The 54,013-nt window shown below is 46.0% G+C and carries 40 protein-coding genes and 1 other annotated feature; of the genes, 27 read left to right on the top strand and 13 right to left on the bottom strand.

Annotation, left to right across the window (positions count from 1 at the left end; translation table 11 throughout):
- Positions 1 to 46 precede the first annotated feature (46 nt).
- The 16 genes from RB160_RS12925 to RB160_RS13000 all read left to right on the top strand — a co-directional run bounded on the left by RB160_RS12925 (position 47) and on the right by RB160_RS13000 (position 23,000).
- Positions 47 to 508, top strand: coding sequence for a GNAT family N-acetyltransferase (locus RB160_RS12925; RefSeq protein WP_316570841.1), 462 nt, complete (start codon positions 47 to 49; stop codon positions 506 to 508).
- A gap of 23 nt (positions 509 to 531) precedes the next feature.
- On the top strand, positions 532 to 1,254 hold the full coding sequence (locus tag RB160_RS12930; protein WP_316570842.1) for a hypothetical protein: 723 nt from the start codon (positions 532 to 534) through the stop codon (positions 1,252 to 1,254).
- A 99-nt stretch (positions 1,255 to 1,353) separates the two neighbouring features.
- Positions 1,354 to 1,875 carry a sigma-70 family RNA polymerase sigma factor gene (locus RB160_RS12935; RefSeq protein WP_316570843.1) on the top strand — a complete coding sequence of 174 codons (522 nt, stop codon included), beginning with the start codon at positions 1,354 to 1,356 and terminating at the stop codon, positions 1,873 to 1,875.
- The gene (locus RB160_RS12940) at positions 1,868 to 3,178 is read left to right on the top strand and encodes a DUF4179 domain-containing protein (protein WP_316570844.1); all 1,311 of its coding nucleotides are present in this window, start codon (positions 1,868 to 1,870) and stop codon (positions 3,176 to 3,178) included. The genes RB160_RS12935 and RB160_RS12940 overlap by 8 nt, the downstream gene beginning before the upstream one ends.
- 303 nt (positions 3,179 to 3,481) lie before the next feature.
- Entirely contained in the window at positions 3,482 to 4,453 is a 972-nt protein-coding gene (locus RB160_RS12945; protein ID WP_316570845.1) for a LacI family DNA-binding transcriptional regulator, read from the top strand.
- A 12-nt stretch (positions 4,454 to 4,465) separates the two neighbouring features.
- Positions 4,466 to 6,844: a beta-galactosidase gene (locus tag RB160_RS12950; protein ID WP_316570846.1), complete on the top strand. Its 2,379-nt coding sequence runs from the start codon at positions 4,466 to 4,468 to the stop codon at positions 6,842 to 6,844.
- Between the two features lie 77 nt (positions 6,845 to 6,921).
- Positions 6,922 to 8,307, top strand: a complete 1,386-nt coding sequence (locus tag RB160_RS12955; RefSeq protein WP_316570847.1) for an ABC transporter substrate-binding protein — start codon at positions 6,922 to 6,924, stop codon at positions 8,305 to 8,307.
- Between the two features lie 27 nt (positions 8,308 to 8,334).
- Positions 8,335 to 11,289: an extracellular solute-binding protein gene (locus RB160_RS12960; protein WP_316570848.1), complete on the top strand. Its 2,955-nt coding sequence runs from the start codon at positions 8,335 to 8,337 to the stop codon at positions 11,287 to 11,289.
- Complete coding sequence (locus RB160_RS12965; protein WP_316570849.1) at positions 11,279 to 12,169, top strand: carbohydrate ABC transporter permease; 891 nt, start codon at positions 11,279 to 11,281, stop codon at positions 12,167 to 12,169. Before RB160_RS12960 ends, RB160_RS12965 begins: the two co-directional genes overlap by 11 nt.
- An 18-nt stretch (positions 12,170 to 12,187) precedes the next feature.
- The gene (locus RB160_RS12970) at positions 12,188 to 13,066 is read left to right on the top strand and encodes a carbohydrate ABC transporter permease (RefSeq protein ID WP_316570850.1); all 879 of its coding nucleotides are present in this window, start codon (positions 12,188 to 12,190) and stop codon (positions 13,064 to 13,066) included.
- 18 nt (positions 13,067 to 13,084) lie between these two features.
- Entirely contained in the window at positions 13,085 to 15,103 is a 2,019-nt protein-coding gene (locus tag RB160_RS12975; RefSeq protein ID WP_316570851.1) for a YIP1 family protein, read from the top strand.
- Positions 15,096 to 17,360: a DUF5696 domain-containing protein gene (locus RB160_RS12980; RefSeq protein WP_316570852.1), complete on the top strand. Its 2,265-nt coding sequence runs from the start codon at positions 15,096 to 15,098 to the stop codon at positions 17,358 to 17,360. The genes RB160_RS12975 and RB160_RS12980 overlap by 8 nt, the downstream gene beginning before the upstream one ends.
- Positions 17,357 to 18,220, top strand: a complete 864-nt coding sequence (locus tag RB160_RS12985) for a carbohydrate ABC transporter permease (RefSeq protein ID WP_316570853.1) — start codon at positions 17,357 to 17,359, stop codon at positions 18,218 to 18,220. Before RB160_RS12980 ends, RB160_RS12985 begins: the two co-directional genes overlap by 4 nt.
- A 15-nt stretch (positions 18,221 to 18,235) precedes the next feature.
- Complete coding sequence (locus RB160_RS12990) at positions 18,236 to 19,186, top strand: carbohydrate ABC transporter permease (protein WP_316570854.1); 951 nt, start codon at positions 18,236 to 18,238, stop codon at positions 19,184 to 19,186.
- Between the two features lie 55 nt (positions 19,187 to 19,241).
- A complete protein-coding gene (locus tag RB160_RS12995) occupies positions 19,242 to 20,492 on the top strand; it encodes a glucoamylase family protein (protein WP_316570855.1) in 1,251 nt (416 codons plus the stop codon).
- A gap of 96 nt (positions 20,493 to 20,588) precedes the next feature.
- Entirely contained in the window at positions 20,589 to 23,000 is a 2,412-nt protein-coding gene (locus tag RB160_RS13000; RefSeq protein ID WP_316570856.1) for a beta-galactosidase, read from the top strand.
- A 36-nt stretch (positions 23,001 to 23,036) separates the two neighbouring features.
- Here the strand turns inward: RB160_RS13000 and RB160_RS13005 are convergent, their stop codons facing one another.
- From RB160_RS13005 to RB160_RS13025, 5 genes are all read right to left on the bottom strand, one after another.
- A complete protein-coding gene (locus RB160_RS13005; protein ID WP_316570857.1) occupies positions 23,037 to 24,014 on the bottom strand; it encodes a LacI family DNA-binding transcriptional regulator in 978 nt (325 codons plus the stop codon).
- Positions 24,015 to 24,202: 188 nt separating this feature from the next.
- Positions 24,203 to 27,541 (bottom strand): GH36-type glycosyl hydrolase domain-containing protein, encoded by a 3,339-nt coding sequence (locus RB160_RS13010; protein ID WP_316570858.1) that lies wholly within the window; start codon positions 27,539 to 27,541, stop codon positions 24,203 to 24,205.
- A 17-nt stretch (positions 27,542 to 27,558) separates the two neighbouring features.
- Positions 27,559 to 29,718, bottom strand: coding sequence for a glycoside hydrolase family 3 N-terminal domain-containing protein (locus RB160_RS13015; RefSeq protein ID WP_316570859.1), 2,160 nt, complete (start codon positions 29,716 to 29,718; stop codon positions 27,559 to 27,561).
- A 285-nt stretch (positions 29,719 to 30,003) separates the two neighbouring features.
- A complete protein-coding gene (locus tag RB160_RS13020) occupies positions 30,004 to 30,585 on the bottom strand; it encodes a histidine phosphatase family protein (RefSeq protein ID WP_316570860.1) in 582 nt (193 codons plus the stop codon).
- A 113-nt stretch (positions 30,586 to 30,698) separates the two neighbouring features.
- On the bottom strand, positions 30,699 to 31,415 hold the full coding sequence (locus RB160_RS13025) for a DUF3784 domain-containing protein (RefSeq protein WP_316570861.1): 717 nt from the start codon (positions 31,413 to 31,415) through the stop codon (positions 30,699 to 30,701).
- Here RB160_RS13025 and RB160_RS13030 point away from each other — a divergent pair.
- Entirely contained in the window at positions 31,396 to 31,599 is a 204-nt protein-coding gene (locus tag RB160_RS13030; RefSeq protein WP_316570862.1) for a hypothetical protein, read from the top strand. The genes RB160_RS13025 and RB160_RS13030 overlap by 20 nt on opposite strands.
- A 17-nt stretch (positions 31,600 to 31,616) precedes the next feature.
- Here RB160_RS13030 and RB160_RS13035 read toward each other — a convergent pair whose 3' ends face one another.
- Positions 31,617 to 32,294 carry a CAP domain-containing protein gene (locus RB160_RS13035; protein ID WP_483870178.1) on the bottom strand — a complete coding sequence of 226 codons (678 nt, stop codon included), beginning with the start codon at positions 32,292 to 32,294 and terminating at the stop codon, positions 31,617 to 31,619.
- Positions 32,295 to 32,824: 530 nt separating this feature from the next.
- On the opposite strand from RB160_RS13035, the gene RB160_RS13040 reads away from it, so the two are divergent.
- Together RB160_RS13040 and RB160_RS13045 are read left to right on the top strand one after the other, a co-directional pair.
- Complete coding sequence (locus RB160_RS13040; protein WP_316570864.1) at positions 32,825 to 33,532, top strand: DNA alkylation repair protein; 708 nt, start codon at positions 32,825 to 32,827, stop codon at positions 33,530 to 33,532.
- A gap of 32 nt (positions 33,533 to 33,564) precedes the next feature.
- Entirely contained in the window at positions 33,565 to 34,908 is a 1,344-nt protein-coding gene (locus RB160_RS13045) for an amino acid permease (protein ID WP_316570865.1), read from the top strand.
- 41 nt (positions 34,909 to 34,949) lie between these two features.
- Here RB160_RS13045 and brnQ read toward each other — a convergent pair whose 3' ends face one another.
- Together brnQ and trhA are read right to left on the bottom strand one after the other, a co-directional pair.
- Positions 34,950 to 36,281, bottom strand: coding sequence for a branched-chain amino acid transport system II carrier protein (gene brnQ, locus RB160_RS13050; protein ID WP_316570866.1), 1,332 nt, complete (start codon positions 36,279 to 36,281; stop codon positions 34,950 to 34,952).
- A gap of 53 nt (positions 36,282 to 36,334) precedes the next feature.
- Positions 36,335 to 36,580: a binding site (T-box leader), on the bottom strand.
- A gap of 281 nt (positions 36,581 to 36,861) precedes the next feature.
- Positions 36,862 to 37,509 (bottom strand): PAQR family membrane homeostasis protein TrhA, encoded by a 648-nt coding sequence (trhA, locus tag RB160_RS13055; RefSeq protein ID WP_316570867.1) that lies wholly within the window; start codon positions 37,507 to 37,509, stop codon positions 36,862 to 36,864.
- A gap of 133 nt (positions 37,510 to 37,642) precedes the next feature.
- Here trhA and RB160_RS13060 point away from each other — a divergent pair, with 133 nt between their 5' ends.
- Positions 37,643 to 38,233 (top strand): DUF1836 domain-containing protein, encoded by a 591-nt coding sequence (locus RB160_RS13060; RefSeq protein ID WP_316570868.1) that lies wholly within the window; start codon positions 37,643 to 37,645, stop codon positions 38,231 to 38,233.
- A gap of 158 nt (positions 38,234 to 38,391) precedes the next feature.
- Here RB160_RS13060 and RB160_RS13065 read toward each other — a convergent pair whose 3' ends face one another.
- The 4 genes from RB160_RS13065 to RB160_RS13080 all read right to left on the bottom strand — a co-directional run bounded on the left by RB160_RS13065 (position 38,392) and on the right by RB160_RS13080 (position 43,471).
- Positions 38,392 to 40,041, bottom strand: a complete 1,650-nt coding sequence (locus tag RB160_RS13065) for a PAS domain-containing sensor histidine kinase (protein ID WP_316570869.1) — start codon at positions 40,039 to 40,041, stop codon at positions 38,392 to 38,394.
- An 82-nt stretch (positions 40,042 to 40,123) separates the two neighbouring features.
- Entirely contained in the window at positions 40,124 to 41,068 is a 945-nt protein-coding gene (locus RB160_RS13070; protein WP_316570870.1) for a DMT family transporter, read from the bottom strand.
- Positions 41,069 to 41,211: 143 nt separating this feature from the next.
- Positions 41,212 to 42,813, bottom strand: a complete 1,602-nt coding sequence (locus tag RB160_RS13075) for a glycosyl hydrolase family 28-related protein (RefSeq protein ID WP_316570871.1) — start codon at positions 42,811 to 42,813, stop codon at positions 41,212 to 41,214.
- A gap of 217 nt (positions 42,814 to 43,030) precedes the next feature.
- Positions 43,031 to 43,471, bottom strand: coding sequence for a hypothetical protein (locus RB160_RS13080; protein WP_396954716.1), 441 nt, complete (start codon positions 43,469 to 43,471; stop codon positions 43,031 to 43,033).
- 318 nt (positions 43,472 to 43,789) lie between these two features.
- Between RB160_RS13080 and RB160_RS13085 the strand changes: the two genes are divergently transcribed.
- Both RB160_RS13085 and RB160_RS13090 read left to right on the top strand, forming a co-directional pair.
- On the top strand, positions 43,790 to 46,516 hold the full coding sequence (locus tag RB160_RS13085) for a tetratricopeptide repeat protein (RefSeq protein ID WP_316570872.1): 2,727 nt from the start codon (positions 43,790 to 43,792) through the stop codon (positions 46,514 to 46,516).
- Between the two features lie 138 nt (positions 46,517 to 46,654).
- Positions 46,655 to 48,013: a TrkH family potassium uptake protein gene (locus RB160_RS13090; RefSeq protein WP_316570873.1), complete on the top strand. Its 1,359-nt coding sequence runs from the start codon at positions 46,655 to 46,657 to the stop codon at positions 48,011 to 48,013.
- A gap of 228 nt (positions 48,014 to 48,241) precedes the next feature.
- Here the strand turns inward: RB160_RS13090 and RB160_RS13095 are convergent, their stop codons facing one another.
- Positions 48,242 to 49,456 (bottom strand): MFS transporter, encoded by a 1,215-nt coding sequence (locus RB160_RS13095; protein WP_316570874.1) that lies wholly within the window; start codon positions 49,454 to 49,456, stop codon positions 48,242 to 48,244.
- A 266-nt stretch (positions 49,457 to 49,722) separates the two neighbouring features.
- Between RB160_RS13095 and RB160_RS13100 the strand changes: the two genes are divergently transcribed.
- The 5 genes from RB160_RS13100 (at position 49,723) to mtnK (ending at position 53,758) form a co-directional block, all read left to right on the top strand.
- Complete coding sequence (locus tag RB160_RS13100) at positions 49,723 to 50,484, top strand: threonine/serine exporter family protein (RefSeq protein WP_316570875.1); 762 nt, start codon at positions 49,723 to 49,725, stop codon at positions 50,482 to 50,484.
- A 17-nt stretch (positions 50,485 to 50,501) separates the two neighbouring features.
- Entirely contained in the window at positions 50,502 to 50,942 is a 441-nt protein-coding gene (locus tag RB160_RS13105) for a threonine/serine exporter family protein (protein WP_316570876.1), read from the top strand.
- 167 nt (positions 50,943 to 51,109) lie between these two features.
- On the top strand, positions 51,110 to 51,826 hold the full coding sequence (locus tag RB160_RS13110) for an MBL fold metallo-hydrolase (protein ID WP_316570877.1): 717 nt from the start codon (positions 51,110 to 51,112) through the stop codon (positions 51,824 to 51,826).
- A gap of 3 nt (positions 51,827 to 51,829) precedes the next feature.
- Positions 51,830 to 52,405 (top strand): TetR/AcrR family transcriptional regulator, encoded by a 576-nt coding sequence (locus RB160_RS13115; RefSeq protein ID WP_316570878.1) that lies wholly within the window; start codon positions 51,830 to 51,832, stop codon positions 52,403 to 52,405.
- Positions 52,406 to 52,573: 168 nt separating this feature from the next.
- Positions 52,574 to 53,758: an S-methyl-5-thioribose kinase gene (mtnK, locus tag RB160_RS13120; protein ID WP_396954718.1), complete on the top strand. Its 1,185-nt coding sequence runs from the start codon at positions 52,574 to 52,576 to the stop codon at positions 53,756 to 53,758.
- Positions 53,759 to 54,013: the final 255 nt, after the last annotated feature.

Raw genomic sequence — 54,013 nt, forward strand, 5'->3', positions numbered from 1 at the left:
AAAGGGAATTACACAATAGAGACCTAGATTGAGGGGGAGACAGAGTATGATCAGGCTTGCCGAAGAAAAAGATATCGCTCAATTAATCAAAATGAGATGGGATTTTACGCTTGAGGATTACCCGACCGCAGCGTTGGATAGTGACTATAAGCTATTTGAAAAGGAATGCAGGGCCTTTTTGAAAAAAGCGATTGATGGAGAGGAATGGTTCATTTGGGTCGCTGAGGAAGATGGACGGGTAATTTCGCACATATACATCGAGTTAATACAAAAAGTGCCGCGCCCGGGCCGGGTTACCCGCCCCTTTGCCTATATGACCAATGTGTATACGGTGCCGGAATACAGGGGTAAGAGAATCGGAAGCAAATTAATAACAGCCATAAACGCATGGGTCAAAGAAAACCAGTACGAATTCATAATCGTGTGGCCTAGTGAGGAAGGAATCTCTTTTTACGAAAAAAATGGCTACTCGCACTGCAAAGAGCCGATGGAGTATTTTCCGTCATAAGGAATATAAAATGAGGTGGGAAAATGGGCAAAGTGGCGCTTATAACAGTCGTTCATGACCCGAGTGGTAAAAAAATCGAGCTTTTCAAGCAGTTGCAAAACGATTTGGAAAGCATCTATGCGGAGCTGTTCATTGCGATCAGTGACCAGTCTTCGGCTGAATTGATTGAAGTAATGGAAGGAAGCAGGTTCAACGTAAAGGTCATACCTAAGAAAGGCGCGGCCGAAGCGCGCAGGGAAGCGGTTAAGTTTGGCCTGACAGGCGTTTGTGGGCATTTTCACTATTGTGATTTTGACAGGTTGCTGACTTGGGGAAAGAAACACCTAGATGAATTAAAACAAATTGTCCAGAGGATTCCCGATTATGGCTATCTAATCCTGGGACGGACGGAACGGGCAATGGAAACCCACCCGGTCGAGTGGAAGGAAACCGAGCGGATCACAAATAAAATCGTTTCCCTTGAACTGGGACAGGAAGTGGATATAACAGCCGGTTCCTGCGCGTTTTCTAGAAAGAATGCTGAATACATAAAGAAATATTCGAATGGAAAGATGACCGATGCGGAATGGGTGATGATCGCACGCCGGATCGCAAAATCGGATATAGGCTATCTTCCTGTGGAGGGCCTTGAATATCACGAGGACACGAACGGTATCAGCCGGAAAATAAGTGAAGCTGAGAAATGGCTGGGCCGCCTTGAACTAAGTTATGTGATTAGTGAAACCGCGGTTCGGACGGGAAAATGATAGATTGCCAGAGAGGGACCTTGTCGGTTCCTTTTTTTATAAAAAACTTAAAACTTTTTTGCCGTTCGGCTGTCTAATGAATAGAAAGGGGGCGGGTTGGTGGAAATTGAACTATTGGCGAGGGATGCCATCAATGGGGAGGACAGGGCCTTTCTCGAGTTCATACAGGCTTGTAAGATTGATTTATACAAAACGGCCCTCGCATTTTTGCGGAACGAAGGGGATGCACTTGAAGCTGTACAGGAAGTGACATATCGGGCCTATAAGGGGATTCGCTCGCTAAAGGAACCTTCTTTTGCCAAAACGTGGCTGATTCGGATCATGATCAACTACTGTAATGATGTATTGGATAAAAGGAAGCGAATCATCCTGGATGAGGCGTTTATCCATACAGAAGGGAGGCATGAGCCACATGATGGACTCGAAATAAGAGATGCGATGGAAGGGCTTGATGCCCGGTCGCGTGAAATCCTGGCAATGAAATACTTTCAGGACCTGAAAATCAGTGAAATTGCTGCCGCGCTCAACCACCCCGAAGGTACAATTAAAACTTGGTTGAACAGAGCGTTGAGATCGCTAAGGGACAAACTGGACGAGAAAGGGGGAGGGTTCCGTGCCTAGTTTTGAAGAAGAAAAGCTTGCCGATTACAAACGGATTGTTGATGGCCTTCCTGTCCCGGAAAACTTAGTAGATGACGCTATTTTGAAAGGCTTTGAAAAAGGCCGACGGGAGAAAAATAAGTCTAAACAGCGGATGAGAAGCTTATTCTCAATTGCAGCTGTAGCAGTCATTTTAATAAGCTTCTTTACCTCAATCAGGCTTTCCCCTGCTTTCGCGGGATATGTATCGGAGCTGCCTGGCTTAGCCAAGCTTGTTGATTTGATTCAAGGCGATAAAGGCATCATAGCGGCCCTGGAATCCGAATACGACCAGGAAATAGGTGTTTCAAGCACGAAGGATGGGGTCACCTTTACAATTACAAGGGCGATTGCTGATGAAACCGGGCTACTCTTGTTTTATACCATTGATACCCAGACAGAGCGTAAGGAACTTATCATTCAGGATGCCAGGCTAAAAAATACGGATGGGAAAAAGTTCTTGCTAGGGAGTGCCAGCTTTGGTATGCCGCATTATTCTCTTGAAGGTGAAAGATCCTTTACTGGATCCATGGACTTCACCTTTCAGGAACCGCTTGAAGCAAAATCCTTCAATTTAATTGTAAAGATTGAGGGTAAGGAACATGAGGTTGATTTTAAACTGAATAAGGAAATTTCCTCGAAAAAGGAATACACTTTGAATAAAACTGTTTCAATCGAGGGGCAAAAGATTACTTTTGAAAAAGTTGAAATCTATCCACTCAGGGTAGCAATCCATGTCAAAATGGACCCTAATAACTCAAAAAGAATTCTTAGTTTTGATGAAATCAGGTTAGTAGATGAACATGGCGAGACTTGGAATAAAATTTCGAATGGCATTACTGCCTCCGGGGGTGTTGCTGATGACAAAAGGATCCTTTATGTTCAGAGCAATTATTTCCGCGAACCAAGAGAGCTTTATCTTATTCCTGGTAAAATCCAGGCGGTTGACAAGAGTGATGCTTATTTAATAGTAGATACGGAAAAGAAAACCATCCTAAAGCAGCCTCATCCAGGGAAATTTAGCAGTGCAAAAGTTTCGAACGGAAACAATCTATCCATAAAGCTAGAAACAGAGAGGGAATTCAATTATCATCCTTTTGGGGTTATTAGAGACGCAGATGGAAAGGAAGTCATGACGGATGGATCTACAAAATATGGCTTAGAGGGATATTCAGAGTTTGGGATCAGCATTCCTAACCTTAAAAAATATAAAAATCCCTTATCCCTGGAATTGAACTTTTATCCTGCCTGGATTAACTCAGAGGAGAAAATAAGGATCAAATAACTAAAGTGAAGGGTAAATCCGAAGGCGGGTTTGCCCTTTTTATATCCTATAATCCGAATTCGTGAAACTCAAGCGGAACTTCCATGGGCAATTTTACCTATTCATTAATAGAAAAGACAAAAAAATTGTCGAAAAACTATTGAAAACGATTTCAAAAAATCCTATAATAAATCTATTGAAACGTTTCAATGAATCTGGGAGAAGCGTTTCTAATATTTTTATTGGTAATAGAAACGTTTCGATGAATTTGGCGATTTTTTTTGAAATTGTTTTGAAACGTTTCAATAGAATAGGGGGATAGAATTGGCAACCTTAAAAGATGTCGCTAAAAGAGCGGGAGTAAGCGTTTCTACTGTCTCCTATTCTATCAATGGCAGTCATTTGATTTCACTGGAAACTAGAAATAAAGTTTTGAAGGCCGCAAAGGACCTAGGCTATCGCCCAAATGGGCCGGCAAGGAATTTAAAAGAAAAGAAGACGAACATTATCGGATTATTTCTAAGTGGTTTTACCGGACCTTTTTTCAACGATATGATGGAAGGCATTCAGGATGTGGTAATAAGCAAGGGTTTGGAACTTGTTGTCTGTTCGTCGGTGGACAAGCACAGGCTCCTTATTGAACGTCATGTAGATGGGGCAATTATCCTGAATTATCACATGGATGACGCTTTGCTGGCCTCTTTGGCTGAAGAAAAATTTCCAATCGTCGTCCTGGACAGGGACATGCAGTCTCCATACATCAAGAATATTCTTCTTCCGAATGAGTACGGTTCGGCTTTGGCTGTCAGGCACCTTCTTGAAAAAGGGCATAAAAGGCTTGGCTATATTGCGGGCTCCATAGAATCTTATGACGGGGAAACCCGCCTGGGAGGGTTCAAGAAGGAACTGGCTGCGCACGGACTCGAATTTTTTGAAAGTGACCTCTTACGTGCGGATTTTACTGAGCAAAGCGGGTATAAGGAAATGGAAAAGTATCTTAATCGGACGGAAGGCCCGCTGCCAAGTGCAATGGTATGCGCCAATGATGAAATGGCTATGGGTACCATCCGGGCAATCAAGGAAAAAGGAATGAGGGTCCCAGAAGACATGGCTGTTGTTGGGTTTGATGACATTTACCTTTCACAGTACTTTCCTCCATCGCTTACAACCATTCAAGTTCCTCGGAAGGAATGGGGGATCATTGCCGCTAAAACATTATTCAGGATGCTGGACAATGAGTTTGATTTTGAAACCGAACAAGTGCCGGTCAAACTCATGGCCAGGAATTCAGGATGACGGGGTGAAATCATGGTACAAATTAAAAATGAGAAAATCATTATCGATGGAAAAGAAACGTTTTTGTTTGGTGGCGAACTCCATTATTTCCGTGTCCCTAGGGAGAATTGGAAACAAAGGATTCGTGAAGTAAAGGAGGCAGGGGCGAATTTAATTAGTACCTATGTCCCTTGGATTTTCCACGAAATCGAGGAAGGATTCATTGACCTTACAGGGAAGACAAGGGCCGAAAGGGATTTACCGGCCTTTCTGAAATTGGTTGCCGAAGAGGGAATGTATTGCCTCGTTCGTCCCGGGCCATATGTCATGGCGGAAATAGTGGACCATGGGGTGCCAACCTGGTTCATAGACAGTTACCCTGAAGCGGTTGCTGTAACAAACGAAGGGTCTATTCACCCGACTAGAGTTGTCAGTTACATGCACCCTGTATTCCTTGAAAAAGTGGACATTTGGTATAAAGCGGTCTGTGAAATCATCGTTCCTCTCCAAGTAACGAATGGCGGACCGGTCATCATGTTCCAGTTGGATAACGAGGTTGGGATGTTCCATTGGGTTACAAACCAGCCGGACTTCAACAAGGAAACACTAAAACAATTCCAGAATTATTTACATAAAAAATACACTAAAGATAACTTTGAAACCGTATTCAACGTTCCCTTTGAAAGCATTGAGGAATTATCGCTGGAAAAAATAAAGAAGCCTGAACTGGCCTACGCCCATGCGCTGCGAAATGAATTTGGGCTTTTCCTTCGCTTCCATTACCGTTCATTCCTTGAATATTTAAAGGGGTGCGCTGAATCGAATGGAATCAATGTTCCTTTTGTAATCAACATCCATGGATTCCATACAACCGATCTTTTGAAGCGGGGGACGATGTATCCAATCGGGATTTCACAGCTCCTGGAGGCTGCGAAAATTGAAAACGTTCTCGTGGCGGGAGACTATTACATAGGGAATATTGAATACGACAGTTACATCGACATCGTCCTGGCGAATGCTTTTACCCGCGCGATCCAGTGGAAGGAACAGCCTTTATTCTCGGCGGAATTCCAGGGTGGCAGCATACATGATGTACCAAGGCTGCAGCCCACTACCTTTGATTTGACTACCCGGCTTTGCGTCGCTGATGGTATGAACGCGGTGAACTACTATATGTTTGCCAGTGGCGAAAACTATGAAAATATCGGGTTGTTTGGAAAACGGCATGATTGGCAGGCGCCTCTCGGGCTGAATGGGGAAAAGCGGCCACACTATGAGCTGATCCGCCATCTTGGCGGCATGTTTAATGTGTATGGCAGCCAACTTTTGGACACCAAGCCTGTTTCCGATTTCCATATCGGATTTTATCCGGATTATTATATGACTGAATTTTACGATGAACATACAAAGGCTATGGTTGAAAAAATTCAGCATGACCGGGAATCATTCCTTTATAACGGCCTTGTGAAATCATTGAGGCTCAAAAACTATATAGTTGAAGCCTGGAACGTAATGGAAGGCGATAAAATCGATCCTGAACAGGTTTCAACGCTTTGGATGTTCAGCACGAATTGGATGGATGAAGACATCCAGAGAAAACTTGTCCGTTTCATGGAAGACGGGGGGACTCTTGTTCTTTTCCCCACAATCCCTACAAAAACACTAAAAAATACGCCGTGTACCATCCTGAAGGATTTTATTGGGGTTGAAGTAACAGGCGAGCTCCAGGCTGGATTTGCGACAATAGGCAATATTGAAAATATTAGTGTGAAGCGGATGGAAACGTATGGCACCCATTCAGGTGTTTTTGGATGGAGCGAAGAAGAGATTCCAAAACCGATTGCTTTTGAAAAAGAACTTGGAAACGGCAGGCTGATCATGCTGGGGGCAGCCATAAAGGTTGAATATAATTACCAAAACTGGGTCGCCGCGGAACTTGCCCAAAGAACATATGCAATGAATCGCTTCGGACTGGATGAAGAGATGGACATTACGGTGAGAAGCGGCCCATCAGGTGAATTCCTCTTCATTACGAATTTCGATGAGTATAAGAAGCGCACTTCGATTACGTATTTCGGCGTACCGCTTTTCGGTGGGAAAAAGCTTGAGATTGCTGCCAGGAGCGGATTGTTACTTCCTCTGAACGTGGACTTGGCCGACGATATTCATATTTTGTATGGAACAGGAGAGATATTCGATCTGGGGCAGGAAGGGGACAAGCTTACAGCCACTGTGAAAATCATACAGAAGGAGGAAGAATTCCTTTTCTCATCATCTGTATGGATAGCCGAAGAAACCGATCAAGTGAAAGTCGAAACAGGGGAATATGAGTCGTTTAAAGTGATCATCCGCTCTCCTGAAGAAACAGCGGGGATAACCTTCCGCAAAAGGCTTGAAGGGGGGAATGCCTGACAAACTATATCCCCTAAGGGCATTGTTTGAAAAATGGAATGAATCAGGAAAAAATTAAAAAATGGAGTTGAAAATGGATGAAAAAGATTTTATCAATCTTTGCCATGATGGCACTATTGTTAGCGCTTGCTGCCTGCACCTCTGATAAGACCGATAACAAATCAAACGAAAAAGATTCTAACAAGGACGCTAAGAAAGAAGAAGTCACCATTTCCTTTGCAAGCTGGGGATTGGGCACTGAAGAGGAGCAAAACCTTGATCGCCTGATGATCAAAGCATTTGAAGAAAAATATCCTCATATTAAAGTTCAAATTGACGAGTCAATCAACCCTGCTGACTGGAATGGATCCCTGGCTGCAGCGGCAAGCGGCGGAACAATGCCTGACGTATTTATGCTTGCGCAGCTTCCAATGGCAATTTCCAATGACTGGCTGCTGGATGTAAGCGAACTGGCATCAAAGGATAAGGATTTTGCAAATATCCCTGAAGCAGTCCAGGAATCAGCTAAATTTGATGGCAAACTGTATGCTGTTCCTTTCGCGCAGCATTTCCTCGGCTTCCTCGTGAACAAGGATTTGTTTAATGCGGCAAACCTCGATGCACCTGAATATGGCATTTCCGTTGATGATTTTATCAAGAGCATTAAAGATGTAACGAATGTGAAAGCTGGAGTTGCCGGAATTAACCATCCATTTACATTCCCTGACTGGTATCCAGCGGCAGCCAACGAGAATCTTGGCTGGTTCACCTACAATAATGGCGAGTTCGCACTTGATAGCAAAGAATTTATTTCCGCGGTCAACACCGCAAAAGACATTTGGACAAACGGATATGCGTATGAAACATTGACGGATGACCAAAAGGCTAATTTCAAAGGTGAAAATCCTGAGGAAGTATGGCTGAATGGCGGCGTAGGCCTGAAATGGGATGGAACATGGACGACTGGCCATCTTAACGAGCAGGCTGGATTTGAATGGGATTTCATCGGAATTCCTGGAGGACGTACAGCCGTAACGAATGACTTTGTTGGTATTTCTAAGTCAACCAAGCATCCGGAAGAAGCTTTCCTTTTTGCCAAGTGGATGTCATTTGGAAAAGAAGGTTTCCTGAAGAGGGTAGATATTGCCGACAAGGAAGGCAAGACATTGAATTCCCTGCCTGTAAACAGCGATCCGGAAGTACTCGATGCTTATTTTGAAGTCTTGGATATTCCTGGAGTACGCACAGCCTATGAAAACCTTGGCAACGCGATTGTTGAACCTGTAAAAACCGCGCCTGGCTACATTCCTGCAAGATGGGAAGCACCGACTGGCGTCAAGGTTGGCGATAATGCCAATGCAACAACAGCCGCGCTTATTGACAGCTTCATGAAGGGCGAACTGAAGGCAGAAGACTATGTGAAGCAGTTGGATCAACTTGCTGACCAGCAAGTAAAAGAAGCAACAGAGGCTTTAAATAAGTAATGCCTATTTTTCAAGGAGGTAGAAAGTATGAAAACCCGGATAGTGGCATGGATGGCGGCGATTGCAATTTTATTTTTCCCCAATGGGGAAGCATTTGCAGAAGAGAATGAGCCTGTAAGCCGTCCTGCCGAAAATGTCATTGAGGAACGCTATCATACCATCCTTGAACAATGGGAAAAGAAAGGAATTGGCAGCGCCCCGGAATTCGGGGCGGCTGTCTCTCCTTCTGATTTTGTTTTACCCAAAGGGTTGAAGCCAACCCTGCTTCCCGTTAATGAGAGCAAAGGGTATAAAGATAGTGTTTTCTATTGGGGCAACCAGCAATCCGTATCCTTTAAGGCAGAAGTAGAGAGTGATGGGTTATATGAAATTGGATTTGATTATTATCCATTAACAAGAGAGGTTGTTCCAATAGAGGGCGCAATCCAGATAAACGGGGAATTTCAATATTATGAAAGCAGGAGGATTGTATTTCCTGTTTTTTGGGAAAATGAAAAAGCTGAATTCGAGAAGGACAGATTTGGAAATGAAATTCTCCCAAAACAAATTCCGGTTGCCCAATGGAGCCATATGCAAGCAGAGGATGCAAGCGGGCTCCAGCCATCAGCGCTTACCTTTTATTTGAAAAAAGGGGTCAATACAATTACCCTCCAAAACTTGCGGGGGGAAGCCCTGCTTGGTTTTGCTTATATTCGATCTCCTCAAAAACTGCCAACCTATGAGGAATATAAACAAAAATATAAACATACCAAAATCGCGGATGACGTTATCCGGGTAGAGGCGGAAAAGCCATTTTTGAAAAACAGCTCTTTCGCAAGGCCGATAGCGGTCAGGGATTCTTCCGTGGTTCCGAACGACACAAAAAGCCTGCTGCTGAATACGTTTGGCGATGCCTCATGGGGTGAAGGCGGACAGAGAGTCGATTGGAAAATAAATGTAAAAGAAACAGGCCTTTACAAGTTAACCTTCAAGGTACAGCAAAACAAGACTACCGGCGGGACGGTATTCAGGAAGGTTTTGGTTGACGGGAAGGTCCCTTTTGAGGAAGTCGCGCATTACCCGTTTGATTTCAATAAAAATTGGAGAAATGTAACACTTGGCGAGGAGGAAGGGCAAGAATACCTCTTCTATTTGGAAAAGGGGGAACACCTTATCGGCCTTGTCGCAGACGCATCCCCGGCCGAGAGAGTCGTGAACAGGGCGAATGAAATCATGAGGGAGATTGAGGGGCTATCCCTTTCAATAAAGAAGCTGACCGGAAACCAAATTGATAAATCAAGAGGATGGAAAATAACCGAATTCATCCCTGACATTAAGGAAAGAGTAGCCGATTGGGCAGATAAGCTTGAGGAAGAAAGCAAGTATTTAAAAAGCCTTGGAAAGTCAGATAAGGATTCCCAGGAAATTGTCTCCTTGGATCTTGCAGCCCAAAAGCTCCGTTCGCTTGAAAAGAAGCCAAATGAAATCCCATACAGGCTGACCGAATTATCAGAGGGATCGTCCTCGGTGGCCCAGCTGTTAGGGAACCTGCTGCTTAATGTCCAGTCCCAGCCCCTGACCATTGACCGCTTTTACGTGCATGGTGATGGTGGGCTCCCGGCTGCGCAGGCGAGTATGTGGAAAAGGGCAACCGATTCGATTAAGCGGTTTTTCCAATCCTTCTCTTCAGGTACCTACGCAGCTTCCAATACAGACGAAGACACTGTCGAGGTTTGGATTAACAGGCCGCGGCAATATGTAGAACTCATTCAGAATATGGCGGATCAGACGTTTACACCGGAAACGGGAATTAAGGTGAAGTTCTCAATTATGCCAGATGAGCAGAAGCTGATTTTGGCCAATGCCGCGGACAAGCAGCCGGATGTCGCGCTTGGGATAAGCAACTGGCTGCCGTACGAATTGGCGATTAGGGGAGCCGCGGAGGACCTCCACCAATTTGAGGACTTTGAAAGCTTCAGCAAGCAATTCTCTCCTGGGGCATTCCTTCCAATGATGATTGGCGATTCGGTCTACGCACTGCCTGAAACGCAGGATTTCTTTGTCCAGTTTTACCGAAAGGATATCCTGGAGTCACTGAATTTGCCTGTCCCGGATACATGGAACGATGTAACCGAAATCCTTCCTGAGCTGCAACGCTTTGGGATGAACTACTATACGCCTATTTCAGGAGCCGTCGGATTTAAGCCGTTCCAGACGACCGCGCCATACATTTACCAGTTCCATGGGGATTTATATGAAAAAGATGGGATGTCCACAGCGATCGATAGCGAGGAAGCGTTAAAGGGAATTCAGTTTATGACGGATTTGAATACAATCTACAGCCTCCCTTTGCAGGTACCGAATTTTTACAACCATTTTAGGTATTCGACATTGCCAATCGGCATTTCCAGCTTTCAGACATATGTGCAGCTGACTGCCGCCGCCCCGGAAATAGCCGGCTGGTGGGACATTGCTCCCCATCCGGGTGTAAAGCAGGCGGATGGTACGGTCGAAAGATGGGCTACTGGATCGGGCCAGTCCGCGATGATTTTTAAAGGAACAAAAAACCCAGAGAAATCGTGGGAGCTCCTAAAATGGTGGATGGGAAAGGAAACACAAGTACAGTTTGCGTCAAGCCTCCAAACGTTCTACGGCCCGTCTTATTTGTGGAATACAGCCAATGTGGATGCATTCAAGGAACTGCCTTGGCCAGAAGATCATAAAAAAACAATCCTTGCCCAATGGGAGTACTTGAAAGAGGTTCCTAAAACGCCTGGTGCGTATATGGTCGAACGTGAACTAAGCAATGTGTGGAACAGGATTGTTTTCGATGGGGTGAACACTAGGTCGGCGGTTGACGATGCCGTTATTGCGATCGACAGGGAAATAGGCAGGAAAATGGAGGAGTTTGGATACATGAAAAATGGCAAGGTAATCAAGCCATATCCGGTTCCTTCAATAGAACAGGTGAAAGGCTGGGGTGGGAAAGAAAATGAAGAATAAAATCAAAGATAAAACCCATTGGATATTCCTTGCTCCTTACATCCTGTTCTTTTCAACCTTTATTATCATTCCGGTAGCCGCTGCCATCCTCCTGTCTTTCACGTATTTTAACGCAATTGAAACTCCTTCGTTCATCGGGCTGGCCAACTATGTGAGCCTGATTACACAGGATGAAGTATTTATGCAGAAGGTACTGCCGAACACCTTGACATTTGCCTTAATTGTCGGGCCGGGCGGGTATATTTTATCCTTCTTGCTCGCCTGGCTATTGGCCCAAATTCCTAAAGGGCCGAGAACCGTACTGGCGCTGATCATTTATTCGCCGTCCATGACGGCAGGTGTGGCAATGGCGGTCGTCTGGACAATCATTTTCAGCGGCGACCAAACGGGTTATTTGAATAGCATTTTGATTACTATGGGAGTTTTATTGGAACCGATCCAATGGCTGCAATCACCGGAATACCTGATGAAAATCATGATTTTTGTAACGCTTTGGGGAAGTATGGGGGTCGGGTTCCTGGCGATGCTTTCCGGGGTCCTTAACATCAACTCCGAGATTTATGAAGCGGGCTATATCGACGGGATTAAAAACCGTTTCCAGGAGATTATTTACATCACAATCCCTTCCATGAGGCCGCAAATGCTATTTGGCGCTGTAATGGCCGTTGTCGGAACCTTTCAGGCAGGGGCGATTGGGGTCGCGCTTTCCGGCGCCAACCCGACACCCCAGTATGCCGGTCAATTAATGGTCAACCACCTTGAGGATTATGGGTTTATCCGGTACGAAATGGGATATGCTGCGGCAATTTCCGTCGTCCTTCTGGTTGTCGTTTACGGCTTTTCAAAAGTCGCCTGGAGGCTGTTTGGCGATAAGGATTAAGAACGGGGAGTGTGGAGCATGTCATCCTTTCAAGGAACAAAAATCAATCCGTCCAAATTTCATATAAGCCAGCTGAAATTCTTCGCGATTTTAATTCCGCTGGCGATATTCATGGCCCTGCCAATCGTGTTTATCTTTTTCCACGCGTTTAAGCCACTGGATGAGCTGTTTGCTTATCCGCCAAGGTTTTTTGTTCAAAAACCAACGATGGCAAACTTTGCGGATCTGTTTGCGACAATGAATTCTACCGGGGTTCCGATTTCACGGTTCCTGTTCAATAGCATTATCGTAACATTGGTCGTTGTTTTCCTGACAGTTTTAATTAGCACGATGGCAGGCTACGCCCTTTCTAAAAAAGATTTCAAGCTAAAAAAGACAATATTCGAAATCAATACCCTGGCACTCATGTTCGTTCCGGCGGCAGTGATGATTCCAAGATACCTGCTTATTGAAGAACTTGGCCTGATCAATTTGTTCATAGTGCATATCCTGCCGCTTCTGGCAATGCCAATTGGCCTGTTTCTTGTAAAACAGTTCATTGACCAAATTCCCGATGAATTGATTGAGGCGGCAAAATTGGATGGAGCCTCGGATTTTCAAATTTTCACAAAAATCATTATTCCGCTTGTCAAACCCGCGATTGCGACAATTGCAATCCTGTCGTTCCAGCTCGTCTGGAATAGCGCGGAAACCTCTGCATTCTATGTGAATGATGAAGGACTGAAAACATTTGCATTTTATATGTCGACATTGACATCCCAGGTAACCGGGAACAGTGTGGCGGGCCAGGGAATGGCTGCGGCGGCATCGTTGATTATGTTCATTCCGAACCTTATCATTTTCATCATCCTTCAGAGCCAGGTCATGAATACGATGGCCCATTCAGGAATTAAATAACAGTTGGGAGGGAGGGGAATGAAGCAGCTAATTAGAGTATCCGCCAGCTTTTGCATGGCCTTTCTGTTTTTCATCCAATCGGCATCGGCCTCGGTTCCATACCATACGGAAACAATGGCCGCGGACGGGAGTATCATAAAGACACAAACGGCTTATAAGCCGCTTGGCCAGTTTCTGCCTGATGCCGGTTTTAGCAGCCCAGAAGATATATACGCGGATTCGGCCGGGATGATTTATATAGCGGATTCAGGAACAAAGCAAATTATCGTCGGCGATGAGGATGGAACAGTCAAAGCCCAAATCGGGGAGGGGATTCTTGGTTCCCCAACCGGGGTTTTTGTGGATGAAAACAATGAAATTTATGTTGCCGACTATGAAAAGGAAAAAATATTCAGATTTTCAGAAGATGGGAAGCTCCTGGCTGAGGTTGGCAAGCCGGATTCGCCCCTTTTTGGAAAAACTTCACCGTTCAAGCCGCAAAAAGTTAGTGTGGACAGGCGGGGAAATATTTATGTTATCAGTGAAGGGTCCACGAACGGGATCATCCAGCTAAACAAAGATGGGGAATTCATGGGCTATTATGGGGTCAATTCCACCGGTGTGAGTTTCACATCGTTCCTTCAAAACCTCTTTTCATCGGAAAAGCAGAGGGCAAGAATGTTCATGAAAACCCCGCCAGCACCTGATAATATAGCGATTGACGACCAGGGGCTTATTTATTCGGTGACAGAAGGAACGAAAAATGAAGTCATCAAAAAGCTGAATGTCGCGGGGAAGAATATGCTTTCCCCTGACATATCCGACGTCTCGAACTATCAGGATATTACCGTCGATCCGGCAGGGAATATTTTCGTTATAAGCGGAAAAGGCAAGATTCACGAGTTTGATAGCTTTGGGAATCTTCTATTCATTTTTGGCGGAAAAGACGATGGCAGCAACAGGCTGGGCCTGTTCAAGCAGCCTACTGGAATAGCGATTGGAAAAAACGGCCGCCTTTATGTATCGGATAAGGAAAGGGGAATGGTCCAGGTTTTTGAATCGACCTCCTTTTCGGATAAGGTACATGAGGGAATCGCCCTTTTTAAAGAAGGTTTATATGTAAAGAGCCAAAAGCATTGGGAAAGTGTCCTTGAACTTAATTCTTCGTTTGGGCTTGCCCATGTTGCCATGGGTCGCGCCTATTATAAACAGCAGCAGTATGAGAATGCCCTTGAGGAATTCAAGTTCGCCGAAGCCGTTGACGGCTATTCGGATTCTTTTTGGGAAGTCCGGCATAAGTGGATGCAGGACAACCTTGGAACAGTCTTTTCAGTATTGATTGGAGCGGCCATCGTTTATTATTTGATTAAATTCCTTGATAAGAGAATGGGTATTCTGAATGCGCCACGAAAAGGCTGGCAAGCTTTTAAGCGGATAAGGATTGTCAGCGAGCTGCTCTTTTTGTTCAGGTTTTTCAGGCACCCAATCGACAGTTTCTATGATTTGAAAAGAAACGGAAAGGCATCCGTGCTGTCCGCCACCATTTTATACATGATTCTGATAATCGAGTTTTTGCTCAGCCGCTTTCAGACGGGATTTATTTTCACGGGAGGCATTTCCGAAGAAGTGAGCCTTGGTGGCGAACTCGCGAAATTAGTTTTTCCTTTGCTCCTCTTTATCATTGTCAATTATATGGTCAGCACAATTAACGATGGTGAGGGAAGGTTTAAGGATATTTATATTGGAACGGTTTATTCGCTTGCACCTTATCTAGTTTTTATCGTTCCTGTTATTCTTGTGTCGAACATACTTACGTTGAATGAAGCTTTTGTCTACATTTTTTCGACCCGGATCATTTATGCGTGGTGCCTGGTTATCCTGGTCATCATGATAAAGGAAATCCATAACTTTTCATTTTCGGAAACTGTCCGGAATATCTTCGTTACCTTGTTCGGAATGGGCATCATGGTGCTTGTTATTTTCATCATCTTCGTCCTTGGCGACCAGGTATATGACTTCGTTTATTCTGTTTTAAAGGAGGCGGTTCTGCGTGTATAAAAAGTGGCTGTTGGCCCTCGTTTTACTCGTTGTTCTTTTCCATGCGTCTGCAGAGGGAATGACGGCAAGCAAGGCTGAATCACCTCCCGTCCAACAGGAAAAAGGAATGGAAGATATTAAGTATACGTCAGTGCAATTCACAAGCCCTGAAAGGGACGCCCAAAAGATTGTCCAAGCTGCACCTTCCTTTGATGGGTACAAAAAGGCCGCCGAGAACAATGGATATGTTTTGTATGTGGATGAAAAGTCGCTCGCCTTAAAAATACAGGACAAGAAAAGCGGCTATGTATGGAATTCTGGACTTGAGGACAATCGGGAGTACAGGCTGAATAAAACATGGAGGGACCTGGCCCAGTCCGCTATCACGGTCACCTATACGGACAGAAAAGGAAAACTCAGGACAGAAGGCATACTGACAAATAAAACGAAACCAAAAATTAAGATGAAGGGGAACGGCTTTTCCGCTTCCGTCAATTTGCTCCAGGCGAAAATAAGCCTTGAGCTTGAAGTCGAACTTAAAGAAGATGGCATAGAGGTTTCCATCCCCAATGAGAAAATTAAAGAAAGCAAACGAACAAAACTTATTTCTTTAAAGCTATACCCGTTTCTCGGTTCCGTAAATGAAAATGAAATAGATGGCTATATGTTTATTCCGGATGGAAGCGGTGCCTTGATTCGTTATCAAAAGGGCGGAAAGAAAGCGGATGCTCCTTTTTCCGCGGCTATTTATGGGAGCGATCAAGGTTTTCAGCGAAATCGTGGAAACCAGGAAGATATCATCCCTGTCCAGCAAATAAAAATGCCTGTTTTTGGTGCGGTTCATGGTGTGAAAGAAAACGGATTTGTTGCAGTCGTAGAGAAGGGATATGAGCATGGTGAAATCCTTGCCTATCCAGCAGGCGTTTCAACCGATATCAACTGGGTTACCGCCCAATTTCATTACCGGCATGAATACTATCAGCCAACAAGCAAAAAAATGAACGGAATCAATGTGTACCAGAAAGACAAGAATTCTTTCGATGTAAAAGTCCGTTACATGTTCCTGAGCGGGCCACAGGCCGATTACGTCGGCATGGCCAAAAGGTATCAGCGCTATTTGATTGACAGCGGCGATCTAAAAAGGAAACAGGATAGTGCAGACGTCCGCCTAGAGTTCCTTGGAAGCGAGGGAAAGAAAGGCTTGTTATGGGACAGTACGATTCCAATGACAAAAGTTGAAGACCTCCCAGGCTATGTTGAGGAACTGAAGGAAAATGGCGTTGACGACATGTTCCTTGTGTATAAAGGATGGTCAAAAGGCGGTTTGACCGGGACGCTTCCGGCAAAATTTCCATTTGAAAGGAAGCTGGGCAGCAAAGATGATGTGAAAAACACCATTTCAAAGCTAGAAAAGGCGAAAGTACCAATTTATTTTTATACGGATTATACAATTGCCTACCAGGGAGCCCGGAAATTCTCGGGGACAAAAGATGTGGCCAAAAAAATAAGCTCGGAGACAATTTCATTTCAGGAGAAGGGGAAAACCGCCTTTTATTTATCGCCATCCAAGTCACTTTCTATGGCGAAAAAGGATAGCAACGAGTACAAGGACTACGGTATGTCCAATCTGGCTGTCGATTCCAGCGGGTACACCTTGTTTTCCGACTTCAGCAAAGGGAATCAATCGCCTCGCGCAAATACTATGAAGACCTATAACGATATTTTTGGGATCCTGTCCAAAAAGGTAGGGGGGCTTTCACTCTATGAACCAAATGTATACGCATTTGGAGAGATGGAACGGTACCTGGACATTCCGATGTATTCATCGAACTATGTTTTTGAAACAGATACGGTTCCCTTTTTGCAAATTGTCCTGAAAGGGTATGTGCCTTATTACGCGCCTTTCTCTAACTTCTTCTCGGATTCCGAAAACGAGGTTTTAAGATTAATCGATTATGGGGCATATCCGTCGTTTTTATTAACGTCCGAACCGCCGCATTTGCTGGCGAAAACGCCTTCCAGGGACGTTTACACAGCCGAGTTCCGGATATGGAAGGACAATATTATTGAACAATATAAAATCGTAAAGGATACCCTTGCCCATGTTGAGGGAGAAGAGATTACTGGACGGCAGATCCCTGAGGCGGGGATTAGCGAAGTTACCTACTCTAATGGTAAAACAATTATTGTAAACTACACAGGAAAAATATACAGAAGCCATGGAATTGACGTTCCTGCGAAGGGATTTGCCGTGGCAGACAGGGGGGATAAAGAGTGAAGCAGCGGTTGCGTTCAAGAAACAGCAGGATCGGCCTCCTCTTTGTATCCCCTTGGATTGTAGGTTTTCTAGTTTTCACGGCCTTTCCTTTATTGTATTCGTTCTATTTAAGCTTTCAAAAAGTGAAAATAACAACGAGCGGTATTAAAACGGAGTTCATTAAATTCGACAACTATCTGTATGCATTTACAGTTGATGCTTCCTTCGTCGAGCGAGTCTCGAAGTATTTGGAGGAACTCGTCATCTCAGTTCCAGTCATCATTGTGTTTTCCTTGATCATCGCTCTTCTGTTGAACCAGAAGGTAAAGTTCAGGGGCCTGTTCCGGACTATCTTTTTTCTCCCGGTCATTATTGCTAGCGGCCCTGTTATAAAAGAGCTTATGGATCAGGGAGTTACCACGATTCCGTCTATCGAACAGTATGCGATTTATCAAATGCTCGCTTCGAATCCTGATGGGTTTATAAATGGTATATTGCTCTACCTTATCAAAAATCTGATTGTGATCTTATGGTTTTCGGGAGTACAAATCCTTATTTTCCTGGCAGCCCTGCAAAAAATGGATAAACAAGTTTACGAGGCTGCAAAGATTGATGGCGCTTCAAACTGGGAATCTTTCTGGAAGGTTACCCTTCCGAGCCTTACTCCCATGATTTTAGTAAACACTATTTATACGATAGTGACCTACTCTATTTTTTCATTGAATCCGATCATTGAGCATATCCAAAAAAATATGTTTACAGTGAATACCGGCTTTGGCTATGCGTCGGCCCTGTCCTGGATTTACTTCCTGATCATCGCCATAGCCCTGGGATTGTCTGTGGGTGCCCTGACATTCAGAGGCAAGAGAAAATTCTCTTAAAAAGGAAGGATTCAAATGAAAAATCGGAATAAAAGGCAGTTTGACAGGCATTACCTACGTTCCAGGCGATTGTTCTTTGGGATGCAGGGGACAGATGGTTTTCTTTTTAAGTTGCTCGTATACGGATTATTAATCGGAATCGGATTCGTCTACTTGTTTCCGCTCATTTATATGGGTTCATACAGCTTCAAAAGCCTCGACGACCTATTGAATCCGCTTGTTAACTGGATCCCGACGCAGCTTTACCTTGAAAACTATAAAAAGGCGAACGAGGTACTCGATTTTGTACCAACCTTGCTTGAAACATTGTATGTCACGGTGCTTCCCGCGCTTGCCCAGACAGCCATCGCTGCTGTAATCGGGTATGGCCTTGCCAGGTTTGATTTTAAGGGAAAGAAAATCCTGTTCGTCCTTGTGCTGGCAACGTTCATCATTCCTCCGCAGGTTACCTTAATACCAAGGTATATCTTTTTTAAGGAATTGAATCTCCTCGGAAGCTTGAATGCTTTCATTCTTCCGGCGGCATCAGGACAGGGGTTGAATAGCGCGATTTTTATCCTGATATTTTACCAGTTTTTCAGAATGGTTCCGAAAGCGCTTGAGGAAGCCGCGCAAATTGACGGAGCGGGGCATTTCAGAATCTTTTTCACAATTGCGATCCCGATGGCTGTGCCTGCGATCATTATCTCGTTCCTATTCTCGTTTGTATGGTATTGGAATGAAACGTACCTGGCGTCAATCTATTTCGGTGATGCATTGACAACCCTGCCTCTGCAGCTGCAGAAATTTGTCGCGACGTACCAGAAGATGTTCCCGGCCGGCATGAATACGGGGATAAACCAATTGAACGAAGGAATAAAGATGGCTGGAACCGTCCTGTCGATCCTGCCGCTGCTGGTTGTCTATTTCATAACCCAACGCTGGTTCACGGAAGGCGTGGACAGGTCTGGCATTACCGGTGAATAATCTTTGAAACTGCTTAAATAAAAAAAGTGGCCGTTAAACTAGAAGGGCTTCCTTCATGAGTGTCCTCGGTCCGCCAGTTTATGAGGAGGAAACAGCATTGAATTTGCCGTTTATAGTTGAAGAAGAAGCAAAAAGAAGCTTTGATTTTTTCTGGAAGGAAGCCAATACGAATCCGGAATCACCGGGCTACGGCCTCATTCTTGATAATACAGGAAACAAGAAGGTCGCGAGCATTGCATCCGTGGGCTTTGGCCTGTCCGCCATCATTATTGGAATTGAACGGGGTTGGATTACGAAGGAAGAGGGCTATGAAAGGACAAAAGGAACACTCGAAACCTTCCTTCACAACGTCGAGCATGTAGGCGGTTTTTTCTATCATTTTTTAAATATGGAAACAGCAAAAAAGTACGAAGAGTTTTATGATTGTGCATCCATTATTGATACCTCGCTATTTTTAAATGGCGCCATTACGTCAGCTGAATATTTCGGCGGCGAAATTGCCGATTTGTTTGAAAAAATATATGCGAGGGTCGACTGGGACATGTATTACGACAAATCGGTCAATCAGTTTTACATGGGCTATAATCTTGAAACTGGCGGGTTCCACCATTGGGATATGTATGCCGAACAGATGATGCAGTACATTCTTGGCGTCGCCTCGGAAACCCATCCCGTTCCGGTAGAAATATATCAGGGATTTGAAAGAAGGCTCGGGGAATATGGCGGTTATGAATTTTACAACTCGCCGGGCGGCTGCCTGTTCACCCACCAGTTCTCCCATGCATGGTTTGACTTTGCGAAGTACAGGGATAGTGATGGCATCGACTGGTTTGAAAATTCGGTAAAGGCCTCCAAAGCAAGCCGGCAATACAGCATCGATCAAAAAGATAATTTTAAAACATATCATGAGAATTCTTGGGGGCTCACCGCATGTGCGACTCCTAACGGCTATGGCGGGCCGGGTACGCCTCCATACCATCCAAATGTGAATCCGGTAAACGACGGTACCGTCCCTCCGGCGGGGGCGATCGGATCAATCGTGTTTACGCCTGAAGAGTCGATTGCGGCAATGGAGTACTACTATGAAAATCACCCGCAGCTTTGGGGAGAATATGGCTTTCAGGATGCATATAATCTCGATGTTACTCCTCCATGGTACGCAGACCATGTAATTGGCATTGACAAAGGGATTTCACTGCTAATGATAGAGAACTACCGGTCTGGTCTTGTTTGGGACCTTTATATGAAAAATAAGTATGTGCAGCGGGGAATCGAGTTGCTTGGCTGGAAAAAGGTAGAGAAGTAGGCTGCGCGTCCAGGAATTGCATACAACCGGCTATACAAAAGGGCTCCATTTTATGGGGCTCTCTTGCTATCCATAAAAAGGGAGAGGTCTTTTGTTATGATCGAGATTAAGGATAAACAAATCATCATTGACGGAAAGCCGAAGCTTTTGATGTGCGGGGAAATCCACTATTTCAGGCTCCATCCTGATGAATGGCAGGACCGCCTTGATAAGCTGAAGCTTGCAGGGTGCAATGCGGTTGCTACATATGTTCCGTGGCTGGTTCACGAGCAGGAAGAAGGCGTATTTGATTTTACAGGCAGGACGAGGCCTGAATTGAATCTAAAGGGATTTATTGAACTTTGCCAAGAAAACGGACTGTATTTTTTCCTAAGGCCGGGACCGTTTATAATGGCCGAAATGAAAAATGAGGGCCTCCCTTTCTGGGTGTACGAAAAATATCCGGAAATCATACCAGTGGGATGGGATGAAAAGCCGGCCACAACGAAGACGGTTGATTACCTGGCTCCGGGTTTTCTAAAGGCGGCTCGCAATTGGTATAAGGCGGTTGCCGAGGTTGCAAGGCCGTACCTTCATTCAAATGGCGGCTGCATTATTGCCTTTCAAATTGACAATGAAATTGGGATGCTCTCGTGGGTAAGCAATACGCCAGACCTTACCGAACATCTTCTCGATGATTTTTCGAACTGGCTCAAAAAGCGCTATAGCAATGAAATCTTATTGCGGCGGTATCCTTTTGATTTAGATGATTCATTAGTCAGGAATGAAGCTGTCATATCGCCAAAAGAATCATATGCGGCCGAACTGATGAAGGACCTTGGCTATTATATGAGGGATCGTTTTGCAAGATACGTTTCTACCCTGAGGGGATATGCCGAGGAATTTGGCATCCGTGATATACCCTTTGTAGTAAACATCCATGGAACAGGGGGGCTGCGTGGCTTTACATTCCCGATTGGAATCAGCCAGCTTTATGAATCCTATACACAGGGGCCAGGCTATCTATCAGGTTCCGACATTTACTTTGGGGATTTGGAGATGAATAGCTTCCAGGACCTGTACATCATTAATGGATTCATGGATGCGGTCCATCTTCCTGACCAGCCGCTTACTTCGGTGGAATTCAACTGCGGGGATGGAAATTTTGGGAACAACTTCGGCGGACGATATGATCCATCCGCTTCTGACCTGAAAGCAAGAATGTGCATAGCGCAGGGGAACCGCCTGATCAATTATTATTTATTCACCGGGGGATTCAATTTCCGGATGGACAAAGCCCTAAACGACGGCAATGACCGGATTGCATTCACAGGGGAACGCCACGGTTTTGCTGCCCCCGTAAGCCCTGAAGGGAAACTGAACTATACTTTTCCAAGGATGGCAAGGGGAATTCAGGCAATTATGGCCGTTGGCGAAAAGGCTGCGGCGATGGACGAAGAGCGGGATGGGGTGGCGTTTGCGTTTATTCCTGATTATTATATGACCGAGTACAAATACCCTAAAAGCGCGAAAATGGCAGAAATCGTTTCGAATTTGGAAGCGAACCGTGCTGGGGGAGGCTGGGAAAGCATGGCGAGGTCGATGCTTCTTGCCGGCTATCGTTTCGGAGCAGTCGATATTCAGAATAAACCACTTACCCTTAGGGAAACCCCTGTGCTTGCCCTTCCTTCGGCTAAATATATGAGCGGCGAAATCCAGCAAAAGCTTGTTGATTATCTGGATGAGGGAGGAGGAATCCTTCTTTACGGCGAGGTACCGGAATATGATATGGAAGGCAATGAGTGTGCCATTTTGGCAGATGCACTCGGGGTTTCCCCGATTGGCGTGCGCCGTGACTCAGGCGGATATTACCTCTCGCTTTATGCGGAAAACTGGCTGGCTCCCCGGCCGGAATTAAGGACACACTTCGCTCAGGTGTTTGAAGCTGGAAAAGCGATGCCTCTTTTAAAGGTATACGGGACTGATGAAGTATGTGCCTTTGAAGCCGAACGTGGAAAAGGCAGGGCGATCGTCATTGCAGCGGCCTATCCTGCCGAACTGGAACTATATCAAACAGCTCTTGAAAGGCTTGGCTCAAAAGCAAGCTTAGTACATGATTGCGAGGAGCATGGCATTTTCATGACTTCGACAGCCAACCGCGAAGGTGAACGGTTCATTCACCTCCTTAATTTAGATGGATTTGATAAAGAACTCCGGATTTATGAAAATGGGGAAGAATTGTTTGGTGGTCTTAAACTTCTCCTGCAAAGCAAAGACGGGGTCATGCTTCCTGTAGATTTGGAACTTGAAGGTAGGGAAATAGCCTGGTCGACGGCTGAAATCACTGGTTATGGGCCGAATTCGATGGATTTCCGGCTTACCCAAAAAAGCGATGTCATTGCCTTCAAAGAAGGTGCCGCAATAGCTAGTTCACCAGATTACACCGTCGAAAGGGACGGTGGGCTGGTCAAGGTAGTTTCACTCAAGCATGCAAAGGTTGATGACCGGCTGACAGTCTATTTTAAATAATGTAAAAAAGGTGCGGACAATCTCCGCACCTTTTTGCTATTTAGATACAGCCCTGACCGACCTTCCTTCGAGAAGGCTGACCTGGATTTTCATCGGCCCATTCGGTTCGGATTCACCCTTTATCAAATCGAGGAGGGCTCCCGCTGCCATGGCACCCCACTTCTTCTTGGAGTAGGCAATCGTTGTCAGGCGCGGGTCTATATAATGAGAGATTTCAATATTATCAAACCCGATGATATGAATATCCTTGCCGATTATGAACTCTGTATTTGAAAGAAAATTGAACATGCCTATCGCCATTTCATCGTTGAAACAGAAAACCCCAACAGGGCCGGAGTATTCTTTCGTAATTTTTTCCGCGGCGGCCATACCTGATTCTTTATCAAAATGGCCTTGTATCTCTGTATACGCAACGTTGGGATTATCCTTTACGGCTGCCCTCGCAGCTTCCAGCCTGCGTGTGGAATCATAGGATTCCTTAGGCCCTGTAACAAAATAAAGCTTGTCGAGCCCCGCGTCGAGCAAGGTGTGGACAGCAATTCCAGCCCCAGCCTGATTATCGAGCAATACTTGCCTTATATTATCATGCATCAGTTCCCGGTCAAGAACGACAAGCTTGTGCCCGCGTTCCGCGTACGACAGCAATTCAGCATCTTGAAAGGAAGCGTCCAATATAATCGCTCCATCAATCATTCTTTCAGGAAGGAAACGATGGGATTGTGTCCCAGTACATACAATAAGCTCATAGCCGCTTTTTGAAAGTTTTTCACGCATGCCGTGGAGGAGATGGCCGTAAAACGCGCCGCTGTAATCAGTAAGATAGGCACCGATTATTTTGGTTTCCTGTTTTTTTAAATTCCGTGCGGCGGCATTCGGAATATAATCCAGCTCTTCTGCCAGGGCCATTATTCTGGCTCGCGTTTCCTCGGTGACCTTTGTGCTTCCATTCAAGGCGTAAGACACTGTAGAAATGGAAACGCCCGCGCGCTTTGCTATATCTTTAATACTGACCAAGAATTTTCCTCCGTCCTGTACAAATGCCTCTCTTATTGGATGCTTTAACATCAGCGGAAAAAACGCCGCTTATGGTAGGTTCGCTTCAACCTTATTATAAGACATACAACATCGATGTTAAAATCAAAATTTAGATTGCCGGAGGTTGCATGTATCCTCCGGCAGACAATATAGAAGTACCTCTTTGTTTACATGAAAATTTCTATTTCATTCTTCTCGGATCCAAGCAGCTGCTTCAAGAGATTCCGTTCGATTAGCAGTCCGCCGCTTCGGTACCGGTTGGCAATCATTTCTCCATCCACAGTTTCCCCGTTTATTTTTACGGAAATCCCGCTGTTGCCTTCAAGATGATAAATGAATGCTACTGGCAGGCCATCGAACTTGAAATCAAAGCGCAAGCCATCGAGCTCCTGGGGCAGGACCGGGTCGATGATTAAACCCCGGGCATTCCGGCGGATTCCAAGGCAGTTTGAAATGAGCTGGTTCATATAAATTCCCGGGCCGCTTGAATAAATCCTCCAGCCCCCTTTAACTTTAACCTTTCCAGCTTTCAATTCATCAAATCTCTCCCTGGCTTCGTACCTCGTTTTAAAGCTTCCGTCCGAGCTGCTGAAGTACGCATTGCTCTGGCGGAAATCAGCATTAGGAACTGCATCCTTTAACCCTACCGGATTGATTGTTTCAAGTCCTTTCCAAGCTTCATCTGCTTTTCCAAGCTTGGCCATAGCCTCGACAAACCGGATGTGGGCATGGACATATTGAAGGCCGATTTCCCTTCCGAAGTTGGCCGCCTGTTCGGCGCGTTTAAAATTGGTGCTTACCCCGCCCTCATAGTTGGCTGGGCGGTTCATTAGGCGGACGCCATCAGGGCAATACAAATGTTCCTTAATTAATTCATAGTGTGCCTTGGCGGAATCTGGGCTAAGAAGTTCACTGATCATGCTCCTTGTCATTGGAAGGAGGCGATAATTTATACCCGTTTTATTATCTTCCGGATGGACCATCAATTCAGGTTTGCCTGGCTCCTCCATATAGATGAAACCTGGCAGGATTCCTGTTGAAAGCATGTATGTTTGATAGTCGCTTTCAATTCCACGTGCCAGTTCTTCCAGTTCTGATGCTTCTTTTTCAGCAATAGGGCCCAAGGCTTTTGCGAAGCCCTTGATTGTCTGATAGGTCAAGGCAACGGTCCAGCTGCTGACCATATATTTTTTTAGCTGGGCATTGGCAGGCTGGAGGGTGTCATCCCAGTCGCCGTCCCCATATGAAGATAGATAGGTATCATGCAGGAAATTGTTTTTAATATACTCAATTTCCTTTTTGGCATGGTCCAGAATCGAGGCATTGTGTTGTGTAAACTTAAAGGAACCATTTATTGTATATGGCACTTGTTCCTCGAGTATCCCATAGTCCCCGGTAGCCGTAATATAGTCCCCAAGAACCTTCAGCGGCCAAACGATAATATCGCCATGGCTTTCACCGGCCTGGATGTAAGAGTAGTTATCGAACATAAACCATTGCGGCCAGTTTCCGCTATCTTCGTATTGATGTGAATAAACTGTTTTAATGATTTCACGGGCAGAACCATCATTTTGTGTGGCCAGGAAGTATTCAACCGGTCCCTGGCAAACATCCCTTGTCCCCCATGCGGCGCCGCCGTATTGTTCAAGCCCGTGCGGAACCGAGTAATGGACAAGCATATTGTGGGTATACCACCACGCCACTGCATTGACCTTTTCAATTGGCAAAGATGTTTTTTCATTTCCGAGCCTGAAACCATTCATGACATTTTTCAAGAATGCTCTATATTTTTCAATCTCTAGGTCGGCGTTTCCTTCAAAAAGTGGGATGTCTTCCCCATGGAGCCTTCCTTGGATCACAATGGACCATTCCGGTGTCTCTGATAAAGCCAGTGCAACGATACCGGCACTGCCAGCAGGTATCCCTACGGCAAATATCTGTTCATCCGTAATTTCCGCCTTTGCCCCCCGGATGTGAAGCTTATAGGAGAGGCCAGGATAGCTATTGCTGCTTTCCGCATGTTCGCCCGCCTTAAACAAGACGGACTGCCCATCTTGTTCCATTCGGAAAGGTACTTCATATTCATTGCTGTTCATCGAAATTTGGTTCGTAACAAGATACCGGTACTTCCTTCCGCTTTTTGAGCTCGCTGAAAGGACCAGTTCTGGCGTTTCAACCGATGTAAAGTTCGTAATGATTATAGTGTCACCGCCGAACTTATAATGCCAGCGCGTATAATTGAAGCCGATTTCAAAAAGGGACGGCATGGTCAACAGCCTGTATTTTCCGTCGAGTTCTACATAAATCCTCTGCCCGGAGGTTTTAAGGACGTTAAGGTGATTCCGGGCGTTTGTCATCATTTTGTTGAATGATGTATTTCCTACAACTACTTGTGAATTAAAGATGCCATACATGTACGAAGTGGATGTAAGGGTGTTTTCCTTCATTTTCGCATTGTTCCCTGTCATCACAATATGTCCGTGCGGCCGCTCGACAAGCAGTTCTTTTTCTTTTAAAACAATATGCTCATACGTATCTGTAAAGAAGCTTAGCAGTGTATCGCCGTCCCACTCTTCCTCAATCCTGTTCGGGAACAGCGTGTCTATGTCCTGCTGGGACATTGAGTCCGTCTTAAGCGGTTTTCCAAACACAGAAGACAGGGTTGGTTTATTGTTTAAAGGTACTGAAGGCTTTTGCCTGCCTTTTGCCCGGTTCCAGGCGTCTTCAATCTCATTTGTGTATTCAAGCGACGTAACTGCTTCGGGATGGTTTTCTTTGAACAAGCCATAAAATACGACTTTCTCGTTGCCATTCAGCTTGATTTTTCTAGATTGAAGGGCCGTAAAGGCGAACTCATACTGATAAATTTCATTTGGCAAAAATGGTTTTTCCAAGGCTTCTGGGCGGTCGGTTTCCTTGTAGGAAAGGCCATAGAACTGGAATCCATCTGTCGAATAGCCGACAGCTCCTGTAAGCGAGCCCTGCTGTAGATATGGAAAGCCTCCCGGCTGAGGCTGGTTTTGGCGTGAACATACAGCATAGCCATATTTGTTTTCATAGATTGAGTGATCAATATAATGGGACAAGTATGCTTCATTGGAACGGACAAATCCCTGGCTGCCGAGCCCGAGATCCTGTGTGTAAATGACGTCCACCTCGGCATTGCCGCCTTCTAGGTCAACTTCCCAGAACCACAATCCCTGTTCTTCAAGCCTTAAGGTAACCATGTAAGCAATGTCTTTTGCTTTTCCCTGCCAAACGACTGCATCGCCTTCATGGCGGACGCTGCAAGTTGATTTAATTCCCAAAAGGGGAACCGCATCTATTTGGCTGCCTTCATGGAAGCGGAGGTAAAGGTTATTCAAGGACCCGTCCAAGGGATTGCCGAGTACTTGATTCAGCATAATTTCGCCATGTGTGGCAAAATAAAGGTCGCCGCTTTCCAAAAACGTAAAGCGGGTTTTTCCTTTCTCTACAGTAAACATCGTTTCGTTCAACATTGGCATGGTGTTCCCTCCGGTCGTTATTTTACGAGCTTAAAGGCCAGTTCAATCCCATCCCGGCTGTTTGGCCCGATATAGGCGTTGAATTGTCCTGCATCGCTTTTATAATCAAGATTTGAATGGTAGTAGCGAAGCATTTCTTCCGTTATAGTAAATTCGACTTTTTTTGATTGGCCAGGTTCCAGCCATATTTTTTTGAACCCCTTCAGCTCCCGGACGGGCCGGACAATTTCCCCCGAAATATCGCGAATGTACAGCTGGACCGTCTCTTCACCGGCAACCGGGCCGCTGTTTGTAACTCTGGCTGTTACAGTAATGGAACCATCCATCAGTAATGTCGCTGATGAAACCTCTGCATCGCTATAATGGAAGTTTGCATAACTTAACCCAAATCCGAATGGGAAGCGCGGGCTATTTGGAATATCTAGATATCTTGAAACATATGTGTCCGTTTCGCTTGTTTTCGGCCGGCCTGTATTAAAGCTGTTGTAATAAACAGGGACTTGGCCAACTGAATGAGGGAAGGACATTGAAAGGCGCCCGGATGGGTTTGCATCTCCGTACAGAAGATCGGCTATAGCCGCTCCGCCTTCCGTGCCTGGGTACCATGCTTCCAGGATGGCGTCCGCTTCGTCAATCACCCCGTCAAGATCAAGGGGACGGCCGTTGAACAGGACTGCGGCCATTGGTTTGCCTAATTTGGCTAGTTCTTTCACCAACTCGCGCTGGATTTTAGGAAGTCGGATATCCGCGCGGCAATTTGCCTCACCGCTCATTTCAGACTTTTCTCCAAGCGCGAGAATGATAATCTCCGCTTCTTTTGCCGCTTCGATTGCTTGCTGAAGCTCATCTTCTGTTCCGGTTTCAATGCCGCAGCCTTGGCTTATGGAGAAAAGTGATGAGTCAATTTTCTCGGTAATTCCTTTAGCAAGCGTAGTGGCTAACTCGCGGGAACCATGCCATGACCACGGCCCGAGGATATCCCCGTTTTCCGCAAATGGGCCAATCAGGGCAATCTTCTTGTCACGGCCAAGCGGCAGCAATCCATTATTTTTAAGGAGAACACACGATTTGGCTGCCATTTTACGCGCAAAATCCCTATGGGCTGGAGAGAGGACAATTTCTTTCTCCCTATCTTCATTTGCACCTCGATATGGATTTTCAAATAAGCCTAGTTTGTCTTTCAGGCGGAGAATACGAAGGACCGCTTCGTCAATCAGGCTTTCAGGAACCTTTCCGTCTGCCACCAAATTCTTCAGGTTTTTCACATAACAAGGCGTCATCATCTCAATGTCGACCCCCGCCTCAATTGCTTTAAGGGCGGCTTCCTCTTCATCCTCTGCGGCTCCGTGATTAATCATTTCTTTTACAGCGGCCCAGTCAGAGATGAGTACGCCATCGAAGCCCCATTCGTCCCGCAGGATTCCGCGCATGAGCGCCTTATTGCCTGTAGCCGGGATGCCGTCGACTATATTGAAAGAGGTCATGACCATTTCACAGCCTTCATCCAGCGCTGCTTTGTATGCTGGCAAATACGTTTCCCGGAGCGTCCGCTCTGACATATCGACCGTGTTGTAATCGCGGCCTCCCTCAGCCGCACCATACGCGGCAAAATGCTTCACACAGGCGGCAACATGGTCATAGCTGTTTGCCAGGTCATCACCCTGGAAACCGCGGACAAAGGCCCGGGCAAAAACGCTATTTAGATACGGGTCTTCACCAGTGGATTCCATTACACGGCCCCAGCGCGGATCGCGGACTAGGTCAACCATCGGGGCAAACGTGACATGAACGCCAGATACGGCAGCTTCCTTAGCAGCGATTGAAGCGCTTTCTTCAGCAGCCTCCAAGTCCCATGAGCACCCTAGCGCGAGGGGGACGGGGAAGATGGTTTTAAATCCGTGAATAATATCAGCCATGAACAGAAGCGGGATACCGTGTGGATTTTCCTCCAAAAAGACTTTTTGTATGTTCATGACTTCCTTGGCGCCAGAAGCCCCAAGGATTGAGCCTGAGTTGATGACGGTATCTTCGGTTATTCCCATATCGGCAATCGGGCCTGTAATATGGCCGCCATCTGAGGACCCTTTATAAAAAGGTGTGGCAAGCTGCATTAATTGAGCTATTTTTTCATCAAGGGACATTTTTTCCAATAATTCGGACAAGCGTTTTTCAGTCATATGCTGACCCCTTCCACACATTTTGGTGAAACGTTTCGATTGAATTATAAACGCTTTCATGGAGGCAGTCAATTGGTTTATAGAAACGTTTCGATTAATGGTAAAAAAGAGAGGCCGGCTGAGCGGAGTAATTATAGAGGAAATTGTAGAAAATGAATCGATAAAGTGAAATATGAATCGGTAGGAAAAAATTAATCGTTTGAATCCAAAAAAATAAAGCGGGGGAATTCCGCCGCTTCATTCGAGAACCGAGGAAGCAGGAGGAGCGAACCCTGCACCACTGTTTTAAAATTTGCCAAGATGTTTTGTGCAATTATAGAGGCTGCATTCCCATACCTCGTCTGTATGGCTTAGTATGGTAACGGAGGTATTGTGAAGCGGCGGTTCATTTTTCAGCTCTCGCACAAGTTCGCCGACAATTTTCCGTATAAAAGCACCGTGGCTGACAATGAGAATGTTTTTGCCGGGATTGGCTTCTTTTATTTCCTGAATGGCGGGGAGGCCGCGTTCCAGGACCGATTCGTGTTTTTCGAAGCCAAGGTCCTGCTTTCGCCAATCGCTGCCCCATTTGGCAATGCGTTCTTCCTCGATTGTCCCTTCTATTTGGCCCCCGCTTACTTCGCGGAGCCGTGGATCAAAGTGAACTTCTTCTACTCCTATCCTGGCTGCGATTATTTCAGCCGTTTGCCTTGCCCGCAAAAGAGGGCTGGCGTAGATCGCATCCCATTCTTCTCCGGATAGCCTGTCTGCGAGCATGCGCGCTTCGTTGATTCCATCCTGGTCCAGTGGGATATCAGAGCTTCCCTGGGCGCGCCTTTCTTTGTTCCATGCCGTCGTTCCGTGGCGAATAAAACCGATTATCGTCATAATAGCCTCCTAAGTGGTTATACGATTAGGTGTTCTCGATTAATGGAAGGTATTCCTTCTTCAAACCTTTTTGTTTGAATAAAAGCAGAGGATCCATCCCCTGCTTCTATGATTCAATCCCATTCGGCCAGTTTGTTTTTCCAGGAGCGGGTGGTATCCGGGTCGGGGCTATTGATGAAAATATGGCCATTTTTTGTTTCAATGTGGAGGTAGGGAGGAAAGCCTTTTTGGATAAACAACAGGCTTGTTCCATAGCCTTCGAGTTTGAAATTTCCTTTTGCGATTTTGGCCGTTCCAAAACCGTCGACTTTAACGGTAGCCTTTGGCATTTTTTCAAGCAGCTCAACTGTCTGTATGTCCCCGTAAGGAATTTCCTCCCCATACATTCCGGTAATCTCCATTCCTTCTTTTTTGAAAATTAGCTCTACTTCCTGGTAGCCAAAAAACATTAGGACCCCAATTGAAACAAATGTAAACACGGCGATGCCGGAAGTGATGAAATAGCTTCTCTTTCGCTTTGCTGGTGTTTCGTAGCGTGAAAGATAAATAATTCCCCCGAGTAAAAAGATGAGCATGAAACCGATAATTACCTCGACCGCATAAGGAAATGAAGTGAACAGGAGCGGCAGCAATAAAATCATTCCCGCTCCCGATGCCATTAATAGCGTTCCAACCTTTTGTGGGAGCGCACTCTCAATCAGTTGCGCCTGCTCCTCTTTTGGCCGAAAGGCAAATCCTGAGATAAGCCAGTATGCCCCTTTCCTTACTGCCCAGCCGAGCAGGATGAGCAGTAGGGCGGTGCCCATTAAAATGAAAAATAACGCCATCATAAAGACGCCTCCTTCGTTAATGCCCTTTGTTCAAGAATACTATACTTTTCCATTTTTGGGCTTGGTGCAGATGAAAAAAATAAAATTGCTGGATGGAGTTTGGTGCGTAGGTGCGGAAAAATGTAATGGAGGAAGCGAGGTAATTGCGGCTTTTTCTTTTCCCAAAAAAACAGGGCTCCAATAGGAACCCTGCTTGAAAAGTTATTTGCGGATGAACATTTGTGTCCAGTGGTAGCCGGATTGCTCAAATCCAACGCCGATATGAGTGAAATCGCGGTTCAGGATGTTTTTGCGGTGTCCTTCCGAGTTCATCCAGGCCTGGACGACTTCCTCTGGTGTGCGCTGGCCCATGGCGATGTTTTCACCGGCGCTTGTGTAGGTGACGCCGAAGTCGCGCATCATGTCAAATGGCGACCCGTAAGTAGGGCTTGTGTGCGAGAAGTAGTTCTTTTGCTGCATGTCCTGTGACTTTTTCAAAGCAACGCCGCTCAGTTTGGTATCCGCCTTTAATGGCGGAAGGCCGTTTTGCTGGCGCTGGACATTGGTGAGGTCAATGACCTGTTGGGCCTCTTTGCTGATTCCGGCTGCTTGTTGCTTCGCGGGAGCTTGTTGTGGCGCCGCTTGCCGCTGCTTAGGCGCTGCCGTTCCTTGCTTTTGTTGATTAGGTGCTTTGTCCGGCTGCATGACTGGAGGCTGTGCGCCAGAGTTTTGCGGGATAGAGATTTGCCAATACTGGTTCCCGCTCGGATAATCTTGAATTTGTCCGGTACGTGGGTCGATTCTGAGGAACTGGTACTTGGCTGGCTGAACTAAAATCGCTCCAGTTTCCGGATAACTTTGGCTATCCATTGTGGTTTCAAGACTGGAAATATTGAACATACCATTCCGGTCTTTACCATGCCGATCGTTGTTGCCGAACGTTCCAAACCCGTCATTCCGGTCATCCCGGTTATTTCGGCCAAACCCGTCATTCCGGTCATCCCGGTCATTTCGGCCAAACCGGTCATTGCGGTCGTCGTCGTGCCCTGGATTCCACTCTTCGGTCAGCAGGCCTTCATGGTCCATGCCGAAAAAGTCATTGTTTCTGTCACCGTTGTTGTCGCGGACATTGTACGCCCCTGTTCCATGATCCATGGCGTTGTTTCTATCGTTGTTGTCGTTGGCGTTACAGGCGGCGAGGCCAAAAGTCAGGACACTGGCGGCCATTATGCCCACGGTCTTTTTTATCAAGTTGCATGCCTCCTTAAGACAATATTGTGGTACGCTCTTATTCTTCAACCGGATGGGTAAAATATGAATGGAAATAAGGTGGGGTATGGCTATAAAAAGGAAGACGCGGAAACTGGCTGCCCTATACGCCATTTTGATGGTGGATGGTATAATTTAGTGAAAAAAGGTAGGTGGAGAATATGACAATAGAAGAAGTAATGGAAAGGCTCGCCGAAATGGGAACGGAACAAACGAAAAAAACCTTTTTGCGGCATGGTGCCAGGGAGCCGCTATTTGGGGTTAAAGTCGGCGATTTGAAAACGCTTGTGAAATACATAAAGAAAGACCAGCAGCTTGTTCTGGCGCTCTACAATACAGGAAATTACGATGCCATGTACCTTGCTGGGCTATCTGTTAATCCGAAACTTTTGAATAAGAGTACGCTTCAGGATTGGGCAGAGAAAGCGTATTGGCATGGGCTGGCTGAATATACAGTTGCCAGCGCGGCGGCCGAAAGCAATTTCGCCCTTGAACTTGCCAGGGAATGGATTGAAGCCGAGAAAGAAACAATTGCTGTATGTGGATGGAGTACATACGCCAATTATCTTTCCATCAGTCAGGACGATGACCTTGACCTGGACGAAATCAGGGGGCTATTGAATCGGGTGGAGAAAACGATTCATTCCGAAAGAAACAGGGTGCGGTATGTAATGAACATGTTTGTAATTTGTGCAGGTTCGTTTGTCAAGCCTTTGCATGATGAGGCATTAAGGGTTGCAAGCGCCATCGGCAAGGTGCAAGTAAATGTAGGAAATACGGCTTGCAAGGTGCCAGTCGCGGAAGATTATATTCATAAAGTTGAGCAAAAAGGAAAAATTGGGGTAAAGAAGAAGACATGCATTTGCTAATGCTTGAATGAAGGTAGAAAGGTGCGGGAAGTATGGAAAAGAATCAATTGAAAAGGGGATTGAGCAATAGGCATATCCAGTTAATTGCCCTTGGTGGAACGATTGGGGTCGGGCTATTTTATGGGTCTGCCGCGACAATCAAGCTTGCCGGCCCCGCCATCCTGCTTTCCTACCTACTTGGCGGCGTGGTTATTTTTATGATTATGAGGGCATTGGGGGAAATGGCGGTTGCCGACCCTGTTTCGGGCTCCTTTAGTGCATATGCGAATAAATACCTTGGTCCGTTTGCAGGTTATTTGACTGGCTGGACATACTGGTTTAACTGGATTGTTGTCGGAATGGCCGAGATTACGGTTGTCGGCGTTTACATCAACCATTGGTTTCCTGATGTTCCCCAGTGGGTTTCGGCGCTTGGCGCATTGGTTGTGATCACTCTGGTCAATCTGATTAATGTTAAGGCGTACGGCGAGTTTGAGTTTTGGTTCGCTCTCATTAAAGTAGTCGCGATTGTGAGTATGATTATTGCGGGCTTTGGAATTATCCTGTTTGGAATTGGGAATGGCGGAGTACCAGTCGGGTTTGGGAACCTATGGGAAAATGGGGGCTTTGTCCCGAATGGAGTATGGGGGCTATTCCTTTCTCTCGTGATGGTCATGTTTTCCTTTGGCGGGATTGAAATGATCGGATTGACAGCGGGAGAAGCCAAAAATCCGGAGAAAACGATTCCCTCTGCGATAAACAATGTCATTTGGCGTGTCCTTATTTTCTATATTGGTGCGCTTGGAATTATCATGATATTGTACCCATGGAATGAAATCGGGACAACCGGCAGCCCATTTGTCCTGATTTTTGATAAAATCGGAATGCCAGCAGCGGCGGATATCATAAATTTTGTTGTCCTTACTGCCGCCCTTTCCGCGTTTAATAGCGGCATGTACGGAACAGGGAGGATGCTCTACAGTTTGGCGGACCAGGGCAATGGGCCTTCTTTTTTCCGGCAATTGAGCAGGTCGGGAGTGCCGGCCCGTGGGGTACTGTTTTCAGCCTCAATTTTGCTGGTTGCGGTTTTTCTTAACTACATCGTTCCAGAAAAAGTTTTTTATTATATCACTTCGATTGCCACTGTGGCTGCGGTAACAAGCTGGACGATAATCCTTGTCACGCATATGAGGTTCAGGAAGGAAAGAAGAAGGGATATTGGGCTGTTCAAGATGCCGTTTTTTCCTTATTCTTCGTATTTCGCGCTTGTGGCCCTTGCGGCAGTGGTCGTTGCCATGGCCTTTATCGAAGGAATGGCGGTGGCGTTTATAGTCGCCCCAGTTTGGTTTGTACTATTGTTTATTGGATACCGATTAAATAAAAGTAAATCACATTAAAAGAAGCCACTCCGATTGTGCCGGAGTGGCTTTGTTTGACGTTATGATGCTTTCAGTTCTGTGTTTTGGCTGGCGGGTTTCGGTGTTTTGCTCCCCATAGCCATGCCGATCAATGTACCGGCGAGGGCGGGAACGACCCAGTCCATTCCTGCCGAAGCAAATGGAAGTGCGTTCCTTAACGTAAGAATTGGTCCGAGATTCACCCCAAAGGTGCTCAAGCCGCTGATGGCCGCGAAAACTCCTGTAAATAGCATCGCTGTTCCGTATACCCGGCGAGGATTTTTAAAGAAACGATGAAAGAAGCTTAACGCTATAAGGACAATTGTCAACGGGTAGGCTGTAACCAGGAATGGAACCGAAACTTTAAGAATTTGCGCCAGCCCCATATTGGAAAGGACGAACCCGACAAGGGTTACCATCGATACGACCGCTTTATAGCTGAGCTTTGGAATAAGGTTCGAGAAGTATTGTCCGCATGCGGCGGTAAGGCCGACAACTGTCGTAAAGCAGGCAAGTGTGAAAATCAGGCCAAGCAGGACTGGGCCGCTTGTTCCGAGGAGAAAAGCGGAAGCTGCGGTGAGCAATTCCGTTCCGGACTCGAAAGTTTCTGCGATACCCATCTTCCCGCCAACATAGCCGAGCGATACGTAAACAAGCGCCAGAAGCGAGCCAGCGATAGCCGCCGCTTTCACTGTATAACGGGTAAGCTGCTTCTCATTGCTGATGCCCCGCTGCTTGACGGCAGTCAATATAACAATCCCGAATGCCAGTGAGGCAAGGGCGTCCATCGTATTGTATCCCTCAATGAAGCCTTTAAAGAAAGCTCCATTTTCATATCCGCCAGTTGGAGCCTTGGCATCGCCGCCCAATTTCATGAAACCGGCAGTACACAGAGTGACAATTGAAATAAGAAGGACCGGAGTAATCCAGCGCCCCATATATTTCTCCATTTTGTTATGGTTTAGGGCTGTCAAGTATACGATGAGGAAGAAAACAGCCGAATACACAAACAATGCCAAAGTTTTATTAAATGATTCAGGAGCGAAAGGCAAGATGCCCATTTCGAATGCAACAGATGCGTTCCTTGGGATTGCAAGGAAAGGTCCGATTGACAGGTAAATGACAGCCATAAAGATTGCGCTGAAAGTAGGATGGACCCTGTTGCCCAGTGCTTCCGCTCCTCCTTTTACAAGTGAAACGGCAATCAGAACCGCAAGTGGAAGGCCAACTGCCGTTAGGATAAATCCGGCCATTGCGAGCCAATAGGATGTTCCGGATAAGGCGCCAAGCATTGGAGGGAAAATTAGATTGCCAGCTCCAAAAAACATCGAAAATAACATGAATCCGATAAACAGTGTATCAAACTTTTTCATCTCTAACTCTCCCTTTTTGTTATTTTAAAATAAAAAACCCGCCCCCGTAAAATTACAGGGACGAGTTAATACTCGCGATACCACCCTACTTCCGCAGCGGCCAAAAGGCATGCGGCACTCAGCCAACGTACAATCATACGTGTTCCTTTGTAACGGCGGAAAAACCGTCAAAGCTTACTAAAATTCAGCTTTGCATCTCGGAGATGATTTTCGGCCAGGCACTGGACGCCGGCTTCCACCATGTGCCGGCTCTCTGGGGAACAGTCTTCCCAGCTTACTCTTCTCGTCATCGAATTTTTTATTTAAAAATAATTTAACAGAGGCCTTATTTGGTGTCAATCACTTTTTGACAATTTAAACTATTGCCGCCATAGAAGCAAAAGTCCCGTTAAAACAAAAAACCCGTCACTGTAACAATGTAAGCGGTGTCTGGAAGGAAAAAATTAACGTTCGATTTTTTTGTGTCAGGATGGGTGATGAAAGAGCCGAAACCCGGTTGTTTAGTTTTATTCAAATCCCAGATTCGTGACAACCCAATGGGCAAACGGCTAGCAACGGAACCTGCCACCATTCCTTTCACCTATAGTACATAAAGGTAGATGCTTAAGAAATGGGCGAGGCTTCCCAATAAAATAAAAATGTGGAAGATTTCATGGAAGCCCATGTATTTTGTGCGGAGGAAATTTGGTTTTGCGCCATAGATAATTCCCCCAATTGTGTATATGACTCCCCCAAGGATAAGTAGGGTGAGGCCTTCGCGCGGAATCGATCCTGCGAGCGGCGATGCGACGAAGATAATCATCCAGCCCATGATGATGTACAGCGCGGTAGACAGCCAGCGCGGGCAATTGAACCAAACCATTTTGAAAATGACGCCGATTACGGCTACGGTAGCAATAATGGCAAACATTGCCCAGCCTGTCGTTCCGTTCAAGCTGATAAGGCAAAAGGGGGCGTATGTTCCGGCGATTAATACGAAGATCATGGAATGGTCGAGCCTTCGCAGAAAGGCAATTACCCGATCTTTAGCAATGACCATATGATAGGTGGCCGAGGCCGAGTAGAGAAGGATCATGCTAATTCCAAAAATAATGACAGCCGATATCGCCAGCGGGGAAGCGGCTCCTGCTGTAGCCTTGATGACCATGGCCAGAAGTCCGGCAAACGATAACAAAGCACCCATAAGGTGGGTTAATCCATTGATTGGTTCACGTATATACGCATTCATATAACAGCCTCCTCACAACACTTAATGTAGTTTTAATAACTACATATAATGATATTACTAATTCGTTATGTAGTCAACGTTAAAAAAATCCTGTATAATAAAATATATTTACATTGAGTAATGGAGGCTGCTAATGGAAGACCTGGAAAAGCTAATTGATAGTCTTGGTTTTAAAAAACAGATTCATCTTGAGGAGATGCCTTCAATTGATCTATATATGGATCAGGTGATTCAGCTTTTCGATCAAGCCTTCTCGCAAACGAGGCGGAACGAGGATGAAAAAATCCTCACGAAAACCATGATTAACAATTATGCTAAAGGCAATCTGTTTTTTCCTGTTAAAAAGAAAAAATATACCCGCGAGCATCTGATTTTAATCAGTCTTATCTACCAGCTGAAAGGTTCTTTATCGATTACAGACATAAAAGGGGTTTTAAGCGGCATCAATGATGGGGTGACGAAAGGCGACTTGGATCTCGAAGCCTTTTATTCGGCTTTTCTTTCTCTGTCAACTGAAAATGAACGCAATTTTCGAGAAGAAGCTAGGAAACGAAAAGAAGCAGCCGAGAAGGAAATTGAATTCATGCAAGGCGGAGACAAAGAGTTGGAAACGGTCCTCCTTATTGCATCGCTTGTCAATATGAGCAATATGTACAGGCGGCTAGCCGAAAAACTGGCCGACCTACTACAGGAGGAAGGCCCGGACCGCCGCGGCAACAACTAACCCATGGTATCGATTCAATGGTTCGAAGGCTTTAACAGAATTTTTTACAAACGAAAAAAGAACCTGGATCATCTGTCCAAGGTTCTTTCGCGCGTTGGTGCATTTATTAATTTGAAGATGTTAGAACACAGGTTTTCAGGTTAGTAAATCCCTTTAAATTACTCCATTCCCCTTTTAGGGACACAATTAGCAGAAAGGGTAATGGTAACTTTCGTGCCCTTGTTCAGCACACTTTTGAATTCCATCTTCCCATGATGGGCTTCAACAATTTTCGAGCTGACCGTAAGGCCGAGGCCTGTCCCTTTTTCCTTCGATGAATAAAAAGGCTCCCCGATTCTTTCAAGCCGTTCCTTTGATATCCCTATGCCATCGTCCGTGATGGACACTGTAACTTTCCCATCTTTCCCGCAGGCCGTTGAAATGGCCACTTTTCCGCCAGAATGTGAAGCATCAATCGCGTTTTTAATTAGATTGATAAAAAGCTGCTTTAATTGATTTGGTTCGCATTCAATCAGGCAGTGTTTTTCCCCGAAGGATGGAGTGATTCTAATGTCATGCATGGCGGCCTCCGGAGTTAACAGCGAGATGACATTTTTCAATAGTGAATGAAGGTCTGTTTGAACGAACTTGAGCTTCTGTGGTTTGGCGAGCAGCAACAGCTCGCTTGTAATATGATGAATCCGGTTCAGCTCGTCGGCCATAATCGAATAATAATACCGATGTTTTTCATCCTCTGATTTAAGCAGCTGGACAAAGCCGATTAATGACGTAAGCGGATTGCGGATTTCATGGGCAACACTTGCCGAAAGTTCGCCGACAATCGATAGCTTTTCCGACCGGCGCAATTTTTCCTCCGTTCTCCTTAGCTTTGTGACATCCCTTCCGTAGCCGATAATTCCCTTTGTTTCTCCGTGAATGACCATTGGGACCGAGGTGCATTCAAGAATAATTTTATCGCCGTTCTTCTTTTTAATATCAAATTCAATAAGCTTTGGTTTATTATTTTTGCTGACGATCGAGAAATAGTCCTCGAGCGCTTCCCGGTGCTTCCGGGGAATCAGTTTCTGGAAATGCCGTCCGATTATATCCTCGGGGTCGTACCCGGTCACTTCTTTGAATCGTGGGTTTAGGTCGATGAATCTGCCTTCGAGATCTGTCATATAAACGATATCAGGGCTGTATTCAAAAAGGGATTTATATTGCTGGCGGCTTTCTTCGAGGAGATTGATGAGCAGCCTTTTTTGGGTAATATCCCTTCCCATGATGACAAGGCCTTTTCGGGTTCCATCCGGATTGAAAAGAGGAACCTTTATCGTATCAAAAATCTTTCTTGTTCCGTTTGGGGAAATGAGCACTTCTTCGACACGGGTAATTTTCCGGTTTTGCCACGTTTCTTCATCGGACTTTTCACAATAAATAAGGGCGTTGGCATGATCGGCGCTAAAGGCAGCGAGTTCGGAATCCTTTTTTCCCCGGTAATCAACACCTTCGAGGCCGAAAAGTTTTAGGCCAAACTCATTTGCTTCGACCCACCTTCCCTCGCCATCCTTGAAATTTACGAAGTCTACCATCGAATTAATCAGGGTCGACAGCCGTTGCCTATCCATTCTTGCCGTATTGAGCTCCTCTGCCTTTTTGATGGCAAAATAAAAAACAATCCCTGTTGCAAGGACAAAAACTGTTTCTTTTATATGGCCGATTGCTCGAATGTAAGGAGTTGGTTCAAATTGGGCAAGCAGTAGATTTGTTCCGGCAATCCAAACAATACCGCAGACGATAAAATAAAAAATCAGCTTTTTTTTCTCCATAAAACCACTCCTGGAAAAATTGTTACCAACACGCCAATAAAAACGGAGAGCCATATACCAAAAAAGGTGCTATACAACTCCCTTATATCTTAGGCTCCATTTTTCGTTTCCTGTAAGGTTTCTTCCCTGATGCGTTCCAATCTTCAACTGCTCCAGACCCGAGCAGGACCCCAAGGAGAATCAGGATGAATCCGGCAAGGTGGGAGAAAGTAATTGTTTCATTAAGGAACATGGCCGCTCCTACAAGCGAGAAAAATGGGCTTAAATTGATGAAAATCGCCGACTCGGCAACCCCGACTTTGCTAATCGCCGAGTTGTAGGACATATGCCCGAGCGCGGTCGCAATGATGGCCGATCCGAAAAATATAGGCCACACGGAAGTAGAAGCAGAAGAGATTCCCCTGATGGCTCCAGGCTCCTGTACGATGCTGATAAGAAAGAGGATCAACGAACCAAATAAGAGCATGTACCCGGTCATAAGGCGCGCATCCATTGTTCTTGATACCTTTTTTATTAAAATAAAGCTGCCTGCCTGAGTCAGGATGGATAGGAATATGAACAAATCGCCAATCGAAATGGAACCGATTCCAAGGCTGTTTTCTAGGACGATAAACGAAACACCCAAAAGCCCCGCTAGGACCCCGCACAAGCGCGGCACAGTGAGGCGGGTGCCGAGGAAAATGGCGGCAAGTATCGCCGATAGCAATGGGCCGAGCCCAAGGATTAATCCAGCGTTTGAAGCGGTTGTTTTTGTCAAGCCGACCGATAGGAAATAATGGTGGCAAACAACATTAAAGATGCTTGCGATCAATGTATAGATAAGTTCGTTCCGGCTGGGCCGCCTGACCTTTTTTAAAAGGGCAAGTACGAGGAATACGGTAATTCCTGCCGTCAATACTCTAAGGGATGTAATGGTAACTGGAGTAAATTCCGTGACAATGATTTTAGTTGCAATGACATTCAATCCCCATGCGGCCATGACTGCTACAAGAATGGCATAAGTCTGGAGATGCTGTTTTCGATCCACTTTCTGTTTCCTTCTTTCCGATCTCCGTACAATGTCCGGAGCAATGATAAAGAGGGGAGGATGCTCAAAATCCTTCCCTCTTTCCCTTTGAATCCATGGAATTTAGTATAGCAGGTTTTTGAAAAACAGGCACAGCGAAAATTTTAAATGAATCTTTTTGGAGGGCTATTTTCGTTTCTTTTTACTACAACAGACCCGATGTTGGCCTTTTGGACTCCCTTGCCTATCTGGATAGCTTTCGGGGCGGAGTCTCGTACCGTCAGTTTTTTAATCGCAACCGCATCCGTGCAATTGTCGCCGCCAAATAATTTGATGTCCGCTCCCGCCGTCCGGAACCCGCTTACCGAAACATTGTCGAGAGCCACATTCCGTGAACGGTACTGAATGGCCATCACAGGTTCACCCCGGTAATCATAATCAGGGTCTCCAATTGCCGTAAAATGATTGATGGCGACATTCCGGTAACCCGAAACAACAAGCGCCCTAGGCTTTGAGTTTTCATAAAGAGCCGTGCGTATCGGAGCGATGGAAACGAGGTTCGTCGCCTTAATATTGAACGCAGTCTTCGAAACAGGGTCCGTACTTTTATGATGGCCAATATGCCTCCAATTGAAAGATCGGTTGTCGTTCACGGAAAGGTGGCCAATGATATGGACATTGGCGGCGGCTGAGGAATTTCCGTGCGCTTTAATTTCGACCCCGCCAAAGCACCGTGCCGAAGAATTATTGACGAGCCAAACATTCCGTGACCCGTCATCCGCTTCAAATCCGTTCGAATTGGAAAATCCCGTTTTATGGGCACGTCCGCTCGGGTCACACATATAACAATTTGAAATGAGGATGTTGTCACTATGATGGGTCGTTACGCCGTCATCGCCAAATCCGTACCCATTGAGCCCATCCAGCCAAATATAGTTACTGCCGCCCTTAGCCCGATAGCCGTCACCCGAATAATTATACATGGTCGAGGACACATCGAAGCAGTGTAGTCCGGGGTTGACCGCTTCCACATTCTTTACCCAACCGAACGTTACATTGGCGAAAAGCAGGCAGCTGGAAAAGTTATTGCCGGCCGCCGTTTTGATTTCATCCCCGAGCCGCTCCACATTCCAGTCAAGTGTCATACCCTCGACAAGGATATTCCGGTTTCCTTTCCAGTGGGAAGAATTCGTTACGAGCTGGGAGGACTTCGGCGCCTTGGCGTGGAGTTTGAGAATGGTTCTTCCTTTCCCCTCACCCACAAGGCATGTCCATGACGGCACCCGTATTTCACTCGTCACGAACACCCCTTTTGGAATCCTGACGGTCACACGCCCATTGCCAAGCGCTTTTTTGAAGGCTTCGGTATTGTCTGTCTTACCATCTCCCACCGCACCGAAGTCCTCGACATTCACTTCCCGCTTCGCAACCTCTTTTAAATGACTGTATTCCTCGTCAAGGAGGCCCTTCCAGGAAGGGTACACATGGCCAGCGGCATCCACAATCGTATTTGATTCGGACATGGCCGCCTTTGTTTTTTTTGCAAAAAAGAAAACGGGCATTGTTGTGAAAAATTGTTTGAGAATGCCTGATAGCGGCCTTTTTTGTTCCGGTTCAAAGGAGTAGCTCCCGGGGTCGGCGCTGTGCTCACTGAAAAGTTGTTCCGTCCGGGCAACCGCTTCCCCGATATCAGGGCTATCGTCCAAAAGTTGCGAGATGAGTTCGGCATTTTTACGGGGGTCATGGTTTTTATCTAGGTAGATCATATCCAGCCCTCCTTTGCTCAAAGAGAATGACACTATATAACTCAATTTTAACGCTCTATTGCTAATCAACAAAGTAGAACGGGACTAACCATCAGCGCAAAAACCCTCGCTGATGGAAGGTTCAGTGTATTATTTATTATTCCCGTCTGGTTCGGGGGTAATCCTGGTAAGGGGCAGGGCAACAGCCTGGGGCCCTGCCTCCTTAAAATTATATCGTTTAAAATTCGCCGTCAAAGGGTGTGAACGGGATGTTGAACCTGTTTTCAAGGAATCGGAGCCTCTGGTTCACCCTTGTAAGCCTGCGTGATACTCGTTCCAGTTGATTATTTAAACGTGTAATTTCCCTGCTTTGCCGATCATTTTCACGTTCAATCAGGCTAGCCCTCCTTTCAAGCTGGCGAATCCTCCGCTCGAGTTCCTGCGGCTGGCGGTTTGGATCCATTTGTCCGTAGGAAAATCCGCTATCCTGCTGCTGGTAGTAGTAAGGAAGATTCTCCTGGGACTGAAAGCCAAAAGAATAATCTGGCTGCTGCGGGAAATTACCGGAAAAGTCGTGCATGTAAGGCTGTTGTGCTCCTTCATAAAAAGTAGGTCCCTGCTCGTAAGGGTTGTTCATGGCATGGCCGTATTCAAAGGCTCCTTGCTGTTGTGGAAACAATGGGCATTCTCCTTTTTTTGTAGTAGGTGAAAGTCCCTATACAGTATGCCCGGGTTAGGATAAAGCCACGGCTTCCGCCCATTCCTTTTTAAAGGGAGTGGCAATTGGTGGTGGCCCCCACCTCATTTAAGACGGATATAGGTATTTTCATTTTTTGCAGGTAATTCCCCTCGATTTTCCACAAAATGTCCAATGTGGCCGCGGACGGCTTCCGCTTCGCATCTTTACTCTTACTTTGTTAAAATAAGAAGGATAATCAAAATTATGCGTTAGATAATTTTGCGGACGTAAATTCACGTGAGTATCAGGGGGGCGGCTATGGCTATGAATCTCGAAAAAATGCTGATCGAAAAAACGTATTATGAAAGTTTTATGGAGGGCAATGAAGAGAAACATCCGGGATTCGTCTTGGCGGAAGCGTACCTGGATGCGAGGCAAAAAGGGGGGAAGGGGCTTCCGGAAATCAGGTTCGCGCAGGGGGAAGTGTACTTTGCCTTCCGTGATTATGAGGGGGCTATCCATAAGTGGGAAGGGAGCGATGGCCCACTTAGGCAATGGGCTGTGAAAAATACTGCGGATGCCTTTTACGAGCTTGGTGAGCTGGCCAATGCGGAAGACCTTTACAAATCGGTTGAAACGATGAATACTTCCCTAAAAGCCGAGGTCGCGCTTCAACTATTCTCGCTTTATATTGAAAAAGGCAAGGAAGATGCCGCTTCGGAGACGATTAAGGGATTGATTTCCGAAAATCCCGGCTACCCGGACGCGGCAAACCTGGCACGTTCGTTTTTCGAAGGCCGCGCGGATTGGGATAGTGCAACGGAACTGGCGGCTAATGAAATCGTCAGGACCAAGTCGGCAGAATGGGCGGATATCCTTATTTCCTACGTTGATAGGGACGCAACTGCTTCTTATGCTCCGGTTTATTTTAATAAAGTCCTTACCGTTCTTTACGAGACAGATCAAAACAGGTTTGGCGAGCTTGCGGCGGCTCTTTGGAAAACCTACCGTGGAAGCGAAGCGTATTTTGCCTGGATTGAGGAATTCAACGCACTCCTAGCCAGTTTTGGAAGGCTACCCGTGGGGAATTGGCCGGAATTATCGCTGCTATACAAGGAAGCTTATCTGGACTTTACCACTTCAGGAAACTACTCGATTCAGTCGTTGGCGCCAATTATGCCATCACTGCTATCGAACTGGCTGGCGATAGAGGACAAGCGGACAAATGGACTGGCAGCATCAGCCCTGCTAGCCTGGAGCGGACGGTTCCCTGCCGGAATTTCCGCTGAAGCAATTGAGGCTGCGGAATCCTCACTTGCCCACTCGAAGCGGACTGAGAACGACTTTGCGGAGGGCCTTGCGCTCATTTCTGAAATTTCCGCATGGGCTGAGGGCCAAGGCATGCAAATCAGCCCCCGCATGGAGTGGATTGCGGGTGAACTGGCCAACTTCAGGACAAGGCATGTTGTTACAGCGGGCCTTGAGGGGAACGGAAAAGCCCATGTCCTCAAACAGATTCTCGGGGATTCGTATACGGAAGCGGAAATGATCGCTTCCACTGCGCTTGCTTTCCAATACCGCGATGAAGCCGCTGTCAGCATAGTTACAGACGAGAGTGTTATCGAGGGAGAAGAACTCGGTGAGCTAGAAGGAACAGAAAATGAAAATAGTATTTACGCATTCTCGTTGCCTGTACCATTTTTAAAGGACTCTGGCTTGTCCATCATCGACTTGCCGGAATTTGATGGCGATCATGTAAACGCAGACCACTTTGACTATATTGGACTGGCGGATAGCCTGTTCTTTACAGTTGATGCTTCCAATCCACTGACGGCCGCGGAACGGCTGGTACTCGGCCAAATCCGCGAACAGGCGCCTGGGTTGCCGATCCATTTTATGCTGACCCAAACCGGAGAGCCTGATCCCCACGCATTTGAACAGGCGGCAATGTTGATTAAAGGATCATTCCCGAATTCAGAGGTGATTAAGGCAGGGCCTGCCCCCGATCGGGAACGTTTATTTGAAAGCATTGTAAAAGCGGCTGTAATCGGCACTCCGGAACGGAGCATTCTTGGCAGCAGGACTGATAAACTGCTTCTGCTAATCAGGAAAACATTGGACCACCTACTTTTCCAAAGGACCGAGCAAGAAAAAGGAATTCAGGCTGAGATTGAAAACAAGGAACAGATGGCGGCAAAGCTGACTGGCGCAATCCACCAGCTCGGGGACATCGAAGCGGAAAGTATCGAAAAGATGCGGAAGTCCTACCGGAAGCGTATAGATGAAGCAAAAGCGGATGCATTGGCAGATATTCCGGAACTTCTTCGGGGCACTGCAGATTTCCTGAAGGAGGACAGTGACTTCAGGACGGTCCATCTCAGCCTGAATGATGAGATGAACAGGCGATTGAACGTCTATCTTAATGAAACCGCCCTTCCGAAATTGCGGACATCACTCGGGGAGTGGATGGAGGAAACCAACTCGGAGCTTTCCAGGATTCAGGAGTTCCTCGATGAAATGGCCGAGAGTTTCAATTCCCTGTATGGCAGCGATTGGATCAGGTTAGATTGTGATTTCCGCGTACTTGATGATTGGCAAAGGGATATCGGCCGCATGGCAAACAGCTATCAGTTGGACAAGGTAAATGTCCTTCTTAGAAGGACTCCGTCACAAATCTTTTTGAAAGGTGCAGGCAAGCTCCTGGGCGCGCTGCCGCAAAACAGTGCGATGCTTTATCACCGTTATAAAAATTTTGTGGAGAATGAAGACTACCTTGATACAGCCAGGCTTGTGAATGACCGCTTTTTCATGCAATTCGATTTGTTTGAAAAAGCAATTGCGAGGGACCTTTCACTCTTCTTCCTTAATCCGCACCAGATTTTGCAAGGAACACTTGCGACAACCCAGGAAGAGCTTGCCCAAAGCAGGCAGAAAGCTGCGGATATGAAGAAAAATCCCGCAAAATTCCACGATCCGATGGCACTTTTCGGAATCAGGCTCAGGCAACTGGAATGGCTGGAGATCGCAGGGCGGGGAAACAATTAATTTAATTTCATTAAATCCCTTCGGCAAGATGCCGAGGGGATTTCTTTTATGTCCTTCAAAATAAAGATATCCTTTCTGTTTTGGTTGGCAATCCTATATAATGTGGATATTCAATAACACAGTAAATTGAGGTTCGTTATGAAAACAAACTTGGGTAAATTGACCGCACGACTTTCATCTGTCCAAATTATTGTGCTCTACTACCTTTCAGCAATCATAATCTCAACGTTCTTGCTCATGATGCCGATCACGTTAAAGGAAAATGTAAAGCTGCCCTTTATTGATGCTTTGTTTACCGCCGTCAGCGCGGTAAGCGTTACCGGACTGTCAACGATTTCCCTGCAAGATACACTCAGCTATCCCGGAACATTTATCATGGCGTTCATCTTGCAAATCGGCGGCGTCGGCGTTATGACGCTTGGTACATTTGTCTGGATTATTTTAGGGAAAAAAATCGGCCTGAAGGAACGGATGCTCATCATGGCCGACCAAAACCAGTCAGCCCTCTCCGGAATGGTAAATTTGCTGCAGGGAATTCTTGTCATGATTGTTGTGATTGAACTAATTGGGGCAATCATATTGGGGATCCATTTCATGGACTATTTCCCAACTTGGCAAGAGGCCTTCTTACAGGGGTTTTTTGCTTCTGTCAGTGCTACAACGAATGCCGGTTTCGACATAACAGGTGAGTCACTGATTCCGTTTGCCAAAGATTATTTTGTCCAAACGGTCAATATCCTCCTAATTATCGTCGGGGCTATTGGGTTCCCTGTCCTTCTTGAATTCAGGGAGTACCTTGCTCATCGCAGAAAAAAGCGCCAGTTCCGTTTCACCCTTTTTACGAAAATAGCGGTAAGCACCTTTGCGGCCTTGCTCGTATTCGGTACGGTTTTCATTTATATTTTTGAATCGAACCAGCTTTTTTCCGATAAAACTTGGCACGAGGCATTTTTCTATTCCGCTTTCCATTCGTCCACAACCAGGAGTGCCGGCTTGTCAACAATTGATATCAATGAGTTCTCCACGCCGACACAGCTGTTGTTTTGCTTGCTTATGTTTATCGGGGCTTCGCCAAGCAGTACCGGGGGAGGGATAAGGACTACTACGTTTACGATCGCGTTGCTTGCCATTATTTCATATGCGCGGGGCAATAACACAATTAAGGTTTTTAACCGTGAGATTATGCCGGAGGATATCGTTAAATCATTTATTGTCATCACAACGGCTTTCCTGATTTGCGGATTTTCAGTAATTTTTATGACATTTATTGAGCCTTCGTTTTCAATAAAGGAAATAATATTCGAAGTTTCATCCGCATTCGGAACGACCGGTTTGTCCCTCGGCATCACTCCGGAACTTGGACCGCTCGGAAAATCGGTTTTGATGGTGCTGATGTTCATAGGAAGGATTGGCATTTTCTCGTTCCTGTTTATGCTGAGAGGGAAACCGAAGAAGGAAAAGTTCCATTATTCTAGGGAGCGTGTCATTATCGGGTAAAGGGAATTGATTTTTTAAAAAACAACAGAAAAGGGAGGAAGCATTGGGCTCCTCCCTTTTTATATACTAGAAAATTGAACCTTGTGGATAACTCGAAATAAGTTATGTAATCCAGCTCCAGCGCCTAGCCCCTCGAGGTCATAAGCCGGTTCCCTCCGGAGGGCAGGCCCGTCCTGCGGGCCCCGTCTTATGCTGGTCGGGGCTGCCCAAGGCGCTTCCGCATTTTGATTAGTGGGCACTGCTTTTTGAGAGCTGTACCCGCCGGGTGACGGCCAATAATGTCAACCCGCTGATAAGCAAAAGGGCACTTGTCACGATGAAGACTGAAGCGAATCCAAGGCTGCCCGCAAGGAATCCGCCGAGCACAGGGCCCACGATATTTCCTAGGAAGCGCAGGCTTGTATTGTAGCCGAGCACTTCCCCTTGAATCGCAATGGGTGCTTCCTGGCGAATATAGGCCATCCGGACAGGGATAATCCCGCCCGTCGTTATGCCGAGCCCGAACCGGATGAGGATGAGCTGCCACACTTCCGTTACAAAAGCTCCCAATGTATAGATCGCTGCTCCTGATAAGAGCAGGATAATCAGGATATTTAAATACCCTTTCCTGTCGGCAAGATCGCCCCATTTTCTCGCCATCATTAAATTTCCGACTCCGGCAGCCGAGAAGGCAAGCCCTGAAATGAAGGCGAGATTCTCCGGACCGTGCAATTCGCTGACAAAAAGCGCCAGGATTGGCTGGATGCTGAAGAGGGCAACCTGAATCAGCATCGAAATGAACAGGACGGTTGCAAGTGCAGGGTTCCCGAGGATGTGATGAATAACTTCCATTCTTGTATAATACGTTTTCTTATTTTCTTTCGAGGTGAGTTTATGTTCACGGGCTGAGAAAATAAGGATAACTGAAATTAGAATAATCGCGGACGTTCCTTTAAACGTAAGCGCATAGCCGAACGAATCGGCTAGAAAACCGCCAATCAGAGGGCCGAGCAGTGTACCGGCAATGCTTCCGGTCTGCAAAGTGCCCAAAACCTTTCCTGCCATATGCTTCGGGGTCTGGGTCGAAATGAACGCCTGGGTAATGGAAACCATTCCCGCGAAAAACCCCATGAATAGGCGGAGGGTAAAGAGCTGCCAGACAGTCTCGACAACCCCCATTAGGAAAAGCGAGACCGACATGCCCATCCCGAGAACGATAAGAATCCTTTTCCTTCCGTATCTATCCCCGAGCCTGCCGAGGACGGGAGAGAAAAGGAAGGCTGTCACGAATGTAGCCGCAAATGTAATGCCTGCCCAATGCTGGACGTAAGTTTCGGAGAAGTTCCCGAGTGTATTAATATAAAGGGAGATAAACGGGAGTACCATTGTCATGCTGCCGCCAACAAAGAAGTTCGAAAACCACATAATCATTAAATTCCGCTTTAATAATCTTTCCTCATCCACACTGGATCCACTTCTTTCTTGTTGCCGTTATTGAGGCGAACCAGGGTATGTTTCCTGCTCTTTTGTGGGTTTACCCCTTAAAGGTTGGTGGTGCAAATTATTTCGCCTCCCTAAATATAATAACAGAAAATTTCAATCATTTAAATATCGGTCATTTATATTTCACATTTTTTTCTAAAAATTAATCCCTTAGAAATATCTTTTCAGTTTCATGTTAAAAAAGTATATAATAACTAGAACTATTTACGTCATTTGGAGTGGTAGAAATGGACAAGCAGAGCAGTGAACTATATGGCGTAATGGAAGTTTGCATGACCGCAGGAAAAATCATGCTTCAAAGCGGAGCAGAAACATACCGTGTTGAGGATACAATGAGCCGGATTGCGTCAGCATTCGGTTTAGAAAAATCACATAGTTATGTCGTTCCCACGGGGATTATTTTTACAGTAGAAGATGGTGGGCCGGGAATCACAAAGCTTATCCGTATTTCTCAGCGTTCGACTGATTTGCAAAAGGTGACACTCGTAAATGCTGTTTCAAGAAGAATAAGCAATGGAGAAATCGACCTTAATGAGGCTGCGAATCTTCTCGCCGGGATTGATGAAATGAGCCACACGTTTCCGTTAGCTATGCAGACCGCGGCTGCCTCGTTCGCCAGTGGCTGCTTTATGATTATGTTCAATGGTGTCTGGATGGATTTTATTCCTGCGCTTATAGCAGGGGCCCTTGGGTTTTTAACAGTGAGCTATTTAGAAGAAATTGTCCCGATTAAGTTTTTCGCGGAGTTTTGTGGTTCGTTGGTAATTGGGATTGTTTCATATCTGCTTGTTAAAGCCGGGTTTGGAGTCCAGCTCGATACAATTATTATTGGATCGGTCATGCCGCTTGTTCCGGGACTCTTGTTAACGAATGCTGTGCGGGATTTAATCGCAGGCCACCTCGTAGCCGGGATTTCTAAAGGGGGGGAGGCTGCTTTGACCGCATTTGCCATTGGGTCGGGCGTGGCCATCGTCCTGATGCTATTATAAGGAAGGGAGCATTACGATTGGAACTGATTGAACAGCTCATAACGAGCTTCTTTGCGACAGCGGCTTTTGGCATCCTCTTCAATGCCCCCCGAAATGCACTTTTAAAATGTGGATTTGTCGGAATGACTGGCTGGCTCGTTTATTACTTTTTGGAGAAAAACACCTCGAATGTAGTTTCCGCTACCTTGGCCGCGGCGTTTGTCGTCGGATTTATCAGCCATATGCTAGCAAAACAATACAGGGGTCCTGTTATTATATTTAGCGTTGCCGGAATTATCCCTCTTGTTCCCGGTGGAACGTTCTATAATGCTATGCGCCATTTTGTTGTGATTGATTACAATTCCGCTTTAAGCCTTGCGGGGAGGGCTTTCCTGATTTCCGGAGCGATTGCGATGGGTCTTGTTTTTTCCGAAGCGTTAAACCATATATACAAGCATATAAATTCATCGAGCAAATGATCCAAATCAGTTTGTTTTTTTAAAGCCATTTAACCTTACGCTAAAGAATAATAGTACATAAAAATTTATTCCGCCCTTAGGGGTGGCTTTTTTTTGCCTGGAGATTGACTTAACTAATGGCATTAGTTATTATTTAACTAATACCATTAGTTTAAAGGGTGATAACCATGAAAATAACAAAGGAAGGCTCGTTCTATCAACTTGCTTTTTTGCCCAGGCTTTTTCCGGTAAACTGCTATCTTGTTGAGGAGGAAGAAGGTCTTACGCTTGTGGATGCGGCTTTGCCGTATAGCGCGAAGGGAATACTGGAGGAGGCCGACCGAATTGGTAAGCCGATTACAAAAATTGTCCTGACGCATGCCCATGAGGACCATGTCGGCGCGCTTGATTCGCTAAAACGTGAATTGGTGAATGTCCCAGTTTATATTTCGAGAAGGGATGCGCGATTAATGGAAGATGACCGGAGCCTGGATGGGCAAGAAAGCCAAACACCGATTAAAGGGGGAATTCCGAAAAAGCTTATGGCAAGGCCGGACTACCTTCTTGAAGATGGGGAACGTGTAGGTTCGTTGCGGGCAATCCATGTGCCGGGCCATACGCCAGGCTCAATGGCATTTTTTGATGAAATATCCGGCGCCCTCATAGGTGGAGATGCTTTCCAGACAAGGGGGGGAGTCGCTGTCGCCGGTGACTTATTGCCGCTGTTTCCATTCCCGGCTTTTGGAACATGGTGCGGGAAAACGGCACTGGAGAGCGGAAGGAAGCTTGTCTCATTGAAACCAAGCTTACTCGCGTGCGGCCATGGGCAAATGCTGAAGGAACCCTTAGGAGAAATGGCAAAAGCAATTAGCCGGTTTGAACGCCGGATTGATAAAGGAGTGTAGAAAATGTCACCGAGGCCCAAAACTGCCCTTGACATAGATGCGATCATCCATACTGCGGCCGAATTGGCGGATCAAAAGGGCTTTGGGGAAGTAACCTTAGCCAATCTCGCGAAGGAATTGAAAATCAAGTCTCCATCCCTCTATAACCATATTGATGGCCTGCCGGGACTAAAAAAAGAGCTAGCGATTTACGGATTAAACACTCTCTATGAGGCGCTGGCCCATTCCAGGGAACCATTTTCGGAAAAAGATGCTGTTCTAGCCTTAAGCCGTGGTTATGTGGATTTTGCTAGGAAACACCCGGGAGTGTATGAGGCGACCTTCAATGCGCCTGATCCCACCGACCCGGAAGTACAAGAAGCAGGGAGCAAAATTGTCGGACTTGTCCTCGAAACCCTTAAGTCGTTTCCTTTGGATGAGGAGGAAGCCCTCCATGCCGTCCGTGGGTTGCGCAGTATGATCCATGGCTTCTGTTCCCTTGAACAAAAAGGGGGATTCGGCCTGGATCTAAGCCTTGATGCAAGCCTTTCTTTTATGGTTGAAGCTTTTTTGGCGGGGATCTCCAATGGTAGGAAGTAATTCAAGCGGCAAATAGATTGTTTCGGAAAATAGAGGGTGAAGGGAAAATATTGTAGCGGTTGTCCACCCGTGTTAAAATTTAGATAATTTGAAAAGTTGGCTGCGCTTGTGCGCGTGGCTTTTGGAGGGGTGGGCAGCGTGGTGGATTTTACAGAAAGATATTTTACCATGAATGAAGAACAGGCCATTGAGTATACGAAAGCAAAGTTGGGGTTTTTCCCGGCGGATGCTGAATTATCATGTAAGGAAATTGGCGATGGCAATTTAAATTATGTATTTCGTGTTGTTGACCGCAAAAGCGGAAAATCGATCATCATAAAGCAGGCAGGTCCGGTTGCAAGGATATCGGATGAATTTAAGCTATCCCCGGACAGGAACCGCATTGAAAGCGAAATCCTTTCGCTTCAGGATAAGCTTGCCCCTGGATTTGTGCCGAAGATGTACCATTATGACCCACTTATGAACTGCTGTGTAATGGAGGATTTATCCGACCACGAAATTATGCGGGGCGCCCTCATGAAGCATAAGCAATTTCCGTTGTTCGCGGATCACATTTCGACGTTCATGGCCCAAACACTTTTGCTGACATCCGACGTGGCGCTGGGGCATAAGGAGAAAAAGGAACTTGTAAAATCATTCATCAATCCGGAGCTTTGTGAGATATCCGAGGACCTTGTCTATACCGAGCCGTTTTATGATTGCCCAAGAAACGATGTATTTCCGGCTTCCCGGGATTTCGTAAAGGAATTGATATGGGAAGATAAAAAGCTCGCCTTTGAGACGGCAAAACTGAAATTTGAATTCATGACGAATGCGCAATCCCTCATCCATGGTGACCTTCATACCGGTTCCATTTTTATAAAAGAAGATTCAACAAAGGTCATTGATCCGGAATTCGCTTTTTATGGCCCCGCTGGCTATGATGTCGGCAATGTCGTGGCCAACCTGATATTTGCCTACGTGAATGCGCTGTTTACTGGCCCGTCGGATCAGGTAGAATACCTGGAGCGCACCATTTCCGAAGTAATCGACCTGTTTAAAGAAAAGTTTATGGCATTGTGGGAAGAGAAGGCAGTCGAGCGCACCGCCCGCTACGAAGGATTCAAAGAGTATTACCTTGATTCAATCCTACGGGATACAGCAGCGGTGGCGGGTCTGGAGCTATGCAGGCGAATCATCGGCCTGGCCCATGTAAAAGACATTACATCGATTGAACATCCGGAAACACGGGTTAAGGCCGAAAAAATCTGCCTCACCGCCGGGAAGGAATTTATCCTGAATCGTGAATCATTTAAAGCGGGACGGGATTTTGCGAAAACCATCCGTGAAAGCGCTGCGTTATTTTCGAGGTAAGCAAGGTTTGAGTCAAAGGGAAATGAATTGGAATACGGGCATCCGCCAATTTTGGCGGGTGTTTTTTGTCGTTAAAGGAAAACCCACTCGGTGCAAATCTAGGATGCGTGACAATATTCGGCTATTTTTCGAAAAGGAAGTCACTCAAACCCGGATGAGTGACATTGATTGGGCAAAATACGAAAAGGAAGTCACTCAAACCCGGATGAGAGTCAAGTCCATATTTTTGTGTAAAAGTGTTAAGCACGATTTCAA

Source organism: Neobacillus sp. YIM B06451 (genome assembly GCF_032667185.1).
Taxonomy (GTDB): Bacteria; Bacillota; Bacilli; order Bacillales; family Cytobacillaceae; genus Bacillus_D.

Coding starts and splice junctions, on each gene's coding strand:
- RB160_RS12925 (WP_316570841.1), top strand. CDS start 47: ATGATCAGGCTTGCCGAAGAAAAAGATATCGCTCAATTAATCAAAATG.
- RB160_RS12930 (WP_316570842.1), top strand. CDS start 532: ATGGGCAAAGTGGCGCTTATAACAGTCGTTCATGACCCGAGTGGTAAA.
- RB160_RS12950 (WP_316570846.1), top strand. CDS start 4,466: ATGGTACAAATTAAAAATGAGAAAATCATTATCGATGGAAAAGAAACG.
- RB160_RS12955 (WP_316570847.1), top strand. CDS start 6,922: ATGAAAAAGATTTTATCAATCTTTGCCATGATGGCACTATTGTTAGCG.
- RB160_RS12960 (WP_316570848.1), top strand. CDS start 8,335: ATGAAAACCCGGATAGTGGCATGGATGGCGGCGATTGCAATTTTATTT.
- RB160_RS12965 (WP_316570849.1), top strand. CDS start 11,279: ATGAAGAATAAAATCAAAGATAAAACCCATTGGATATTCCTTGCTCCT.
- RB160_RS12970 (WP_316570850.1), top strand. CDS start 12,188: ATGTCATCCTTTCAAGGAACAAAAATCAATCCGTCCAAATTTCATATA.
- RB160_RS12975 (WP_316570851.1), top strand. CDS start 13,085: ATGAAGCAGCTAATTAGAGTATCCGCCAGCTTTTGCATGGCCTTTCTG.
- RB160_RS12990 (WP_316570854.1), top strand. CDS start 18,236: ATGAAAAATCGGAATAAAAGGCAGTTTGACAGGCATTACCTACGTTCC.
- RB160_RS12995 (WP_316570855.1), top strand. CDS start 19,242: ATGAGTGTCCTCGGTCCGCCAGTTTATGAGGAGGAAACAGCATTGAAT.
- RB160_RS13000 (WP_316570856.1), top strand. CDS start 20,589: ATGATCGAGATTAAGGATAAACAAATCATCATTGACGGAAAGCCGAAG.
- RB160_RS13010 (WP_316570858.1), bottom strand. CDS start 27,541: ATGCCAATGTTGAACGAAACGATGTTTACTGTAGAGAAAGGAAAAACC.
- RB160_RS13015 (WP_316570859.1), bottom strand. CDS start 29,718: ATGACTGAAAAACGCTTGTCCGAATTATTGGAAAAAATGTCCCTTGAT.
- RB160_RS13020 (WP_316570860.1), bottom strand. CDS start 30,585: ATGACGATAATCGGTTTTATTCGCCACGGAACGACGGCATGGAACAAA.
- RB160_RS13030 (WP_316570862.1), top strand. CDS start 31,396: ATGAAAAATAACGCCATCATAAAGACGCCTCCTTCGTTAATGCCCTTT.
- RB160_RS13025 (WP_316570861.1), bottom strand. CDS start 31,415: ATGATGGCGTTATTTTTCATTTTAATGGGCACCGCCCTACTGCTCATC.
- RB160_RS13035 (WP_483870178.1), bottom strand. CDS start 32,294: ATGTTCAATATTTCCAGTCTTGAAACCACAATGGATAGCCAAAGTTAT.
- RB160_RS13040 (WP_316570864.1), top strand. CDS start 32,825: ATGACAATAGAAGAAGTAATGGAAAGGCTCGCCGAAATGGGAACGGAA.
- RB160_RS13045 (WP_316570865.1), top strand. CDS start 33,565: ATGGAAAAGAATCAATTGAAAAGGGGATTGAGCAATAGGCATATCCAG.
- brnQ (WP_316570866.1), bottom strand. CDS start 36,281: ATGAAAAAGTTTGATACACTGTTTATCGGATTCATGTTATTTTCGATG.
- trhA (WP_316570867.1), bottom strand. CDS start 37,509: ATGAATGCGTATATACGTGAACCAATCAATGGATTAACCCACCTTATG.
- RB160_RS13060 (WP_316570868.1), top strand. CDS start 37,643: ATGGAAGACCTGGAAAAGCTAATTGATAGTCTTGGTTTTAAAAAACAG.
- RB160_RS13065 (WP_316570869.1), bottom strand. CDS start 40,041: ATGGAGAAAAAAAAGCTGATTTTTTATTTTATCGTCTGCGGTATTGTT.
- RB160_RS13075 (WP_316570871.1), bottom strand. CDS start 42,813: ATGATCTACCTAGATAAAAACCATGACCCCCGTAAAAATGCCGAACTC.
- RB160_RS13085 (WP_316570872.1), top strand. CDS start 43,790: ATGGCTATGAATCTCGAAAAAATGCTGATCGAAAAAACGTATTATGAA.
- RB160_RS13090 (WP_316570873.1), top strand. CDS start 46,655: ATGAAAACAAACTTGGGTAAATTGACCGCACGACTTTCATCTGTCCAA.
- RB160_RS13100 (WP_316570875.1), top strand. CDS start 49,723: ATGGACAAGCAGAGCAGTGAACTATATGGCGTAATGGAAGTTTGCATG.
- RB160_RS13110 (WP_316570877.1), top strand. CDS start 51,110: ATGAAAATAACAAAGGAAGGCTCGTTCTATCAACTTGCTTTTTTGCCC.
- RB160_RS13115 (WP_316570878.1), top strand. CDS start 51,830: ATGTCACCGAGGCCCAAAACTGCCCTTGACATAGATGCGATCATCCAT.
- mtnK (WP_396954718.1), top strand. CDS start 52,574: ATGAATGAAGAACAGGCCATTGAGTATACGAAAGCAAAGTTGGGGTTT.